Annotated in this window: 41 protein-coding genes and 1 riboswitch; of the genes, 18 read left to right on the top strand and 23 right to left on the bottom strand. The window is 57.1% G+C overall.

Going from position 1 to position 54,530, the window contains the following annotated elements; genetic code table 11:
* Positions 1–345: 345 nt before the first annotated feature.
* On the bottom strand, positions 346–1,698 hold the full coding sequence (locus RSSM_RS18965) for an HD-GYP domain-containing protein (protein ID WP_008682324.1): 1,353 nt from the start codon (positions 1,696–1,698) through the stop codon (positions 346–348).
* A gap of 432 nt (positions 1,699–2,130) precedes the next feature.
* On the bottom strand, positions 2,131–3,396 hold the full coding sequence (locus tag RSSM_RS18960; RefSeq protein ID WP_008682319.1) for a hypothetical protein: 1,266 nt from the start codon (positions 3,394–3,396) through the stop codon (positions 2,131–2,133).
* On the opposite strand from RSSM_RS18960, the gene RSSM_RS34825 reads away from it, so the two are divergent.
* Positions 3,395–3,562 carry a hypothetical protein gene (locus RSSM_RS34825; protein ID WP_008682321.1) on the top strand — a complete coding sequence of 56 codons (168 nt, stop codon included), beginning with the start codon at positions 3,395–3,397 and terminating at the stop codon, positions 3,560–3,562. The two genes, RSSM_RS18960 and RSSM_RS34825, sit on opposite strands and share 2 nt — an antisense overlap.
* Positions 3,563–3,600: 38 nt before the next feature.
* Here RSSM_RS34825 and RSSM_RS18955 read toward each other — a convergent pair whose 3' ends face one another.
* The 5 genes from RSSM_RS18955 to RSSM_RS18935 all read right to left on the bottom strand — a co-directional run bounded on the left by RSSM_RS18955 (position 3,601) and on the right by RSSM_RS18935 (position 9,512).
* Complete coding sequence (locus RSSM_RS18955; protein ID WP_008682318.1) at positions 3,601–4,065, bottom strand: superoxide dismutase [Ni]; 465 nt, start codon at positions 4,063–4,065, stop codon at positions 3,601–3,603.
* Positions 4,066–4,595: 530 nt separating this feature from the next.
* Positions 4,596–5,258 (bottom strand): FKBP-type peptidyl-prolyl cis-trans isomerase, encoded by a 663-nt coding sequence (locus RSSM_RS18950; RefSeq protein ID WP_044303010.1) that lies wholly within the window; start codon positions 5,256–5,258, stop codon positions 4,596–4,598.
* Between the two features lie 265 nt (positions 5,259–5,523).
* Positions 5,524–6,078: a transcription termination/antitermination protein NusG gene (gene nusG / locus RSSM_RS18945; RefSeq protein WP_044303009.1), complete on the bottom strand. Its 555-nt coding sequence runs from the start codon at positions 6,076–6,078 to the stop codon at positions 5,524–5,526.
* 252 nt (positions 6,079–6,330) lie between these two features.
* A complete protein-coding gene (locus RSSM_RS18940) occupies positions 6,331–8,940 on the bottom strand; it encodes a serine/threonine-protein kinase (protein ID WP_008682312.1) in 2,610 nt (869 codons plus the stop codon).
* Between the two features lie 8 nt (positions 8,941–8,948).
* On the bottom strand, positions 8,949–9,512 hold the full coding sequence (locus RSSM_RS18935; RefSeq protein WP_008682310.1) for a sigma-70 family RNA polymerase sigma factor: 564 nt from the start codon (positions 9,510–9,512) through the stop codon (positions 8,949–8,951).
* Positions 9,513–9,693: 181 nt separating this feature from the next.
* On the opposite strand from RSSM_RS18935, the gene RSSM_RS18930 reads away from it, so the two are divergent.
* The gene (locus RSSM_RS18930; RefSeq protein WP_008682308.1) at positions 9,694–10,311 is read left to right on the top strand and encodes a hypothetical protein; all 618 of its coding nucleotides are present in this window, start codon (positions 9,694–9,696) and stop codon (positions 10,309–10,311) included.
* A 149-nt stretch (positions 10,312–10,460) separates the two neighbouring features.
* On the opposite strand, the gene RSSM_RS18925 is transcribed toward RSSM_RS18930, so the two are convergent.
* The 5 genes from RSSM_RS18925 to rny all read right to left on the bottom strand — a co-directional run bounded on the left by RSSM_RS18925 (position 10,461) and on the right by rny (position 16,322).
* Positions 10,461–11,342 (bottom strand): zinc ribbon domain-containing protein, encoded by an 882-nt coding sequence (locus tag RSSM_RS18925; protein WP_044303008.1) that lies wholly within the window; start codon positions 11,340–11,342, stop codon positions 10,461–10,463.
* Between the two features lie 124 nt (positions 11,343–11,466).
* On the bottom strand, positions 11,467–12,447 hold the full coding sequence (locus RSSM_RS18920; protein WP_008682305.1) for an ion transporter: 981 nt from the start codon (positions 12,445–12,447) through the stop codon (positions 11,467–11,469).
* A gap of 187 nt (positions 12,448–12,634) precedes the next feature.
* On the bottom strand, positions 12,635–13,177 hold the full coding sequence (locus tag RSSM_RS18915) for a DinB family protein (RefSeq protein ID WP_008682303.1): 543 nt from the start codon (positions 13,175–13,177) through the stop codon (positions 12,635–12,637).
* 14 nt (positions 13,178–13,191) lie between these two features.
* On the bottom strand, positions 13,192–14,511 hold the full coding sequence (locus RSSM_RS18910) for a leucine-rich repeat domain-containing protein (protein WP_008682301.1): 1,320 nt from the start codon (positions 14,509–14,511) through the stop codon (positions 13,192–13,194).
* Between the two features lie 242 nt (positions 14,512–14,753).
* Complete coding sequence (rny, locus tag RSSM_RS18905; RefSeq protein ID WP_008682299.1) at positions 14,754–16,322, bottom strand: ribonuclease Y; 1,569 nt, start codon at positions 16,320–16,322, stop codon at positions 14,754–14,756.
* A 1,109-nt stretch (positions 16,323–17,431) separates the two neighbouring features.
* On the opposite strand from rny, the gene RSSM_RS18895 reads away from it, so the two are divergent.
* From RSSM_RS18895 to RSSM_RS18875, 5 genes are all read left to right on the top strand, one after another.
* On the top strand, positions 17,432–18,775 hold the full coding sequence (locus RSSM_RS18895) for a DEAD/DEAH box helicase (RefSeq protein ID WP_008682294.1): 1,344 nt from the start codon (positions 17,432–17,434) through the stop codon (positions 18,773–18,775).
* Between the two features lie 251 nt (positions 18,776–19,026).
* On the top strand, positions 19,027–20,241 hold the full coding sequence (locus tag RSSM_RS18890; RefSeq protein WP_008682293.1) for a M20 family metallopeptidase: 1,215 nt from the start codon (positions 19,027–19,029) through the stop codon (positions 20,239–20,241).
* 343 nt (positions 20,242–20,584) lie between these two features.
* Positions 20,585–21,604 carry an ABC transporter ATP-binding protein gene (locus RSSM_RS18885; RefSeq protein ID WP_008682290.1) on the top strand — a complete coding sequence of 340 codons (1,020 nt, stop codon included), beginning with the start codon at positions 20,585–20,587 and terminating at the stop codon, positions 21,602–21,604.
* Positions 21,604–22,587: an ABC transporter permease subunit gene (locus RSSM_RS18880; RefSeq protein WP_085980011.1), complete on the top strand. Its 984-nt coding sequence runs from the start codon at positions 21,604–21,606 to the stop codon at positions 22,585–22,587. The genes RSSM_RS18885 and RSSM_RS18880 overlap by 1 nt, the downstream gene beginning before the upstream one ends.
* A 517-nt stretch (positions 22,588–23,104) precedes the next feature.
* A complete protein-coding gene (locus RSSM_RS18875) occupies positions 23,105–23,602 on the top strand; it encodes a response regulator (protein ID WP_008682286.1) in 498 nt (165 codons plus the stop codon).
* 142 nt (positions 23,603–23,744) lie between these two features.
* Here the strand turns inward: RSSM_RS18875 and RSSM_RS18870 are convergent, their stop codons facing one another.
* The 4 genes from RSSM_RS18870 to RSSM_RS18855 form a co-directional block, all read right to left on the bottom strand.
* Positions 23,745–24,239 (bottom strand): DUF1269 domain-containing protein, encoded by a 495-nt coding sequence (locus tag RSSM_RS18870; RefSeq protein ID WP_008682283.1) that lies wholly within the window; start codon positions 24,237–24,239, stop codon positions 23,745–23,747.
* A gap of 41 nt (positions 24,240–24,280) precedes the next feature.
* Entirely contained in the window at positions 24,281–24,751 is a 471-nt protein-coding gene (locus tag RSSM_RS18865) for a TIGR03067 domain-containing protein (protein WP_144059943.1), read from the bottom strand.
* 210 nt (positions 24,752–24,961) lie between these two features.
* Positions 24,962–26,026 (bottom strand): aldose epimerase family protein, encoded by a 1,065-nt coding sequence (locus RSSM_RS18860; protein WP_008682279.1) that lies wholly within the window; start codon positions 26,024–26,026, stop codon positions 24,962–24,964.
* Positions 26,027–26,247: 221 nt separating this feature from the next.
* Positions 26,248–27,399 (bottom strand): AraC family transcriptional regulator, encoded by a 1,152-nt coding sequence (locus RSSM_RS18855; RefSeq protein ID WP_008682277.1) that lies wholly within the window; start codon positions 27,397–27,399, stop codon positions 26,248–26,250.
* 584 nt (positions 27,400–27,983) lie between these two features.
* Between RSSM_RS18855 and trhA the strand changes: the two genes are divergently transcribed.
* Positions 27,984–28,706, top strand: coding sequence for a PAQR family membrane homeostasis protein TrhA (gene trhA, locus RSSM_RS18850; protein ID WP_008682271.1), 723 nt, complete (start codon positions 27,984–27,986; stop codon positions 28,704–28,706).
* Positions 28,707–28,788: 82 nt separating this feature from the next.
* Here trhA and RSSM_RS18845 read toward each other — a convergent pair whose 3' ends face one another.
* A complete protein-coding gene (locus RSSM_RS18845; protein WP_008682269.1) occupies positions 28,789–29,694 on the bottom strand; it encodes a sigma-70 family RNA polymerase sigma factor in 906 nt (301 codons plus the stop codon).
* Between the two features lie 419 nt (positions 29,695–30,113).
* Between RSSM_RS18845 and RSSM_RS18840 the strand changes: the two genes are divergently transcribed.
* From RSSM_RS18840 to RSSM_RS18820, 5 genes are all read left to right on the top strand, one after another.
* On the top strand, positions 30,114–31,448 hold the full coding sequence (locus tag RSSM_RS18840) for a peptidylprolyl isomerase (RefSeq protein WP_236621235.1): 1,335 nt from the start codon (positions 30,114–30,116) through the stop codon (positions 31,446–31,448).
* Positions 31,445–32,161, top strand: coding sequence for a hypothetical protein (locus tag RSSM_RS18835; RefSeq protein ID WP_008682264.1), 717 nt, complete (start codon positions 31,445–31,447; stop codon positions 32,159–32,161). Before RSSM_RS18840 ends, RSSM_RS18835 begins: the two co-directional genes overlap by 4 nt.
* A gap of 2 nt (positions 32,162–32,163) precedes the next feature.
* Positions 32,164–33,963 carry a membrane protein gene (locus RSSM_RS18830; RefSeq protein WP_008682263.1) on the top strand — a complete coding sequence of 600 codons (1,800 nt, stop codon included), beginning with the start codon at positions 32,164–32,166 and terminating at the stop codon, positions 33,961–33,963.
* A gap of 419 nt (positions 33,964–34,382) precedes the next feature.
* Entirely contained in the window at positions 34,383–35,885 is a 1,503-nt protein-coding gene (locus RSSM_RS18825) for a hypothetical protein (RefSeq protein ID WP_008682261.1), read from the top strand.
* A gap of 315 nt (positions 35,886–36,200) precedes the next feature.
* Positions 36,201–36,782, top strand: a complete 582-nt coding sequence (locus RSSM_RS18820; RefSeq protein WP_008682258.1) for a flagellar protein FliS — start codon at positions 36,201–36,203, stop codon at positions 36,780–36,782.
* Positions 36,783–36,993: 211 nt separating this feature from the next.
* Here RSSM_RS18820 and RSSM_RS18815 read toward each other — a convergent pair whose 3' ends face one another.
* The 3 genes from RSSM_RS18815 to RSSM_RS18805 all read right to left on the bottom strand — a co-directional run bounded on the left by RSSM_RS18815 (position 36,994) and on the right by RSSM_RS18805 (position 40,501).
* A complete protein-coding gene (locus tag RSSM_RS18815) occupies positions 36,994–38,445 on the bottom strand; it encodes a beta-ketoacyl-[acyl-carrier-protein] synthase family protein (RefSeq protein WP_008682256.1) in 1,452 nt (483 codons plus the stop codon).
* 193 nt (positions 38,446–38,638) lie between these two features.
* Positions 38,639–39,067, bottom strand: coding sequence for an OsmC family protein (locus tag RSSM_RS18810; protein ID WP_008682254.1), 429 nt, complete (start codon positions 39,065–39,067; stop codon positions 38,639–38,641).
* 261 nt (positions 39,068–39,328) lie between these two features.
* Complete coding sequence (locus RSSM_RS18805) at positions 39,329–40,501, bottom strand: Gfo/Idh/MocA family protein (protein ID WP_052336074.1); 1,173 nt, start codon at positions 40,499–40,501, stop codon at positions 39,329–39,331.
* 392 nt (positions 40,502–40,893) lie between these two features.
* On the opposite strand from RSSM_RS18805, the gene RSSM_RS18795 reads away from it, so the two are divergent.
* From RSSM_RS18795 to RSSM_RS18775, 5 genes are all read left to right on the top strand, one after another.
* Positions 40,894–43,764, top strand: coding sequence for a COG1361 family protein (locus tag RSSM_RS18795; RefSeq protein WP_008682248.1), 2,871 nt, complete (start codon positions 40,894–40,896; stop codon positions 43,762–43,764).
* A gap of 152 nt (positions 43,765–43,916) precedes the next feature.
* Positions 43,917–44,169, top strand: a riboswitch (cobalamin riboswitch).
* Positions 44,170–44,393: 224 nt separating this feature from the next.
* Entirely contained in the window at positions 44,394–45,272 is an 879-nt protein-coding gene (locus RSSM_RS18790; protein WP_160168150.1) for a PEP-CTERM sorting domain-containing protein, read from the top strand.
* Positions 45,272–46,405, top strand: coding sequence for a DUF1559 family PulG-like putative transporter (locus RSSM_RS18785; RefSeq protein WP_085980010.1), 1,134 nt, complete (start codon positions 45,272–45,274; stop codon positions 46,403–46,405). The genes RSSM_RS18790 and RSSM_RS18785 overlap by 1 nt, the downstream gene beginning before the upstream one ends.
* A 22-nt stretch (positions 46,406–46,427) precedes the next feature.
* Positions 46,428–47,396 carry a DUF4465 domain-containing protein gene (locus RSSM_RS18780; RefSeq protein WP_008682238.1) on the top strand — a complete coding sequence of 323 codons (969 nt, stop codon included), beginning with the start codon at positions 46,428–46,430 and terminating at the stop codon, positions 47,394–47,396.
* On the top strand, positions 47,393–47,674 hold the full coding sequence (locus RSSM_RS18775; RefSeq protein WP_008682236.1) for a hypothetical protein: 282 nt from the start codon (positions 47,393–47,395) through the stop codon (positions 47,672–47,674). Before RSSM_RS18780 ends, RSSM_RS18775 begins: the two co-directional genes overlap by 4 nt.
* 137 nt (positions 47,675–47,811) lie before the next feature.
* On the opposite strand, the gene RSSM_RS18770 is transcribed toward RSSM_RS18775, so the two are convergent.
* The 3 genes from RSSM_RS18770 to RSSM_RS18760 all read right to left on the bottom strand — a co-directional run bounded on the left by RSSM_RS18770 (position 47,812) and on the right by RSSM_RS18760 (position 54,451).
* Positions 47,812–49,074 carry an HD domain-containing phosphohydrolase gene (locus RSSM_RS18770; protein ID WP_008682233.1) on the bottom strand — a complete coding sequence of 421 codons (1,263 nt, stop codon included), beginning with the start codon at positions 49,072–49,074 and terminating at the stop codon, positions 47,812–47,814.
* 178 nt (positions 49,075–49,252) lie between these two features.
* Positions 49,253–52,279 (bottom strand): ATP-binding protein, encoded by a 3,027-nt coding sequence (locus RSSM_RS18765; RefSeq protein ID WP_044303002.1) that lies wholly within the window; start codon positions 52,277–52,279, stop codon positions 49,253–49,255.
* A 51-nt stretch (positions 52,280–52,330) separates the two neighbouring features.
* Positions 52,331–54,451, bottom strand: coding sequence for a cadherin domain-containing protein (locus RSSM_RS18760; RefSeq protein ID WP_236621237.1), 2,121 nt, complete (start codon positions 54,449–54,451; stop codon positions 52,331–52,333).
* Positions 54,452–54,530: the final 79 nt, after the last annotated feature.

The raw sequence follows: 54,530 nt of genomic DNA, 5'->3' as shown, positions 1-54,530 counted from the left end.
TTTCATAGGTGTTTCTGAGGCGATGTTTATCGCACAAGACGCAAGATAGTTTCAAGCGAACACGCGTGATCAAGAAGCCCCTGCGACAAAAGAGCAGTCAGGCAGTATAGACCTTACCGAGCGGTGTTATCAGTCGGACACCACTCGCGAACGTTCCGTCTGAAACTCACCGCGCAGCGGTTGGAAAAGAAGGCCTGCCGAAACGTCGCAATGCGTTTCCCCGGACAAGCAGTGCTAGCGAGAGCAGCCGCCCTGCAGACGCGATCCGGGTGCGACCGGATGTCAGGGAGGCTTGAGTCGCCGAAGACAATCGAGGAGTAGACGCGTTGGACAACGCGAACTGCATTACGACTGAGGTTGCAGGTCAGGACGAGCGAACGGGCGTTGCTCGGCGTATGCCTGCATCAAATCATGGCTTTGCAGCAAAGCGTCGACCACGTCGGCGGCCCACTGTTGGCCGCGTCCCTTTTGGAAAATTTCACGAACCTTTTCCAAAGGCATTCCACGGCGGTAAGGCCGATCGCTGATCATCGCGTCAAAGGCATCTGCTACCGCGAGAATCTGTGCATCGCGTGGGATCTCGTCACCCACGAGCCCGTCGGGATAACCGCGTCCGTCCCAGGATTCGTGATGGTGTCGCACCGCGGGCAGAATGTGCCGGAACGGGCGGATGTCTTTCAGGATTTCATAGCCGAGCACCGGATGCCGTTTGATCTGATCGAATTCTTCGGGAGTCAACGAACCGGGTTTCTTCAACACCGAATCATCAATCCCGATCTTGCCGATGTCGTGAAGGATGCCCGCCAACTGCAAAGCCTCGGCGGAGCGATCTCCTAAACCTAAACGCAGTGCCAACTGCACCGCGAGGTCGGCCACGCGGGAACTGTGACCGTGTGTGTAAGCGTCTTTTGCATCCAATGCGGAGGCGAGTGAACGCACCGTACCTTCGAGCATGGACTGCATTTCATGGAACTGGCGTTTGTTCATCAGGTGCAACGCCAACACCATCAACACCGAACGCATCAAATCAACTTCAATGGTTCCGAACTCGTTTGAATTGCTGTTTCGGATCGCGATCAAACGTCCCAGCCGCACCGAACCTCGGGCGATCGGCATCATCACAATCCGTCGGTTTTCCAGATCGGGATGCGACGAATGATTCACGATGACGGTTTCTTTCCGCCAATCCGGCCGATCACCGGCACGACGCTGCGCGGTCACCTCGGAAGCTGAGGATGTTTCCGGATCGGCGCAAACGCTTTCGTCAATGGACTCGATTCCACTCTCGACAATCGCGGCATGCACGACACGGTCGAGGTCGGTCAACTCGATCGGTCGTCCGATTCCCTGGATGCCACCGCCGAGCACATCGTCTTCATCAGGATCTAACTGAATGATCAACGTCTCGCAGCTAACGCAAACGATCAACTGCTCCAACAACTCCTGACACGTTTCGCTCGGGTCGTCCTGCAGTTCGAGCCGCGCCGTGAGGTCGTGAATCATTCGAATCTCTTCGAACTTCTCACCGAGCGACGCCGACAACGATTCGATATCAGACAACAACGACAGTTCCGTTTCAGCCGACATGACCGCGCTCGTGTCTGCGTCGTCCTGCGATGCCAACGCGCACGATCCGGCAGTCTCACCTTCGTGCAGACGGTCATCAGAAGACGAAATCGAATTGAAACGTGATGGCATAGGTCGAACGTTGAACGAGGAGGGGGCCGCAGCCAGCAGAATTTGAAAAAAGCGAGCATGTCGCTTTTGCTCCGAACAACCATATGCCACGTCAGATCGACTGCGCGACGAGCCTCACGCGAAATCCGACACCCAACAGGGCAATTTCCGCATGAGTCTTCCGGTCATGACGGTTAAAAGGAGTGAACGCAGGTCTAGCCCGACCGCAACATTCGCGTTGCCAAGTCGCCGGTTTCATTCCGGACCGTTCTCCGCGTCAGAACAACGCAGCCACGCACGGGAACGCCCCCACCAGATGGGTTCCAGACGCCTGCGTTTCCACCTGCGATGTGGTTCTCGATGTAGCCGCACAACGCGTCATTGCTCGGCGTCATTGCTCGGCGTCATTGCTCGGCGTCATAGCTCGGCGTCATTGCTCGAACGCGGGATGCTTTACTGGGCATCACGCTCACGTTCACGCCGGATCGCCTCACTGACGCGGCCGAGAATCTGTCGCTCCTCTTCGCTCAAGGAACCAGGGCCGTCGGAGTGCAAACGCTGTAGAATCTCATCCGCTCGGGCCGCATCGGTTGCTTCGGATCGCTCCCGTTGTGCGGTCTCGCGAAGGAGTCGCAGCCGTTCTTTTTCGACGCGGCGTTGTTTTCGTCGAAGGAGGATCGCACCGATTCCGTACCGAGCCCTCATCACTCCCGTTTCACCGTTTTCCGCAATCGTCAACTGCGAGGCAAACAAGTCCTCTCCCCGCGTGGATGCCACCAGCCAAAGGGCGAGCAACGTGATACCGGCGAACGCGGGGAAGGCTCGTCCGCCTGCCTGACTGCTGATGTCACTCGCCCGAATCGCGATAACGCCCCCGACCAACGTCAAGACGGCGAACCCGATGATCCCCCATCGCACCGATCGAACGGCGTGGTTAGCACGCATGATTTCGCTCGCCGCATCATCATCAACGTTAGCAAACAAACCAATCACCGAGGACCATCCGACACGGCCGAGCGATTGAGGAACCGGCAGCAATTGCCAAAATCCCTGCAGGCAGAACATCCATGCCGCGGCAATCCAAGGACGATCAATGGATGCGATCCATGCCCCCGAACCATCGACCGCGGACGTTCCCGAATCGACTGCACCGGAGACGAAAGGGCCCTGCGTCCAACGATCGAGCAACAGACAAGCCAGCGCCGCCAACCCGAGCGCCATCAATTGGGCCGACCACAACGCAAGCACACGACTGACGCCGCTGAATGATTCGAGTATCGAAGACTTCGAATTCTCGTAGTGGCCCGCGAAACCGGTTTCCCCGCGACCGGTGAGCCCCCTACCAGCGACCGCGCGACCAGTGCCCCCGAGGCCAGTGCCCACTAGACCAGTGCCAAGACCATCGTCCTCAACGAATAGGTCGTATGGGTCCACGCTCGGTTGATAGCGCAGCGACTGTTGGATGCTAGGAACCGCTACCCACACCCCGCCAACGGTCAACGTGACGCTGTGTCCGGACGCGTCGTCGGTGCTAGCCACCGGTTCAGGACGACGGCCCAACATCGCGGGCCGGAGGTCACGTCGGGCGAGATCGCGGAGCGGACGCCCGACCGAAAACAGAATCTGAGTCAGCACCGATTGAAGAAGCAGACCGGCACACCAAACAATCGTGAGGCTCAGCGCCCAAACAGCCGTTTCGTTATGGTCTTGACCAAGCATGATGGGAGCCATCGCGATCAAAAAGACCGCGATGCCAGCCATCGGCAAAGAGATTGCGATCGACCATTGCACTCGGCCGATCGAACAAAACCACCACCGCACGCCACGACCGAAACTCGCAGAGCCGCGTGACTTCGACAGCCAATACAAACGCTTTCGTCGCTGATCCGGAGTCGGTGGATTTGAGCTCACGTCACCGCGTCATTAGTGGCTGTGCTCGAACGTGGGCTCTTTGCCTTCATACGCGCGGTAGAAGTCGAAAATCGACTTTTCCAACGCCTTCGCAGTCGCGGGATCCGCGGACTGCTTCGCTTTCATCGCGTTGACCATCACGGCGTGAGCGGCGGCGAGTTTTTTGACGTATGCCGGATCGCTCGTTTTGATCCGCTGCGCCATGAAGTAACTCGCAATCGTTTCTTGGATACGGCTCGCGTGGTCTTCTTTGGTCGTCACCCAACGCGTCAACTGGTTGATCGATTGAGCATCGGTCGGTTTGAGCGTGTTCAATTCCGTTTGGGCTTTCGAGATCGTGTGCTCGTCTTCGAGCATCATCTCAAAACGCAACTGGTCGCCGTAAATTCCACACGGAACTTGGCAGTGGGCATGTGCCGTCGAGGCCAACGCCAACGAACCAAACAGCAACGCAACCAACGTAAAACAACGCAACATCTTGATATCCTCGTGAGTGTAAAGTTCTAAGGGAACGGGTATCTGTCGCAGGGCTTTATCCTACTGCGACCACATTCTATCGCACGACGCGGTGGCAAAGGCAGGTTTCGCGAAACATCAACAGTCTTTTTTGCGACATGCCTTCATTGCGACATGCTTTTTCTGCCAACATGTTAGCAGTGCGTCACGCCCCAGCACGTTTTTCGAGTAGGTGGTAGTGGATCTTATGAAAGATCCTGCTGCATGAGGATCTTTCACAAGATCCGCTACCCGAAAATGGAAGTGATATAAACTACCGGTGCCAATGCGACTATGGGTTCGCCTGCCGGGAACTTTGCCTGCCACGAACTTTGCCTGCCAGGAAGAAAGCACCTTGTGTATCCGCACAACAGCGAAACACGACGACAGGTGAGTGAACAAAAGACTACACGCGAAACCCGCATTCACAGGCTCCGCGTTGTCGGGCACGCGCACCTGATACGTGATCGCGGTACGCGATAATCATCAGTCGTGAACGTCAGTCGTCGAGACTACAGAATCTCGAGCAACTCGACTTCGAAGATCAATACTTCGTTAGGGCCGATCTTCGGCATCGATCCACGTTCACCGTATGCCATGTCCGGTGGGATGTAGAGCATCCATTTCGAACCGACTTTCATTTTTTGCAGAGCGAGTTGCCAACCTTGGATGACGCCGTTGACGGGGAACTCGGCCGGTTCGCCACGAGCGACGCTGCTGTCAAAGACCTCACCGTTGGTCAACTTGCCGGTGTAATGCACTCGAACGGTGTCTTGTGGCGATGGTGAACCACCTTCACCTTCTTTGATGACTTTGTACTGGATGCCTTTGGCGAGATCTTTGACGCCGTCGGCTTTGCCGTTTTGCTCCATCCAGACGTTGCTCTTTTCCAGATTCAACACAGCCTGCTTCCGCATTTCTTCGGCGCGGGCGTTTTGGCGTTTTTGCAGAATGGCCTGGATCTTGCCTTGGACCGTCGCGAGTTGCTCGTCCGTGAGAGCTGGTGCCTCACCCGAAAGGGCGTCGGAAAGCCCTTGCTGCATTCCTTCGATCGTGAAGTCGCTGGATTGGAAACCTTGTTGGGCGAACGATTGTCCGACCGAGAAACCTAGGAAATAGCCGACGGTATCGTCGACCTGAGTATCGGCATCTTGTCCGCTAGTCGACGTTGTCATAGTCAGCAGTGCTAGGAGTGAAAGGGAAAGTAGCGTGAATCGCATGAGTTTGAAGTCGTCCAAAAATGGAGTTAGGTGGGAAATTCGGGAGTCGAATGAGTCCCAGGTGGGAAAGCAATCCGCGAATCACCGACAATCTCGACCGGCTGCTCGCATTGCACCACGACCAGAATAACACGTCAGGCACCCCCTGCACTCCCCTAAACAGGTTGCAGGGCTCCTGTCTCCGCTCCCAAAACGTCCTACCAAACCCACCCTGACACGTTCACCCGATCATTTCGAGCTGACAATCCTCCAGCTTCACGCTGACGCCTTGTTCCATGAAACGGACCGCGACGAGGAGCCGGCGTTCGTTCTCGCGACGAATAACCGTGCCCTCGTACCCGCGAAACGAGCCGTTCTTGACCCGGACCATCGTCCCGGGCTCCAACCGACTCTCGATTGTCATGGGAACGCCCATTTCGACGAGGTTCCGGATTTGTGTTAAATCTTCAACAAGCTGCTCAATTTCCAGAATTTCCACCGCTTTCAAAACGCATCCGGTGCAGATCGCCTCATGCCGCGCCTCGTCGCCTCCACGCAGAAACACGTAGGTCGGAAACAACGGAACGAACGACGTGCGAATACGCCCAGCCGGGGAACGCATCCGGTTGGGAATCATCGGTGCGTAGTGACCAATTTCCGCGTCGCGGAGCTGGCGGACGACTTTCTTTTCCTGACGCGTCCGCGTGTACAAAAGCCACCACTGGGATTCGAGCGATTCGGGTTGGGCGAGCAGATCGTCGGGAAAACAATCGGGTTCAGGAGGCAGAATCGGCATTGCAGGCAAATCAAAGATCGAAACGAAACTGAGAACCGGAGGGATAACATATGTCACCGGTCGGTGACCAGATATCAACCACATGACCGCCCGATTTGTCTGACACGAGGAGTTCTCTGCCCACGAGAGGGATTCCTGAAACCCGAAAACCGATCCTCCGATCGGGCGGCGGTCGCGGCCAGGTTTTCAGTTCGGTTCGTCTTTCTGTCCGGTTCTTCGTTGTGATCTGTCGATGTCGCTGAGAATCTGTCGTTAAGATTCGTTGATCATTTCCTTCGCGTGAGTCGCCCACCATTGCTCGGCATCGCTGCGGGTCCACGGCATGTCACTGGACAATCGCTGCAGTTCGCGGATCAACTCGGGGATGCTCTCTGCTCGCGAGCCTTTGTCCTTCCGCATGCAGTCGCTGACCCAGCGATCCAGCCGCGGATCGATCGGTTCGTCTCGGTGCGTGGAGATGCCGATCGGATGTTCGCTCATGATTAACGCGAACATGGACTCGGGATCACATTCGGCAAACGGCGGATTCCCGGCGAGCAGGTAATACGCAATGCAGCCGATCGAATAAATGTCGCTGCGCGGGTCCATCGAGGAAGGATCGCGAAAACGTTCCGGCGCCATGTACATCGGCGTTCCCGCCCAAATCGTTTCTGCCGTTTGAAAGACGTCCTGATCCGGTTCGATCGGTTTGGCCAAACCGAAATCAAATACCGTCGCCCAATCCCCGACAACGCTGTCGAAACGGAGCATCACGTTTTGCGGTTTCAAATCGCGGTGCATGAGTCCCTTGCCGTGGGCTTCGAGCATCGATTGGCAGATTTGCTGCATGATCCACACGACGCGGCCCGGCGACTGGGCACCGCCCCGCGCGACAATCTCCGCCAACGTCAAACCGTGCAGCAACTCCATCACGCAGAACGCAGCGTCATCCTCCGTGTAACCAAAATCAAACACGGTAACGCTGTGAGGGCAGGACAATGAAGACGCTAAACGCGCCTCTCGATCGAACCGTTGTCGGTCGTCTTCGTCTTGCCGGTCGCCTCGGAGAACTTTCAACGCGATGTCACGTCCGAGTTCCTTGTGACGGGCGCGATAGACCACCCCCATCCCGCCGCTACCGATTTCGCGGTCGATTTCGTAGCGACCGAGTGGTTGCCGAGCGTCTCGAATCGTTGACAAGGTTTCCTGATGCCACCACGTCACACCGGACGCCAATCCGAACACCAGCAAACTCGCCAGCGACGCCCAAAACAACGAAGGCGAAAAAGCGGAGGCGTATTGGTGGACTGGCACCTCCGCAATCACCCCGAGCCCGTAAGAAGGCAACCAACGCCATGCACCGGAGACGTCGCCCCCGTGGTAGCTCGGATACGCCACCGAATGGATCACGTTCCCGCGATTCGTGCTGACCGAAGCAGCGGCGACTGTTAAAGGGGACACGCGGTTGGCCGACTCAAGAGAGGTATCGCCGGCGGTAAACTCGGCCACACGGAACGCCGAACCACTCGCGTTCTCTCCCTGCCGACTCCGCAACGATTCCGCCGTGGGGCTGTTGGTTTGCATGATGCCATGACGATCCACGAGATAGACGTCCGTGCCAGCCTCGCCGGCAATTTGATCGAACGCTTCGTTGACCACCGGCCACAACGACATCTTCGTGATCATCACAGCCCCCAACACCCGAGTCGGATCCGACGGAGCAGTCACGGGGAACATCCATCCGTTGCCGTGGTCTGCGATCATGTCGCGTGAGGTCTCGTCGCCCAGATGTGGACGACTCGAGGGGCCGACAAAAACAGGCCGATGCTCGAGACACCGTGCGACCAATCCTGCATAGCGGGCCGTCATCGCTTCGGGTCGAAGGTCGCGAGCGGACGCCATCGCTACCACGCGGAACTTTTGATCCCAAACGACAAACGTCCATTCATCGCGGGCCGTCGGTGACTGTTTGGCAAGGAACGCGTCCAACGTCGTTTGAGCGTTGGAGGAATCTCCGTACGGGTTCGTTTCATCGACCAGAATCGCCCCATCGCTGGCCTGTCGAGCAATACGTTCGCTGCGATGTTGGTCGTGATCGATGATCGATTCGAATCGAAGTCGCGTCTGCTCGAGCACCGATCCCAACAATCGCTCGTTTGCAACTTGCCGACTCTCGATGTAGTTGTTCCCCATCACCCATGCCGCGATCCAAATGGGGATCAGTCCAGCCAACGTGATCGCGATCCACAACGGCAACCACGTGAACCGTCGTTGAGAAGGACCGACGGAAGTGGGCAGGGACTGTGTGGATCGGCCACCGCTGTCCGGCCCACGACCACGTCTTCGCCGACGTGAAACCGGGTGTCGCGGTGCCGCGTGAGTTCGCTGGGCGCCGCTGACCGTTCGTTGATTTGCGTCTCGCCTCGAACCGCCCTTCTGGCCCTTCTTCGTCGTCGACGCTTTGCCTGACTTCGAAGGCGAATTGGTCTTCGGTGTTTGCCCGCCTCCCCAATTGCGTTTAGGTGTCGACCGTTCCATCGGCACGGTTTTTCGCAAGTCCGGACGATCGCGATCGGCTAGTTCGGCCCCCGTCGCAGACTCTCCGTCGGCATCGTTTGAGCCACCGGGGTAACGATCCGAGTCGTCGTCCGCCATCGACGCGTGCCCGATCTTGGTCGCCCCCGGCAGCCGCACCGGTTTGGCAGAACGGCCTTCGATCTGCGCCGCATTGGGGTCGTGCTCACGCAGCAACGACCGCACTTCGTCGATCAACCCTTGATCATCGCCCGCGTTGCGAGCGAGAAAATCGTCCCGATCCTCGCGCGGCAATTCTTCCGCCGCCCAAAAAAGATCTTGGATCTGTTGATATCGTTTTGCGTCCACGACGCACCTTACTCTTGATCGGGATCGCGGAGTTCCCGTCGCATCCAGGCACGAGCCATGGCCCAATCCTTTTCGACGGTGCGAAGGCCGAGATTGAGCTCGTTGGCGATCTCTTTCATCGCCAAACCTCCGAAGAAACGGTATTCGACGATCCTCGCCTGACGCGGGCTTAATTCGGCGAGTGTATTGAGTAGTTCGTCCAACGCGACCACGTCTTCATCACGGTCGAGAACGAAGGTGACTTCATCATCGAGTTGCCTCCGTAGCCACCCGCCGCCGCGTTTCTGAGCCCGCGTGTGACGCGCGTGATCGACCAAAATGCGACGCATCACCGTCGCCCCGATCGCAAAGAAATGCGTTTTGCCCTGCCAGTCCACCTCGTCTTGATCGACCATTCGCACGTACGCTTGGTGAACAAGTGACGAGCTGCTGAGCTTCTGCCGCTGAGGTTCCGACCGCAAAAACCGACCGGCCATCCTGTGCAGATCGTCGTAGAGCACCGTAAATAGCTGGTCCGTCTTCTTCACATCGCCTTTCTGGCTAGACTGCAAGATTTCGGTAACCGATGCCATAGAATCTACGATGCGATCGCGATAAGAGTTTCGAAAAGCCAAACGATAGGATGCTATCGATTCAGTGCGTCGTATTCTACACAATCTTTCTTTCAGCACACCTGCTCGAAAACAGGTGGATTTGACGCAGTCGGCTCGCAGCGCTAACACATCTGCTAAACACCCCCTCGAATCGTTCGCTATGAAAGTCTTTCCCGCCACCAATTTCGCGATCGCCTTGCTGGCACTTTGGCGCGGCGTCTGGCTGGCGTCCGGCGTCCCCGACACGTGCAGCCAAGCCGACGTTGCCGCGACAGCAGCCAGCCTCGAGGTCCGCGGCAAAAACAATTCTTCCGATGGCTCCTTCTCCGACAGCCCGCTTCACGACGGAAACGTCCCGTGGCGGATATCGTTTGCATCGTCCCAGGAAAAACGAGACACGTCCGAACCGTCGTCTAGCCAGAACACCGACTCCGCGGCCTCTCAGAAAAATGTGACACTGCGAGAAACCGGCATCGAAATTTGGGACGCTTCGTTGCCTGTTTGGATCACGCCGGGCGAGGACGGACAGCCCGGATGGGCATCATGGGACGACAATCGAAACGGCGTCGTGGACGAACCCGGCGAACTCGGCGCTGCCTGGAGCGACGATTTTTGTGTCGTTCAACTCCCCGGCAAACCGGCTCCACCTGGCCGAATTATCGATCGCGGCGGATATCGAAGCCTTCGCCCCAGCGATCGGCAGGATCACGATCGAAAGAATGCCTCCGGCGATTCCCGGTCACTGCGATACTCATTCGATTTCGTCGGCCCACGATAGTATTCCGACGCAGCATGGTTCCCGGGTGGATGGTAGTGGGTCTTGTCAAAGATCCTGCTGCATGAGGATCGTTAACAAGATCCACGCCCCGAAAATCGAGCTGGCATACACGACGAACTCACCGGTAAAACACCCTGAAGCCAGCCCGGCTACATGCTCGACGCACCGGCGAAGAACGCTCCCGCGATCCCGCCGCAAACCAACGCCACCGCGAGGATCTTCCAACTGCCTTTTCCGTATCGAAACGGGAAAACAAACAGATAGATAATCGTCAGCGAAAGCAGCCCTTGTGTGCGATCGGTGCGAAACGCGAGTGCGACCAAACTCAGCAGAGCTCCGATCGACACCAGCAAAAACGCGGCCCCGCCGAGGTTCATGAACATCTGCATTGGATTAAACGCGATCGCTTCCTCGCGCCGCGACGCGTTCACCGCGAGGACCGCGATGCTGACCGCACTGCCCAAAATGAACAACACCAAAGCCAGCATCCACGGAGGCATCCCCGCCTTGCCGATCAGGTCCGCCTGAGCTTTCTTGGCGGCCGCGATGTCACGTTCGGCTTTGTTGAGAGCCATCGTTCCCTTGTCGATGTCGACGCCGACGACCTTGTGTCCGTCGAGCACTTCACCGGTACTGATGTTGAACCCGCAGTTGGTGCAGAGCACCGCGCCCGGCTTCAACTCATTGTTGCACGACGGGCAGTAGGCATGGACCTCACGATCGAGACCTTCTTCGGCGAACAGATCATCCATCGTCGATTGCGACGCAGCAACGCCCATCGGGTTCGCGGCCGGGGCAACTGGACTCGCAGAGGGCCCGGACGAAGCTGGGCGGGACGCGGCAGGTCTGGCCTGGGCTGGTTTTGCGGCAGCAGGTTTGGCTGCGGCGGGCGATTTCGCCGCGGGACGTGCGCCACCGGCGGCACCGACCCGGATGACCTTCCCGCACCCGGGACATTTGATGGCCTTCCCGGCGAGTTCGTCTTTTACGTTGAGCTGCTTACCACAGCCGCATTTCACTGCAATCGGCATAGATCAATGAGCCCGATAAACGAGCCAATAGGGGAAAAGGGTTCAGGCAAACGGATACCGGACCACGTCATTCTATTCGAACCCCGCCCGGGTGCCGAAATCAGCGTTCCGATCAATCTTTCAATTACGCCTCATCGGGCGAATGGTTTTCTAAATGGGCACCACAACGATAACAATAGTCCGCATCCCGGCGATGTCGCGATACCCCGCAATTCGGACAGGGGTGGAGATCGTGCTCGGGGCCCACATTCCGGCTCGACAATTCCGCACTGACGAAACCCGTCGGGACAATGATCAGACTGTACCCCAACAGGATCAAGATCGCCGAAATGATTTTCCCGATCGTCGTGTGAGGCACGATGTCCCCATAACCGACCGTGGTCATCGTCACGATCGCCCAATACATCGCCTGCGGGATGGAGGTGAAATCGCTTTCGATTTCATTCTCGGTTAACACCGTCTCGATGTGGTACATCAACGTGCCACTGATCGTAACGGCGACCAACACGACCGATAGGAATACGACAATTTTGTCTCGACTGTGCCAGACCGCATCGGCGAGCTCATCCGCCTGGCTCATCATCCGCCACAATTTCAGCACCCGGAACACACGCAGCAAACGAATGCTGCGGAGGATTGCGAACGAACGGGCCGACGCGAAGAAGAAAACCAGATAACTCGGCAGGATGCTGAGCAGATCCACCACGCCCCAAAAACTCGTCGCGTATCGCATCGGATGCCGCACGCACGAGAGTCGGGCGACGTATTCGATGGTGAAGAGAATCGTCAGGAACCACTCACCGGCGATCAACCAAAACGGAATGTTCGCGTCATCGGGCATCGCCCGCGCCGCAGCCTCACCTTCGATCACGGTCGCGTCCATGCCACGATACGCCGGGAGCGTTTCGAGCGAGACCAATGTGATGCTGGCGATAATCGCGATCAACAAACCAACATCAAACGCACGCCCCGCCGAACAATCGGCTTCGAAAATGATGTCATACATCCGCTGCCGAAATCCCGCATGCTCGGGACGCTGCACCATCCGGCGACGAAGCACAGCGGCGGATGCTTCGGCGGAGTTGGTGCGTCGGGGAGTATTCATCGCGGTCGCGGCACAGAAGGGACGGCCCTGGAAACGCCGACATCCACGAGCCGACGGGAGACGAGATCAGGCTCACCAGCATAACCTACCGTCCGCGAACCCACATGGGGCCAGCGCCGCTCCGATAGACACCAGCGCCACTGCGATAGCCAGCAGCGCTACTCCGATAGCCTGCACAGACCGCAAACTACGACATCGGCTTTCGCTGCGGCATGATCTCGCAACGACGTTCGATAATCTCGAAATGATGCTGCAGGTGAGCGGCCGCCAACCAAGCGATCCCGCGTGGGGTGACCGGGTGCGAATCGACGGCCCCGACCTGATCCCATGCCGAGGGCACCAATCGCCCCAGCAAAACCAGGTTGGCCTGTCGCAGGTAACCAAATTCGCTGATCAAATGCCCGATGTTCCCCAGCCCGAATCGCGCATCGGCATAGGCATTTTCATCCCACGCCGGCAGGTCGGTCTTGTCGCCGGCAGCAATCCGCAGCATCCGATCGCCAAAGATCCGCTCCGCATCGACGCAGTGTTCGACGACCTGACGAACCGTCCATTGATAGGGTGCGTGAACCCGATCGACCAGTTCGGACGACAAACAACTGCCTAGCTCACAGATCCAGTGCAACTGTTCACTGAGCACGGTGAGCACACACTCACCTTCGACACGGTTGACATAATCCCAGTGGACGTCCAATGAAAGATCCGTCTGGCCAGGACGCCGTGATTTCATAGTTTTGGTTGCGTTCAATTTTCGAAATCCACTACTTCGAGCCCTTCATGGGCTTCCACGAGTTCATCGATCACGTCAAACCCAATGCTGGTGTTGGCAACATTGAGGTACTTCAAATTCGGCAATTGCCCGAGTTGCTCAAAGCCATCGTCAGTGAACTGAGTCCCGGCAACGTTCAAACGTTCGAGCTTTTTCAATTTTAGCAGCGTTGGCAATGAGTCATCTCCCACCGACGCCGATTTCAAGTTCAATTCCTTCAATTCGGTCAGCGAAGAAAACGCCAATACGGTTTCATCGTTCGTTGCCGTCTCCCAAAGCCCGAGGTAAGTCAGCCCGGTCAACTTTCCGACCAACGCGATATCCTCCGGCTTTGCCAAACGACATTCACTCATGTCAAAGAACGTGATCGTTGGCATTTGCGAAAGAATCTCCAGCCCCCTTCGGTCGAGCGACGAATCTCGCAACTCAACCCGAGCGAGTTTGGTGTTCCCACGAATGTGTTCGATCCCGTCACCGGTAACGTCGCACCCACGCAAGCGCAAACGCTTCAGATTGGTCAATGACTTTAACTCTTCCAAACCCGCATCGTTGACTTTGGAGTAATCTCCCTGCAACGATTCCAATGTCGGCATCTGGCCGAGCACCGCCATGGTTTTGTTGCTGACGGTGGTGCAGTAATTAAAATTCAACGACTTGAGTTTCATCGGCGCGAGTTGCACCAATCCCTCGTCAGTGACCTTCGACTTTTCCAACTGCAGGTCAACGAGCGAGTCCAGCTCGGTGATCGGCTGCATGCCCGCATCACTAATGTTGGTGTTCCTAAGATCGATCGCCCGCAGACGGTCCAAATCCGACAACGCTTTCATACCTTCGTCCGTCACTCCGGTACGCCGCAAACCGAGAAACTCGAGCTTGCTCAGTTTGCCGATCGGTTCCAGCGCCGCGTCCGTGATCGCCGAACCGGTGAGGTCGAGACGTTTCAGTTTCGTCAGTTTGGTCAAATTTTCGATCCCCGCGTCACTGACCGCAGGACCGATCAAGGCGAGCAACTGAACATTGGGAACGCCGCCGAGGTGCGAGAGCACGGTTTCGACGTTCTCGTTCCCGCCGCTGATCTCGATCACATAGCCGTCGCTGTCTTTGACGACAGAGAAACCGGCTTCCTCGATCGCGGCAACCGCTTCGGGGGAGTCATCAGGGCGTTTCGCCGGTGCGGTTTCCGCGACGTCAGGACTTTGAGTCGGTGTGTCGTTCTCGGTCGTCGACTCACGGGATCGACACCCGAGATTGAGGCACAGCACGAACAGAACGGTTGTCAGACAACTTCGAAGCATGGAGGAACGCCTTGGTGAAGGAGGGAGGCAGCAGCCAAGCAGGGATGGGAAGGAGGAGCGTTGAGGACGGAGGGTGGAGGTGGGAGAAGCCGGAAAACGAAAGATTCTCCAGCATGACCAACTTAAAGCCTCGCCACGAAAACGCAACTATCCTCACCCACACCGCGTTTCAACACCGCGTTCACAGCCACCTACTGTTCCCCGCTCAACTATTGTGACCTACCGATACGATTCCCAGCCGACTATTTCGCCGTGCTGGTAAAGCGGGATTCGCGAACGACGGTGACTTTGATTTCACCCGGATAGGTCAGTTCCTTTTCGAAGCACTGTGCGATGTCGCGACAAATCGCGGCCGCACGTTCGTCGCTGATCTGCCCGCTGCCGACGATCACACGGAGTTCACGTCCGGCCGAGATCGCGTACGCTTGCTGCACACCGTCAAACCGATGCGCGATCGCCTCGAGTTCTTCCATGCGTTTGACGTAACGTTCGAGCGATTCACGTCGAGCCCCCGGACGACTCGCACTGCAGGCATCCGCGGTCGCCACGAGCATCGTGTAGGGGCGTTCGGTGACGATTTCGTCATGGTGTCCGCGAGCGGCGTGAACGACTTCTTCTCCCTCCTTATGACGCTGCAACAAATCGCCACCAATCTTCGGGTGCCCGCCTTCGAGTTCGTGATCGGCTGCTTTGCCAATGTCGTGCAACAAACCGGCGCGTCGGGCGAGGTCACCGTCCAACCCGATCATCTCCGCCATCATCCCCGACAGGAACGCCACCTCGACGCTGTGCCGCAGCACGTTCTGACTGTAAGACGTTCGAAAGTGCAGTCGCCCGAGCATTTCGATCACGCGATCATGGAGCCCCGAGACATTGACTTCGTTGACCGCTTCGACACCCTTTTTGATGATAAAGTCTTTGATCTCTTGATTGGTCTGTTCGACGATTTCTTCGATCTTCGAAGGATGGATCCGGCCGTCGGCGATCAACTTCTCCAGAGCCATCCGGGCGACTTCGCGTCGAACGGGATCGAACCCACTGACAACCACCACGCCGGGCGTGTCGTCGATGATCAGGTCGACGCCGGTCGCCTTTTCGAACGCGCGGATGTTGCGTCCTTCCCGACCGATGATCCGCCCCTTCATGTCATCGGTCGGAACGCCAACGGTGCTGGTGGTAGTGTCGGCGGTGTGCGCAGACGAGTACCGCTGCATCGCGGTCAACAGCATTTCGCGTGCTTGCTCGTCGACGCGTTTGGTCAACTCGCGACGTTGTTTCAAAACGGCGGTGCCGATCTCGTGTTCCAAATCCGCGTGAACGGAGTCGATCAGTTTGGCAGCAGCGTCTTCGCGGGTCATGCCACTGACCTGTTCGAGCGAACGCTGATTCTCCTGAACCAGACGGTCGAGTTCGCCACGCTGTTCGGTGAGCGTCCGCATCTGCGCGGCGAGTCGATTCTGGCTGCTCTCGAGGCCACGTTGGGCTTTCCGCAACGCCTCTTGGTTTGCGGTTAGCTGGTCTTCCCGGGCATCGAGTTTCCGATCGCGTTGGAGTTCCTGTTCTTTCAGTGCGGCGAGATCGCGTTCTGTTTCCGCTTTGATAGCGAGCGCCTTTTCACGGGCATCGAGAACGATCTGTGCGGACTCGTTCTCGGCCTCACGGCGGGCAACCGAAAGGATCGAGTCGGCCTCCTCCTGCAATCGCGCCGCGCGGCGCGCAGCATGACGCTGCGCAATCCCCAATACGGCGGCAACGCCTAGGAAGAAGAAAAACAGACAATAGAGAATCGTCGTTGCGATTTCTGGATTCATGGTGGCTTTGGATCCGCTTCCATAAGCCCATGGTTTGCGTTAAATCGTCAATTCGGTCATGCGTGGGGTATCGGACGGAACATGTCGAGCCCGTAACAACCGGTCTCGCCAATGGCGGCCGAGCAATTGCCGGTCCCGCGAACGGCGAGCCCGTCAAAGCCTCATGCATGATAAACCGCTGTGCCTGTTCGCGTGTCGCGATCCGAGAGCGTCGCCACACACCAATCATTTGGAACGTGAAGACAGCGGTGCAGAGGAAATGCCACATGGCTGATGAGATCTTCTACAGTCAAACCTGGGCGTTCCATCAAAAACAACGTCTGTTCCGATCTTGGCCGATCGAGCGTCGCTGCGTACAGCAACGCGGGGACAGCGGAGGTCAGACGTGTTCCCGAAAGAAGCGTGGGAGGTTAGGTGGGAAAGTGTTAAAGAAAAAAACGTGCAATGCACACATCTTCTTCGTCTAGCACGCTAGTGTAATGCACCCGCTCCGGTAGGGGAACGAGCGTGCCGCAGGACCGGTCCCCTCGGCACGACGCGCACCGAAACGACGTGAACATCATCGAATCTCAACCTTTGGGCTTGGCTCTGGACACCCTCCGGTGTAGAGTTCGCTGTAGAAGAAACCCGCCAAACGGATTGGCGGGATAATGTTGCTGGTCGATCGGCAACAAGAAACGCGGCAAAGCCAGCCGACGTTTGATCGACCGACGAGACAATGCTGCTGAGCTAGGGTTTCAGCCACTCGTCCCGGGTGCACATCGTTTCACCCACCGCTGCCAACCTGTGCGGTCCCGTTGACCCATCCTGGAAAGCTGCTCCCAAACGCGATCGTATTTACGAAAGCAAACGACCTCGGAACTCTTCTTGTTAGTCCGAAGTCCCTGGAAGATCCACCTCGGATTTTCCAAACCAGCTCACTCCTCATGGCCACCGCGTTTCGCCGAATCGTTGTTGGATTGTTATCCGCGATTCGTTTCGACACGCCCCCTGGAAAAAGGATTGCACCGGAACCGTTCTAAACGGACCTTCGCAAAACGTGCGAAACCGCTCGGCAAATTCTGTGCAACCTACCCAGAGGCCCAAACAATTCAATTCAAAGCAGACTTTTGAAAAAATTCGAATCCATCGACCTGTACGCTCCACTTCAACGCGCCCTCGCCGAACTCGACTACGTCACCCCGACCCCGATTCAAGCCAAAGCGATTCCGCCGGCAATCGCCGGTCAAGACGTCCTCGGATGTGCCCAAACCGGGACCGGTAAAACCGCAGCATTCGCGCTACCCATCCTCGACTACCTCGGCCACGAAAAACCACGTGCCCGTCCCAACCGACCGACCACCCTCGTCCTCGCCCCAACGCGTGAACTCGCCATTCAAATCGGTGACAGCTTCCGCAGTTACGGCAAGCACATGAAATTCCATTCCGCACTCGTTTACGGCGGTGTCGGACAGAACGGTCAAGTCAACTCGCTTCGCCGCGGCGTTGACGTCCTGATCGCAACACCGGGGCGTTTGATCGACCTGATGGACCAAGGCCACATCGATCTGCGTGACGTGGAAATTTTCGTTCTCGACGAAGCCGACCGGATGCTCGACATGGGCTTCCTGCCTGCGTTGAAAAAGATCATCGCGGCCCTTCCGTCGCAACGGCAATCCATGTTCTTCTCGGCAACGCTCGCTCCGAAAATTCGCGAACTCGCCGGATCGCTCCTGTTCAACCCGATCTCGATCAACGTCACGCCGAAGAAGAAGAGCGTGGAACTGATCGAACAACGTTTGCGCATCGTGCGACGTGACAACAAGGTCTCAACGCTGACCAGCCTGCTCACCGGCAAGAACGTTACCCGTTCGATCGTTTTCACACGAACAAAACACGGTGCAAACGCGTTGGTGCGGAAACTCGACAAGAGCGGGATCCAAGCCGTCGCGATTCACGGTAACAAAACGCAAAACGCGCGACAAAAAGCACTGCACGCGTTTCGAAACGACAAAATCAAAGTGCTCGTCGCAACGGATGTCGCCGCCCGCGGAATCGACATCGATGGCGTTTCGCACGTCGTCAATTACGACATGCCTGTCGAACCGGAGAGCTACGTGCACCGGATCGGACGAACCGGACGAGCCGGCCAAGACGGCATTGCGATCTCCTTCTGCACCGGAGACGAACGTGATGAACTTCGCGCGATCGAAAGCCTGATCGGCCAGAAGATCCAAGTCGAAAACCCCGAAGAACAATTCGAAGCCCCCAGCGGTAAACCGAAACAACGTGGTGGCCGAGGTGGATCCGGCGGCGGACGTTCAGGTGGCGGACGCCCCAGCTCCGGACGCTCGCAAAACCAACGCTCCGGCTCCGGTCAGTCCCGTGGTCGCTCGGGCAACAAAAACAAACGTGGATTCACGAGCAACTCCAGGTCCAACGGCCAATCGAGTCGCTCCGCGTCAGCCCGTTAATAATCGCGTCAGCTCGCTGACAAATTTGCTGGCTAACGAACCGATCCGCTTTGCCGCGTAGACACTGCTCGGCTTCTCTACTTCAAACGCCTGAATCTCTCACGGGATTCAGGCGTTTCGTTGCGCCCGCGATCGCGGGATTCAAATGGTGAGCACGCAAGGCTCATCAAAACCGCGTTGACCGAGTTACTGCGGCGGACGCGCCATCGCGGATCTATCCGGCACGGGGGCGAGATGATAAACAAAAGGTTATGTTAAACGCCCTAGACAATCTGACCCGGCTGATCTCGTTCGATTCCGTCAGCAAGAATTCAAACGAACCGATCTCGGATTACGTTTCATCCTTGCTCGAGGAATTGAACTTCGAGGTCGAACGCACAACGTACATGGATGCTCGCGGGGTGCTCAAATGCAATCTGCTCGCGTGTCGCCGTCCACTCTCTTCGCATCCGAAGCTGGACGAGACGCAGTCGTCTTCTGCGAGCGACGAGGAAACATCGCCAAAGAACGCTCCCGGTGGCCTAGCTTACTTTTGCCATACCGACACTGTGACCGCAGACCGCTGGACCGGTCCGGGCGGTGACCCGTTCAGTGCGATCGTTCTCGACGGACGGGTTTATGGCCGCGGTGCCTGCGACATGAAGGGCTCACTCGTTGCGTTCCTCGACGCGGCCAGGAAAACGCCCCATGAAGAGCAAAAACTGCCGCTGTGGATCGCATGCACCGCGGACGAAGAAGTCGGGTTCGAAGGCGCTCGCTTTTTGACCGAGAACTCAAACGCGTACACAGAACTCGTCGCCGCCGATCCGGTGAGCATCATCGGCGAACCGACGATGTTGCACGTGATCCATGCACACAAAGGCATCTGCGGGATGCAAATCCGATCGCAAGGCCACGCCGCACACAGCAGTACGGACATGGGCGTCAACGCAAATGTGGCAATGGTACCGATGCTGCAAACGCTCCTAGAAATTCACAACCGCTGCCTTACGGACGAGGCACTGCGAAACGACGCGTTCGATCCACCGACCTTAACGTGGAACTTTGGCGTCAGCGACGGGATGAAGACGGTTAACATCGTTCCCGATCACAGCAACGCTTGGGCGAGCATGCGAACCATGCCCGGCGTTGACGGGAAAGACATCATCGAACAAGTCAAACGACGCGCCGACGAACTCGGACTGACGTTCACCCTCTACTCCGGCGGCGATCCGATGCACACCGACGCGGAGGCTCCGTTCATCCGAGAATTCTGCGAACTGGCATCCACCTACATCGGCCCCAACTCCCCCGAAGCGGTCTGCTATGCAACCGACGCGTGTGCCTTCGGCCAGCTTCAGCACAGAGTCGTTTGCGGCCCGGGCAGCATCTCACAGGCTCACACGACCGACGAGTTTATCGAAATCGAACAACTCGAAACCGGCATTCGTTTTTACGAAGACACAATACGCCGCTGGTGCTGCTAGAGCATTTGGAAAGTTGACTCGTCCGCTCGCTGTCTCTGCATTCGTCGCGTCTTGATAACCGCTGTCGATCCAGTTCGTTTCCCAAGCGACCGCTGCAAATTGAGCAATCCGTCGTTAGCACAGCCTCCCGTAAACTTCCCCGGTCGAGCGTCTCAATCGTTTCTCGTCTACATTCACTGTTGCCACGCTGCCCACGCGGACGCGGCAAACAGTCGCCGACACGAACAAAGCATTGACAGACTTCAATAAAGACACGGACGATACAACACGTTTGCCCCTTTCAAGAATTCTCGCAAACGATTGTTCACATACCTTCTCGCGCTCTTCACATTAATCACGCCTCGTGGAATCATCCCTCGATCCTTCCGTACCGACGCCCATCGTCACGACGCACCGTTTGACGAAGAGCTACGGCGATTTCACAGCGTTGCGAGATTGCAGCCTTGAGGTCCACAAAGGCGAAATTTTTGGATTGCTCGGTCCCAACGGAGCCGGCAAAACGACGTTGATCCGTTTGCTGCTGGGTTACCTGCACGTCACGTCTGGCTCGTGCGAAGTCGTGGGTTTCGATCCCGAACAAGACTCCGTCGCGGTGCGATCACGTGTCGCCTATTTGCCTGGCGATGCGAGGCTACCGCGTCACATGCGAGGCAGCGGGGTGCTGCGTTTTTTCTCGCAAATGCACCCACAGGGAAATTTGGAACGCAGCCTCGACGTTGCCGAGCGGTTGGAACTCGATCTCTCTCGTCGCGTCGCGTTCATGTCGACCGGCATGCGGCAGAAACTCGCGTTGGCTGTCGTGTTTGGACCACGGACGCCGTTGCTGATTCTCGACGAGCCCACCGCAAACCTCGACCCGACCGTTCGCGGCGAAGTCCTGCAACTCGTGCTGGCGGAACGAGATGCCGGTCGAACGGTGATGTTCTCATCTCACGTTCTGTCAGAGATCGAGCAAACCTGCGACCGTGTCGCGTTCCTCCGAAAGGGTGAACTCGCGAAAAAACTGGTCATGGAAGATCTATTCCAACGTCATCGGCTAACGGCGTGGCTACCTGAAGAAGGCTCGCCGACCACTGAAACAGAAGACCGACTCAGCCAAGTGCCCGACGACCTGCGGAACCGGATCGAGCAATTTCGCATCGGGCCGTCCGGACCTCACGGCCGCAACGTTTGCATCGATACCGCAGGCGATTTAGCACCTACGCTGAACTGGATCGCATCACTTAACCTCGAACACATGCGCATCGAACCACTCGGTCTTCATTCCGTGTACCACTCGGTGCACCTGGGCAAAGACAGCAACGATCCGAAGTGGTCTCGCACCACGGAAGTCTCGCGTCAAGCCAGCGGAGCCGCATCATGATCCGACTAAGAGACATCGGTGTCGACCGAATGATGATTCGCAAAAACATCGGCCAAGCATCGTTACTGTTCGCCTTCCTCGCCGTCGCGTTGTTCGCGTTCGGATGGGTAAGGGTTTGGGTCGTCAAACTGCTCGACATGGGAAAGTTCCAAACAATCATCGAACAGTTCCGCGACTACGAGAAGTTCGCGCCGGTTTCTTTCGACGCGCTGTTTACGTATACCGGACGGGTCGGAATGACCTTCGACGAACCGATCGTGATCCTTTGCACCGTGATCTGGTGCGTTGCCCGCGGCAGCGATGTCGTCAGTGGTGAACTCGGACGCGGCACGCTGGAAATGCTCTTAAGCCAACCGATCAGCCGCACACGATTCATCCTATCGCACGCCACCGTCAGCATCGCTGGACTGATCACGCTGTGCGTTTTGCTATGGGCAGGAATGACGGTTGGAATCGAGACGACCACGCTGACCGAAACCATTCCCCCACCGTCGATGCGAGTCCCCTTTCTCGGATTCGAATTGCCGCTGACCAACGACGCTCCCACCGAGATCTCTTTTGGAATGAGCGAACGGGTGAATCCGCTGACCTACACCGCCGCGGTGTTCCATCTCTTCGCGTTCGGATTCTTCCTGCTCGGGATGAGTTCTTGCTTTAGCAGCTTCGATCGTTATCGCTGGCGCACGATCGGCGGCGTGATGACCGTGTACGTGATCCAACTGGTGATGTTCGGCCTTGGCAAAGCCGCCGAGTCGCTCTCTTGGTTGCAGTCGATGTCGTTCTTCAACTGCTATCGACCTCAGAAGATGACGGGGCTCGTTCGCGACGGAGACTTGTGGTCGCCGTGGAACTTGACGACGCCAATGGGCGACGGGACATACCCACCTCTTTCCTACCCTGGGCTTCTTCTGATCATGGGGGCGATCCTCTACCTGGTCGCAATTGTCCGGTTCGAAAAACGCGATTTACCGGCCCCTCTTTGAGAACGCGTAGCTAGGTTCTCACGCCAAAGCGAACGAATTCCGGCCAACTGGTTATCGCCTTTTCGGACGGTTCGAAACATCGGATTGGCGACGGTTAACAGATGTCAACTTGCTCGACGGACGTGCCCAGCATTAATGGCACGACGAAGCAAGGAGCCTAAGGAATCACCGCTCACAATCAATTAATTCTCGGTAGGCCCGGTCGACCTCAATCGGTGTACAGCCCGGGGAATTTGATTACTTCTGTTCGCGGATAAACCACGCCTGCCCGACTTTGGTCGATCACCGATCAGTCGAGAGGCGGTCAAGGTCGTCGAGAAAATACTTGTAGAAAAACTATCCACTCGCACATGTAAATTTAACCAGAACGCCGAACAAGACTCCCTACCCAAACCCTCTAAGGCGGGTAAAATCCCGAGCTCTATTGGGTACGCGGTGTGCGTTCCCATGGCAAACGCACCTCGCCACCAAAACTCGGTGGCCGAACCGTCCAGTTTTCGCAACGTTAGAACTTTGTATGCAACCAGTTTTTGAAGGCCGTCGATGCGTGATCGCTGACGATGTCCGTAGCTCTCGAGAAGTCCTCAATCGATGGCTGCAAGAGTTTGGGCTGGTGACTTCCTGTGAGTCGGATGGCCTAGCCGCTTGGGAGAGTATCCAGGAAGACGACTGCGACCTACTGATCACCGACATTGAGATGCCGGGCATGAGCGGTCTGGAACTCCTGAACAACATGCGTTCAGGCGAGAATCCCCGATATCAAAACATGCCTGCGATCGTAGTCACAAGCTTGCTCGATGAGCAAGTCGCGGATGTTGTGCAAGACTTCGGCGGAACGACCTTGGTTCTCAAACCTCTCAACAAAACCGTGCTACATGAGGTCGTCGGATGCGTGCTGTCGCAACGTCCCGTCGAACCGGTTTACATGAGTCTACAATCCGACATCCAAGAGGCCAGCGGCATTTCTCCGTCGCTGCGTTACCTCGTCGAGCGAGCCCGCGCAAACGACTGCTAAACGCAGCCCGGAAATCACGACTGCCGTCATCAACGCCAGAACGTTTTTACACGGCGAAAAAGCCGATGTCGCCAGACTTCGGTGGTTTGAATACTGACGAATCCAGCGACGGGATTGCTCACCGAAGCTTTCGGACTAGCTCTCAATCTCGCTTCACGTCGTAACGTTCGAGGCTCACCGGGTCGCATGTTTTCAGCCCACGTTCAGCGTCGTTCAGCTTGATCGAGTCATCTATCACGACGATGAGCGACGCACCGGTGGCGACGTTTCGTTCATACCGCGACGCGGCGTCTTTGCTGATGCTGAGCGAGCCCACTGCGGACAACAGCCCACCACCGGCCGCGCCAACCGCCATCCCAACGATCGGTCCGGCCACTAGCAGCGGACCGATCATGGTTCCCGCCCCAAGGATAGCGCCAATCGCACCGCCTGCGAGCGTCGACGCCCCGGTCGTCTTTTCGGCCGGCGGTGCATCGGCATTGCTGCCACCATCGTGCGGTACGTAGCGTTCCACTTGATCAGGCGTCGAAACAATCGACACCTGATCACGACCGTATCCGGCTTTCTCCAACACCTCGAGCGCGAGGCCCAAAGACTCCGCGTTTGAAAATTCAGCAACTAAGCATTCGTTCGACATCAATCTATCTCCCAAGAGCGTGCACGGTTAATGACCATCAATCATTTCGATTTCGTTGCCGACTCTTTCTTGGCCATGAACAACATGGTCATCTCGCCTTCCTTCGATTGAAACTTGGCAGGACGATCGACTCCCGGAAGGGCGTAACAAAGTTTCAGTCCGTTGCCTTCGCTCAGCTTCACGATCCCTAGCGATTTCATCGGTGGCATCCCCTTCGTTTTCGTTTCCATGTCGATCGCGATCGGCTGAACGCTGGAATTAATCGAGAAACTCGCACGGTACTTCTCGTTCTCGTCTGCGTCGTAGGTCACGATGACATTGTCCTCGATTTTCATCTTCGTTCCCTTGAGATCCTTCTTCGGGATATCCTCGCCTTGGCTAACACCACGCGTGACGTTCCACACGCCCTGCAGTTTTTCCATGACCGAGTCGGTACCTTCCTCGGCGCGAGCGGCCGGACAGACGGTCATGGCAACGGCCATGGTGACAAGAGTGAGAACAGAACGGTACATATCGAATTCCTAATTGGTTGGCGATGGCTTCACGCGTCACGACCGACGCGGCATAACCCACAACGGGCATTAGCAGTGCATCGCAAACACCATGCCGATTCGATCGCCTACACAATCGGTCACCATCACCGTCGTCGGCGCATAAAAAACTCCCCACCGGATCACCGGCGGAGAGAGTCGTACGAAGGCAAGCAGCCGATCCGACCTCGGCTACCTCGCCGAAAACGCGAACACGGTTTGCGATTGGTAGGTGTCACCCGGCTTCAAAACTGTCGAAGGAAAGCTGGGTTGGTTGGGGCTGTCGGGAAAATGCTGAGTCTCCAAACAGAATCCGCCACGATGGGCATAGGCCTTGCCCGTTTTTCCAATCAGTTTTCCGGAGAGGAAATTGCCCGTGTAAAACTGAACTCCGGGCTCGGTTGTGCTGACCGTGAGCAAACGACCGGTGGTTGGTTCATAGACAACGGCCGCGAGAGTCAACTCGGTCGCATCGACACCTTTGTTCAGAACCCAGTTGTGGTCAAACCCGTTGGCGCGTTTGAGCTGTTCATCGTCTGCGTTGATGTCGCGTCCGATCGTTTTGGGTGAAGTGAAATCGAAAGGTGAGTCGGCGACCGCACGCAATTCACCGGTGGGGATCAGCCGTTCATCAATCGGGGTGAAGCGATCAGCGTTGAGCATCACCTCATGATCGAGAACGTTGCCGGTGCCCTCGCCCGCAAGGTTGAAATACGTATGCTGAGTCAGGTTGACCGGCGTCGCCTGATCAGTGGTCGCAACATAATCGACGATGAGTGAGTTTTCGTCGGTAAGAGTGTAGGTGACCGTGACGTTCAGGTTTCCAGGATAGCCCTCTTCGAGGTGCTTGGACAGATACGACATCCGAATGGACTGGGTATCTGCGGATTCTACTTTCCAAAGAACCTTGTCAAAGCCGACCTCTCCGCCATGCAAATGATTCTCGCCGTTGTTGATAGCGAGTGAGTACTCCTTCCCGCCGAGCGAAAAGACACCTTTGGCGATGCGATTTCCGACCCGACCGACGAGAGCACCGAGATAGGGCTTTTCCTCCGCCTCGATGTACTCCACCGCATTCCGATGTCCGAGTGCGACGTCACCGATCTTGCCGTCACGGTCGGGCGTCAAAATCGACGTGATGATCGCGCCATAATTGGTGACGACAACCTCCATCGCGTTCTTGTTGGTGAGTTTGTAGAGGCGAGCCGATTGAGAGGCTTCTTCCGCGGAAACGGCAACAGATTCAGGAGCAGTCATCAGAAGTATTGCGAGGGTGAAATAAAGCGAAGGGAAAGACGGAAGTTTCATCACGTTGTTGAATCCTAACGCGGACCTGCTCAACGACGGACCGCCACGAATCGAGGGTGACCAGCACTGCGATCGGCGTGACAAATCATACCACAATCACGTCTCTGATATCGCGGTACGCGGCACCGCGGCGTTGCGTCACAGTGCAGCAGATGCGACCGGCGACCACACTATAGTTCAGCCCGCCGCCGGAACTCACCGGGCGTGACCCCCATCACCCGTTTGAACACCACATGCATGTATTCCGGATGCGCGAACCCGCAGAGGGCGGCAATCCGATCGGCGGGTAGATCGGTGGTCTGCAACAACTCGCGAACACGTTTGATTTGGACGTGGCGAATCTCCTCCTGTGGCGTTCGTCCGAGATACTTGCGAACTTGACGCTCGAGCGTGCTTCGCGAAATCGCCGTGTTATCAATCACTTCATCGACGGTCACTCCACGGCATGCGTTCTCCCGCATGTAGCGCAACGCCGCGGCGATGTTGCTGTCATCAATTGCGACCACATCAGTGGACTGACGAGCGGCGATTCCCAGCGGCGGAATTGGTTCGAGCGGAGCGTCGAGCGTTTCGCCTTTCATCAACCGAGCCAACAACTCGGCGGCACGAAAACCGACCAACTCCGCGTTCGGAATCACACTCGACAATGTCGGCGAGCAGACCCGGCAAAGCATCTCGTCGTTATCAACACCGATCACCGCGGCCTCTTCGGGCACCGCCAGGTCCACTCGGGAACACGCATCGATCAGGTGCATGCCGCGCAGGTCGTTGCACGCCATGATGGCGACCGGCGGAGTAATCTCTTTGAGCCAGTCGACAAGATGTTGTTGCTCCTCTTCCCAAGTCCGCGCCGCCGGCCCGGTCCAGGGCGAATGATAAATCGCACAATCGTTGGACGAATGCTCGCGGGTTGCTTCGACGAAAGCGTCCTGTCGCCGCTGCGACCACGCCTCGCCGGAAAAACCGCAGAAAGCGAAGTTACGAAAACCTCGTTCGATCATGTGCTTCGCCGCCGTCCGTCCGATCTCGGCATCGTCCGATCGAACGCCAGGAAACTGCGACGCGCCGAAGCGATCGGTAAGTTCGACCAGCGGAACCCCCGTCTGCTTGATTGCCTCAATGAACGTCGGAGTCGTCACACGGCTGATGATCCCGTCGCCCCGCCAACTGCCGAGCCACTGCGGCGGTTCCAACTGCAGGTCGCGCTGCTCTAGAAAAACCGACCACTGATCGTGCATGCGCATGTAACGCACAATCCCTGACAGGAGATCCCTGCCATAGACACTCGACGTTTCGACGATCAACGCAACTTTCGGTTTCATACCTTCAACAATCGAGAACGCGATTCACGACACGATGACGCAGCCACTTGGCACACAAACTTCAGCGATCCGGTTAGCTGCGATCCGGACAACATCGATCCGAACCAACTTGCCTCTGCGCAAAAACGGTTCACCCATGTGACAAATGGAAGCAGGAATTGAGTTCGTAAGATAGCGGATCGCCCCTATCTGAACATCTAGTCGTTTTCAACATCAACGAACACCATGGCAGAGGGAACACCCCAAACGCGCAATCAAAGACCGCCATCCCCGCCCGTGCCGTAGTTGAACGGCGATCAAAACCGCGACACCGCTGAACAAACAGACGTGCCGGATCACGACAGCAAAGCCAGATCCGCCGGGCCAAAACCAACGGCACTCGCGGGAAAGTGATCCTCATGCTACTTTTGCACCGTGTTTTGCATTGGAGCGTGCTTTTTAGGTACTTCCACGCCCCACTCCCATACCGTTGCGTCTCCCAACCGCTGCGCTCCCAAACCGCAGCGATACCCGTCCGCAGCGTTCCCAACCCCGCCGCGGCGTTTCGCCAAGTACCGTGATGTTTCGCCTAGCAAGGAAAAGCGATGAGTAACGAGACGGTCGACGATCCCAGTTTGGCGATCGGGCCATCGAAAGTATCTGACTCATTCGAAAAACTGCTCCCCAACGAGGACATCCCCCCGATTCAACCGGACCAGGAATGGGCCAACGCGCTGACACACGGGCTCGCCGCCGCGACCTGGGTCGTGCTGTCGTTTTGGTTGGTAGGGCAGGCCGCCGAGGTAACGACTGCGATCATGATTGCCTGCGCGGCCTACGGCGCGAGCGTCGTGGGGACGTTTGCCTGCTCCACGTTATCGCACACGTTTTTGCAACGCCCCCTGCTCGACCGTTTCCGGGCCTGGGACCAAGCGATGATCTATTTGATGATCGCCGGGACCTACACACCCATCATGTGCCGCTACGCCAATCCCGCACATCGCGACTGGTTGCTAGCGTTGATGTGGAGTTATGCGTTTTGGGGTTTTACGAAGAAAGCGATTTTCAGTCACCGCATCCACTCGATCAGCACCGTCTCGTACCTGTTACTCGGTTGGCTGCCCGCAATACCGCTCTACGGGCGCGTTCCGTTTAATCTTTTCCTGTACGTTCTTGCCGGTGGTGTTGCCTACAGCGTTGGTGTGCTGTTCCTGATCAATGATCGTCGCGTTCGATACTTCCACGCCGTTTGGCATTTGGTGGTCATTTCGGCGTCGATCATCCATTTCGTTGGAATCATGCGATACGTCGTTAACGTCCCTTTGTAGCGGCCCGCAACTCGCCCAGATTCCTTCGGATCCGGGTCGTGTGGTGCACAGCAATGGTCGCGTCGTGCGTGACAACCGGCGACTACAATCCCAACTCACGAGGGTCTGTCAAACCGTCGGCCAACCGGCGAAGAGCTTCCGTCTCGATTTGACGAACGCGTTCACGGGTCAGGCCGAGTTCAGCACCGATTTCTTTGAGCGTCATCGGTTCGCTGCCGCCGAGACCGAAACGCAATTTCAACACCATCGAGTCCCGCTCGTCGAGATCATCGAGAAGTCCCATCGCGTGTTTGAGGATGTCATGGTCGAGCATCGCCTCATCGGGCGACTTCAAACGCTCGTCCATCACCATGTCGCCCAAAGACCAACCTGACTCGGTTTGATCGCTTTGCGGGGTCGAGTTGTTGATCTTGATCGCTTTGCGAATGATCGGCAGTTTCTTTTTGGGCAGCCCGAGCACACGAGCGACTTCTTCGTTGGTCGGGGTGCGTCCGAGTTCTTCGCTCAAACGTGCCGTCGCTCGACGCCATTTGCTCAACAGTTCGACCATGTAGGCGGGAATACGAATTGTCTTGGCACTGTTGATAAGGGCTCGTTTAATCGACTGTTTGATCCAGTAACTCGCGTAGGTGCTGAAACGAGTTCCGTGAACCGGATCGAAACCTTCGACCGCACGCAGCAAGCCGAGGTTGCCTTCTTCGATCAAATCTTGCAAGCCGAGACCTTTGCCGGTGTAGCCACGCGAGATGTTCACAACCAAACGGAGGTTCGCACGCACCATTTGGTCGCGGGCCATCACGTCACCTTCGGCGATGCGGGCGGCCAGATCCATTTCTTCTTCGGCTGACAACAGGGGAGTTTCGTTGATCTCGCGAAGATACGTTTCCAACGGCGACTGTGCCGCTTCGCTGCGTTTGGGTGTTTTCCGGCGACTTCGCGATTTTAGCAATGCGACTTCGTCTTGCTCCAGTTGTTCTGAATAGGTCATGTCATGCGGTCCGATCGTTATGTGCTTGCCCAGCAGACGTGGGAGGGTGTCGTCTGAGCGGGAGGGAGGTCACCCTTAGATTTCGGCGTTTTCGCAGCGGGCAATCGACATTTGAGAATATGTTTCGTTTGTACCGTTTGCTCCGCATGTACGGCGTTGTTAATACGCGTAATTTCTGCGGCCCGGCAATCTCAATCCCTGGCTCAATCCCTGGCTCAATCCCTGGCTCAATCCCTGGCTCAATCCCTGGCTCAATCCCTGGCTCAATCCCTGGCTCAATCCCTGGCTCAATCCCTGGCTCACGAGAGAGGCGAATTGCCCGCCGAATCTCTGTTGCAGACAACGTGCGAAATCACCTAAAAGCGAAGGCAACCATCACTTCTGACTGATCTACCGAACTACCTTCCACCGGGCCCGCCATGCCCCCGCTGCCCATTTCCTGCCATCGAAGCTCGCAAACGGCCGCCGTGGGCCCGCACGAACTCGAAGCCAGCCGACTGTGCATTCGCAGTCGTTGCCGCAATGAATCCGACACCAACGGGTTCAATTCCGAGAATTCTCGTCGGCGTGCCGGCACGATTCCCTCGCATTCCCGAACGCTATCCGCCCTCGGCCGCGACGGCAAAAGCGTGCTAGCGGTCTTTGCGTTGACGCTCGCTTTCGCATCCAACGCGATCGCGCAGATGCCGACTCAGGCGCAGATGGACGAGGCGTTGCAAATCGAGCTACCTACCGATCCGGCGACACTGATCGCGATGGTTGGCCAGAGCCCGATCTTGCTGGGTGAACTGAACCCCAAAATCGACGCTCGCATCAAAGACGTCCTGGAGAAAGCAGGGCAGGAGGTCCCCGAAGACCAAATCAAATTCGCTCGCGTCCGGATGTTGCGTGGGCTGCTCGCGCAAACGATCCAAAATCGGATGATGCGGGAATCGTTTTTACTCGATCAAGTCGCAACGCAAACGGCTGAGAAACGACGCGAAGCCGACGCGGAAATGCAAGCGAAAGCGCGGCAGATGTTTTTCGAATCCGAAGTCCCCGAACTGAGAAAACAGTACGAAGCGACAACGGTCTCCGAACTCGACGAAAAGCTCCGCAACAAAGGAACGTCGCTCGCCGCTCGCGAACGAGAATTCATCGACGCAATGCTCGGACACCTTTACATCCGTGGCAAAGTCAACCGCGACCCCTCGGTTTCTCTCGCCGAGATTCACGAGTACTACACGACGCACCATGACGAGTTCTACCGAAAGTCGCGTGCACGTTGGGAACAGATCACCGTCAAATTTGCAAACCACCCGAGCAAAAAAGCCGCCTACGATGCAATCTGGGCGATGGGGCGGGAAGCATTCTTTGGTGGAAACATGCAAGCGATCGCTCGCGCGAAAAGCGAAGAACCTTTCGCCAGCGATGGAGGAGTGCATGATTGGACCAACCAAGGCGCCCTCGCCTCGACCATTCTCGACAAACAGGTCTTCTCGATCCCGATCATGGCCATGAGCCAAATCATCGAGGACGTTGATGCCTACCACATCATCCGAGTGACCGAACGTGAACCAGAAGGCCTCGTGCCGTTGGCTGACGTGCAGGACGACATTCGCACGATTTTGCGTGACCAAAAAATCGAGGTCGCCCAAAAAGAAGCGCTGGAAGCGGTTCAAAAACGCGTCCCGGTTTGGTCGATCTTCCCCGAAGACGTTCCGGGTGCGAAACCTCTGCCGCAAGTCGCCGCTCGATTCCCGAATCGCCAATGAGTTTGAGCGTGCAAGATCAACACGCCGGATCGTGCTCGGGTGAAAGTCAGTCGGAACGCACGGTCCGCGACATCGAAACGTTTCCAACGCTTCGACGATCGATCGCTGCGTTGATCTTGCTCGTCGTCATCGGCGGAACCCTTGCCCTCGGTGGCTGCGGTCAACTCGCCTATCGTTTAACCAGTGACGTTCCCCAGCAGTACGTACCGAACCCGCTAGAACTGCCGCAGGTTCCGGACGATTTCCTTTGGCTGCAGGTGGTCGATACGCTCGACGACTACTTCCGCATCGCTAGACAACAACCAGTGGTGAATCGACGCGGCCTCGTGCTCGAAGGCAAAATCGAAACCAGCTACAAAGTCGCCGGTTCGATCTTTCAACCATGGCGGAAAGACAGCACGACCGGGTTTGAACGTTTGCAAAGCACGCTGCAATCGATCCGTCGACGAGCGATTGTCACCGTTCGCCCCAACATGACCGGGTACTCCGTCGAGGTGATCGTGCAGAAAGACCTCGAGGACACCGACCGCACTCAGTACGCCACCGAATCGACCGCAGGCGTTCGTCATGACGGCTCGCGAGTCAGCCGGGACGACGGTTTCGACGACAGTCCTCAAACTCTCGGCTGGATACCGCTCGGCCGTGACACCGTTTTGGAACAAGCGATCTTGAAAGATCTTTTCGGACGTGTCACCAAACCCGACGGACGCTGAACATGCTGCAATCTCGTCGAATTGACGACCGCCGCCGCCGCGTGATGTTAACGTCCGCGTCGGTTTCCGCCTCAGCCCCTTCGGCGGCGTCGCGCACCCGCATGGAACAACTCCGCGAGGCACGCCGGCCCGCGCTCGCATACGGTTCCCGCGTGCGAAAGTGTTTGCGAGGTCGATGGTTCTCGCTTGTGCCGGTTCAACGCACCACGGTGGCGAAGCTATTTTCGGTCCTGTCGATCATCGCACTCGCCCTGATTCTGCTCAACGACGCCACGGCAAGGTTTGCGACCTTGGCTGATCGCCCTTCGTTCGTACGCGTCTTCCGTATCACCGAGTACGGCAGCCTGGGGCGGTACTTCACCGGGGTGATGTATCTCGCGTTGGCCGGATCCGGATGGATGATCTATCAACTCCGACGCTTTCGCAACGATGACTTCGGCGGACACTACCGCGTTTGGCAATGGATCGTCAGCCTCGCGTTGATCTCCAGTATCGGACATGTCGTCCCGATCCTCGCGATGCTCGGCGAAGCCATCGAATGGGTGATGGGAAAACGGATCGCTTTGTCAGGTCGGGATTGGATCGGACTATTTTTGATCATCGGCGGGGCCATCTTGGCGATGCGTTCGATCGCCGAAATGCGTCGCTACCGGGTGAGCGTTTCGCTGCTGGTCGTCGGTTGGCTTTGGTCAACACTCCCGATCTCGGTCGATTGGAACATCCTGACCACGAACACCAATCTGCGTTGGACGCTGGTGACGTCGTCCAATTTGCTCGCGGTCACGTTCTGGTTCGCTGCATCGGTGACCTACCTCCGTTCGCTGTACTTCGAAGTCCGTGGTATCGAACCTTCCGCAGGAATCATTCAGCGACTCAACGACTCGTTCGCGCGAAGAGCCCAAGAGCGTAGCGAAGCCAAAGAAGAAGCCGCAGGCAAATCGCCTCAGAAGCCGACCGCCAAATCCACCGCACGCAAGCCAGCCGCACCGAAAGCGAAGACTAACGTCGCCAAAGCGTCAACGCCTCAAACTCATGACGCTGACACCGACGACGACAACGAAGCAAACCAATCCGACGCGTCCGACACCAACGCGGCACCGAAAGAGAAACGCCGTTGGTTCGGACTCTTAGGACCCGCCAAACCCAAACCTCCTAAAGCCAAGAAGCAATCATCGAACGACTCCGATGCAGCCTCATCGGCCGAAGACGACGCAGCCGAACCGATCGCACGGACGCCCGCAAAAGCGTCGAGCGTTACCAAAGAGACCGCCACCGCCGGATCGATCGATGAAGACTCCGATGAAGGGGACACCAATACCAAGTCACCGAAGAAGAAACGCAGTTGGCTGCCGAGTCTGCGCAGAAAAGCCAAGCCCGCCCAAACAGATGCGAGCGATGAAAGCGACGATCAAGATTCCAACGCCATCGACGATGCTCGCGTAGCAACGAACAAGTCGGCCAGACCATCGCCACCGAGCGAAACGGACTCGGACGAGGAGTCCACCGATGCGCCGAAGAAGAAAAGCTTTGGACTCGGGTCGTTATTGCGGCGCAAAAAGAAGGCACCGGCGGACGAAGGTGCTGAGACTAACGACGACGCCTCATCGGCAACCCCGAGCGGGCAATCCTCTCGGCCGCAAAATGCCGCCTCCGTGAAGTCGCAACCAACGGCCAATCAAGACGCGGATGACTCCGACGATTCCGAACCGATGTCAGAAGACGACATCGATTGGTCGAGCATGAACAAAGCCGAACGGCGACGCATGCGAAAACAACTCAAACGCAGCGGCCGTGCGGCGTAGGCTGCCTCAGCTTCATTTCCGGGTAGTGATCTTGGGAAAGATCCTGCTGCATGAGGATCTTTCACAAGATCCACTACCACCTACCGCAATACCATGCTGCGTCGGAATACGAGAGCGTTCTAGAAAATGCCGTAGCCGAGGTTGCCCTAATTCGCTGACCTGATCTCTGACGAGTCCAGCCACAGAGATCCCGCTCGTTAAATTACAAAACACTCGAACACCGATCGGGTAATTGGCGATTGGTTGAGTCCTGTCCTCGTAAATCGGAAACAAGGACCGTGCCGGTTGTGAGGGTTGGCGATAGAGTTTTCTCGCCGATCCCTGACAATTCTCCCCACCCCATTCCGGGGCGCGACCCATACCTGTGCGTTGGGTAGTTATTTTGCGGCGATTTCGCCGATACACACGGGGAAAGAAAAATGCCATTGGAACGTCCGACCACTGAACGAAAAGCTCTCGCAGTCAACCTCGACTCTCGTCGATACGGATCCTTCGCCGAGATCGGTGCCGGCCAAGAGGTCGTACGATGGTTCTTCCGTGTCGGCGGCGCTGCGGGAACGATCGCAAAGAGCATGTCCGCTTACGACATGTCTGTCAGCGACGCGATTTACGGACAATGCGAACGTTATGTTTGCCGCCAACGCCTGCAAGACATGCTCGATCGCGAACACGCCCTGAACCTCGAGCGGCTCAAAGAGAGTCGCGGCGACACCACGGCGTTTTTCGCATTTGCCGACACCGTCTCGGCACGAAACTTCCACGGCACCAACGAATGCCATGGTTGGATGGGGATCCGGTTCCAAGCTCACCCGCGTGATCAGGACAGTCAAATCATCTTGCACGTCCGGATGCTCGACACCGAAAACGCACTTCAACAGGAAGCCCTCGGCATCGTCGGCGTGAACCTGCTCTATGGTGCGTTCTTTTTAAATCACGAACCCGACCAATTGATCGAATCGCTGCTCGACAACCTCAGCACACGCCGCATCGAGATCGACATGATCGAATTCTCGGGCATCGCGTTTCGCCATGTCGACAACCGCGTGATGAGCCTTCGCCTCGTGCAACTCGGACTCAGCAAGGCGGCCATGTTCTCGGCCGACGGCGAAGTCCTGCAACCGTCCGAAGTACTTTACAAGAAGCCAATTCTCGTCGAACGAGGCAGCTTCCGACCGCTGACGAACGTCAACATCGACATGCTCGAAGCGGCGAAGGCGAAGTTCAAAGGCGAAGACGATGTCGAATCGAACGACGTCGTCACGCTGGCTGAAATAACGATGCGGAACCTGAAAGCCAACGGGGATATCGATCTCCGTGACTTCCTCGAACGAGTCGATGTGCTCGCCGCTGCAGGCATGACGGTGTTGATCTCGGATTACTTCGAGTACTATCGATTGGCGGCATATCTCGCCCGTCATAGCAAAAAGAAGATCGGCATCACGATGGGTGCAGCTAGCTTGATCGAATTGTTCGACGACAAGTACTACACAACACTCGATGGCGGGATTTTGGAATCCTTCGGGCGACTGTTCAAGAATGACCTGAAACTCTACATCTACCCGCTGCTCAACCGCGAAACCGGCGAACTGACCAAAGTCGACAACCTAGAGATTGCGAGCGAACTACGCACGCTCTATCGATATCTCGTCGACAAGGGATGCATCGAGCAACTCGAAGCCTACGATCCCGAACACCTTTCGACGTTCTCACGGGAAGTGCTCCGACAGATCGAGCAAGGCGACCCGGCGTGGAGAGAACACGTTCCGGTCGTTGTAGCCGATTTGATTCAACAACGCGGCTACTTCGGCTGCCGGCGTGCGAACCAAACAACCAAGACCGCTCCGGCACAACCGCTCACGCCCGTCGCTGCACCGCTCGCGCCGCTCATTCCGGCCGCGGGAATGATGACGTCGGTGGTTTGAGCCTCACCCGTGATGCGGTTCGCGGAACAACCTTTCGCGAATCTTTTAAAACAACACGATTCTTCAGAAACTGTGAAGAGGTAACGGTTGCGCGGTCTTTTCAGGCCGCAAGGAGCGTGAAGTGAATATTTGTGCGGGCTGATGAAACTTTGCCGCCCTCGGCTTTCATCAAGGTGCATAGTTTCAACGTCAAACTTTCATCGGGTTTAACGACGAGCCAACGTGGTTCAAAGATAGTGCCGCGTCCTGGACGATACTTTCAATACGGAGTATCCGAAGCATTGTCTTAATCCTCAAAAACGATGTCCCGCACGAATGTATCCATCGGCCAATCCGCTCATGAACAGTTTCCAAGGCAACGAACGACGTATTGCACCGCCAACGCCGATCGACTCGCTCAGCGGTCCCTCGCCTGCCGGTTTTGGTCGTCGCAGCAGCGACACGTATCTGGAATCGATGATCGCAACGGCTTCCCCGGCCAAATTGCGTTTGATGCTGATTGAACGCAGCGTCGAGGTGGCCCGACATCTCGCGGGCCTATGGCGGGAATCACCAGGCAAACGTGGCACGAACGAGCATTCGTTGAAACTGTTCGAACTGTTGAGCGAACTACTCTCGGGTGTCACCGATGACAAAGTCGAAGTGTGCCGCACGGTTGCTGACATGTATGTGTTCCTCTGCCAACACCTGATCGCGGCGGAAGAAAACGGCGATGCGACCATGATCGATGAGATTCGATTGGTCCTCGAAACCGAAGCCGAAACATGGCGAATGGTCTGCATGCAAGAAAACGGTGCAACCGCGTCTCAAACTCGTGCCGCCGATGTTCTCGCACGAACCTCGCCAGGATCCGCACCCGCCCCGCCCGTTTCCGGCGGATTGAACCTGCAAGGCTAGAAGTGCGTCCAAGCCACGTTTTAGGGTAGCGAAACTCGCCAAGAGTTTCGGGAGAGATCGTGAATCACCGAATGTTTTAGCGACTCTCGCTACGCGTCGGCCCCCTCATTCTTGATCGTGCCGCACCACGTGAGCGTTTCCAAAAGGACCTCGCCGACATCGCCAGACCTAGCGTAGTGGATCTACTCGAGAACGAACCTATGTCAAAAGACTAGTCTTCGATCACGACAGCGGTTGCGTTGCCCGGTGATGTGTGGGCGATCGCCAACACCACTCGTTTTTCGAGAGGTCGAACCGAACTGCTGACGTTCAACGGTTGCACCTTGCCGCTCGCATCGACACAGCCGTCAGCATGAGGCACCGGAGAGATTTTTCCTGATTGCAAAGTAACGCAAGCCGCAAGCAATCCCATCATTCCGCTCGCCGCACCGGTATGGCCCAGCAACGATGACGGCAAAATTACCGGAGCCTCGGGAGCGACCTCGTTGATCGCCTGACGTTCACACGCATCGAGCACGGGATCACCGCAGGCGTGTCCTACGATTGCCCCAACCTGGTCGGCGGTAACACCGGCCTCCTCCATCGCCCCACGCATCGCGGAAACGATCGCCGCCGGGTTGCCTCGTCCGGCGTCAGGACGCAGGTCTGCGTTTTGTTGGTTGTTGGCGAACGCGTGGGAAGGAAGGAACCGTGACGCGTAACCGGTCACTTTGCCGATCGGTTTGACACCGCGAGCCTCCGCCATCTCCGCTCGTTCGATGATGACACCGCCGGCACCTTCTCCTCGAACCAAACCGTCCGCGTCCATCGCGTGCGGTCGGCTGCTGAGCGATACCGGTTCGACAACTTTGGCGAGCGGTTGATCTTCGGTGAACAGAGCCCGCGTCGCGTTGAGCCGCGAACCACTTGCGCTGACCACCATGAAATCAGCGATCCCGCGTTTGAGATATCCGCAGGCTTCGATCAACGCCGCTTGGCCGGATGTGTCCCCGACCGTGATCGAATTATTCGGCCCATGGGCATTGAGCACGATGCTGAAATGACATGCGGGCATGTTCGGTAGGTACTTCAACAACCACAACGGCGTGATCCGTTTCATCGCCGCATTGCCGAACTGGCTCGGGTAGAACTTTTCGTCTTCGCCTAAGCAATCATGAAACGCGTCCGACAATTCTTCGGGCGTTCCGTACAACATCTCACTACCAAAGACCGTCCCGATTCGGTCGCTCTGAATTCGTCCACCATCGGTGTAACAAGGCCGGACAGCTTTTCCGCCTACCCGCGGCGTTTGTCCCTGCGACTCGTCTGCCGGGATTGCCGGAAGGTATGGCTGCAACCCTGCGTCCTGGACCGCCAACTGCGAGGCCGCGTATGCCGTTTGAATTTCGCGGCACATGACCTTCAAGGCCTTGCGAGGTTTCACGAAGTCCTTCCCATCGAAATCAACCAGACTAGCGACGACGGCGGTTTCCTCGTCCAAGATGGCTTCACCGTCGACGGTGAGGTACCGCCGCGTGACGTGCTCATTTTCCTCAGACGTCTCGCCATCGAGCCGCTTCACACCACTGACGCCGCCGAGCAATGACTCGGTAAACGATTGACGTCCTACTCCGATCGACGAAACCATTCCAACGCCGGTGATCACGAGGTCGGATGATTTCATGGGGCAAGCGTGGGCAGTTGGGCCATTTCGATCGAAAAGTGAACGAAGGTGCTCGGGAGCACAATCAGTTCAAAAACAATAGGACGAGTCCGGAGGTCGGATGGCAAAGTATGATCGGCAAAACCTAGACTAGCCAGCCTACGAGAGGGGCTTTCGGTCAGATTCCCGCGATCAACTCCCTATTTTCGTTACTTTAGGCGGTCTGATCCGCGTTCCGGAACTCGATCGGGGCATCGATATCGGGATGCAGGCTCTGATGAACCGGGCAATGGCGGGCCGCCGACTCGAGGCGTGATCGCATTTCATCGTCCAATTCCACCGACGCAGGGTAAGTGACGACTGTGGTCAGACGCCCAATCCGACGCACCGGAGATTGGATCATTTCCTTGGTGACGTGGACCGTTGTGCCTTTCAAATCGAGGTCGTGACGCGCCGATACCAATCCGAGGATCGTCAGCACACAGGTCCCCAGAGCGGTCGCGACCAAGTCCGTGGGCGAAAACGCTTCTCCGCGCCCGCCGTTATCGGTCGGAGCATCCGTTGATAGAGTTTGTCCACTCGGGCCGTGCGTGGCGTCGCAGTGAAGCTCGCCTTGGTACACCGCATTGATTTCGACTGCCATCAGTTTCTCATTCGTTTTACGCGTCAATACGAAACGATGGAGAATACCCCACAGAGATAACCATCAACAACTCCCCGACCGCCCGTCCGCGTCACAACCACCCGCTGCCGGACAATTTAATTGCGGCTGGTCCCGTTCTCTGACGCACCTGTCGTTTATGTCAGCTCAATCTCCCAGTAGTGAATCTTGTTAAAAATCCTGCAGCATAAAGATTTGCTGCATGAGGATCTTTGACAAGATTCACTACCATCTGCCCGGGAATCAAACTTCCGGGGAGTTCAGCCGAACCGGTTCGCCTCGATCGATCGACGCTTGCAACGCATCGAGCATGATTTGCGTGTCGAGAGCCTGACGATAAAACGACTCCCACGGTTTCTCTTCTCCGCATTCGCTACCTTGCCGAATCCAATCGACGAGCGTACCGATCATGACGCGTTCCTGTTGGCACCGGCCGCTGTTTGGCTCGTTTGCAGAAGCGTCAGCTGTCGCTTCGTCCACGCCCACTTCACTCGGCGGCACAAACGAATGCACCTTGCCCGACGCCTCGTGAACCCAACTTCGCGCCGGTTTGTCAGCCCACGGTCGCGTGAAGTCATCGCAAACGATCGACGCGTCTTGGCCCGCGATCTCGAACCACTTCCGCGTTGAGGTATCAAAACCACAGGAGACCGTGGCGGTCAATTGATCCGCATAAATCATCGTCGCCGAAACGCGGGCAATGATTTCGCCTCGCATCACCGCGTGGGCATAAACCTCGTCAGGCAACCGGCCGCTGGCAAAGCGAACCAAGCCGACTGAATACCACCCCAGATCCAACAAAGCACCGCCGCCGAGATCGGCGTGCAGTCGATGATCGCCGTCGAGAAACGGATTGGGAAACGACACTGACGCGCTAAGGTGCCGTAGCGGCCCGAGCCGAAACGGGATTGCCGCTACGTCGTCTTCTTCATCGCTGAACAAGTCATCCTTTTTCGCAGCCGCTTTGACAGAATCCTCAGCCGGGCCCACCGTGGTTAGCCATTGCCGGAATTGGTCGGTTCGCTCGTGATGCAACCACGCCGTTGCGTCGAGGAAACGCACATCGACCCGATTCACCGCGTCGATCATTTCTCGCACCTGATCGGCCGACAACGCGACAGGCTTTTCACATAAAACATGTTTCCCTGCCTCACACGCCGCCAACGTCCATTCGTGATGCATCGACGGCGGCAGGGCGATGTAGACAGCGTCAACGTCATCGCGAGACAACAATTCTTGATAGCCCTCGACGCCGACCGGAATCCCGTGACTGTCGGCGTGCCACCGAGCCCGCTCTTCACTACGCGATGCGATCGCGGACACCGTCGCACCAGGAGTCGATTGCAGATCGGCGATGATCCGTCGTGTAATTCTTCCCGTCCCAAGAACGCCAAATCGGACTGGTGAATGCGTCATGTCGTCGGCCAACGATTAAGTAAATGGAATGCACGAAACCCTACGGAAGGATTGCATGCGTTTGCGCAACATCGCCTGCAAACGACAAGCTTCCGATCAGGGTTGTCGGCCACCTATTCGACCCGTTCGCTTGTTCGTTCACAACCGGTCAGCAATCCCGTTCGATCGCCTCAACACTGCATGTTGGCTCTCGGTCTCTCCATCAAAACTCGGCACCGCACCGCTAAAGATCACCCGGGATCGTTGCAACCAGGACACGCGTCAGAATCCGAACGCAGTTGTCTGCCATTGCGAAAGAATTTTGTTTTCCCACTTGCATCCACCGCCTCTTCGGGGATTGCGTGCTAGCTTTCCTACGGACGAATTCTTTTCCCCGCTCGACCGATGGACCGATGAGTTTGACAGTGATCAACGACGATCGACAGAACCGACGATGTGATTCATCACGTCGTGCCGGTGTCGCTGCGTTGTCGCCGCTGGTCGCTCGATCGCTGCATGGCGTACTCGCCATTATGATTTTGGCTTCGGTTTCCCTGACGAGCGGATGCAGCCAATTGCGACTCCCCGCGATTGACCCGACCGGCAGTTGCCTGTTCTCACCTTTGCCGACGACCACCCGGCTCGCGTTGCCGTGCACGAACGGTGAATGTGCCCTCAACGGCCCGTGCCGCTGCCTCGGTTGTCTTGGCGGATTGGGTTCGTGCCTGCGTTGTCCCGGATTTTCCTTTCCTGATCCCGCGTTCCAAGATCCTGCCGATCCCCCGGCATGCGTGAACCCCAACGCGGTGACAGGCAGCGGTGTCGCGAACAACGAACCCTGCGTTCCCGGCCCAGGCTGCGGTGGCGATTGCCTCGTGGGTCCTCCCGCGGTCCTTTATGGAACTGAGATCAACGCGACGAAAGCGTGCAAGCTCCCTCCGCGCGGAAAACGCGGCTGTATCTTGCTGACTCCCCAAAAAATCGTCGCCCCGGTCGGCGGTGAGGTCATGTTGCTTTCCGGAATTTGTGGCACCGACGGATACCTGCAAGTCGGCGAACCGCTCGAGTGGATGCTCAGCAACGACAGCGTCGGGAACATCATTGCCGTCGGTGACGACGCACCGGGTGTTCTGCATCGGCTCGCCAAGGTGCCTGCGGCAAAGAAGCAAGACGGCGCGTACGCGTTGGGCGTTACCAGCACCAAAGCGGCGCTCATCACTCGCGGAAACACCAATCCGAACGACGACGTCAAACTCGAAAAGGGTCAAACATGGTTAACGCTGAGCAGCCCGAGCGAGGGAACCAGCCACGTGACCGTGTTGGCTCCCGAGAGTGAGTGCTGGGATCAACGCAAAGCCAACGCGACGATCTACTGGGTCGACGCCCGTTGGCAATTCCCGGGACCTCAACGGTTGAACGCCGGCGTCGCAGCCGAACTCGTCACCCGAGTCACTCGTGCCGAAGGCAGTTTGCCCGCACGCGGATGGAAGGTGCGATATGAATTGATGAATCCGGAACTGGCAACGTTCGCTGGAACAGACGGCTCGTCGATTGTCGAAGTCAACGTGGACGATTCCGGCAACGCGCCGGCGACCTTGGTTCCGATCCCAGGAACCGCAGGAAACGCAGTGATCGACATCCGAGTCATCCGTCCGGGAGGCCTGAGCGACAACATGCCCGATCTCACCCTCGGTCGTGGACAATCCTATGTCACATGGTCGGCGCCGCAGTTGACACTCCGGGCAGGTGGTCCCGAGGTCGCGTCGTACGACGTCCCGTTTGATGTCTTCGCAAACATCGCAAACCCCGGCGACCAAGACGCAACCGGTGTGGAAGTCCGCGCGGCGATTCCTGAAGGCGTCCGAGTGATCTCGTCGGACGCCTTTGCGAAGGTGTTCCCGAACAGCGTCGTTTGGGAAATCGGCACCATTCCGCCGCAACAACAACTCGACATTGGTCTCAAACTCAGTGCCACCTCGCCGATCTCGATCGCGTTTGAAGCTCGCGGCGACGGCGGTTTGGCAGTCGATGACGACGTTCGCGTGGACATCTATCGCCCATCGCTCGTGTTGCGGGTTAGCCCGGAGAAACAACGCTACGAAGCAGGCGACAACGTGGTCTACACCATCGAAGTCGAAAACACCGGAGATCGTCCGTTGCGTGACGTCGGGTTGATCGCGCGGGGAGACGAATACATGACCCACACGGAAAAGAACAGCCGTGAGGTCGCAAACGACAAAACCGATGGTCCACTGCAACCAGGGGAAGTTTGGCGAAGTACGGTTTCGTTCACGTCACTCGATTCCGGCCTACGCTGCGTCAACTTCACCGCATCGGCGACCGGCGGACAGCAACAGTCGCAGTCGTCCTGCGTAACGGTCATCAACCGCGCACCGCCAACACCTGCCATGGCGGTGACGGTTTCCGCCGCTCGTGATCGCATCGTCGTGGGCGACCGCGTCTTCATCCGCGGCAGAGTCGAGAACACCGGCAGCATTCCACTCAAAAGTGTGCGTGTCACCATGTCGTACGATCCTCAGGTCGTCCCTGAACAGGCGACCGTGGACTTCCCTCGCAGTCTCGACACGGCTTACCTGATCGCGTGGACGATTGAAGAGTTGCCCGCCGGCGAAACCGCTGTGCTCGAAGGAGAATTCTCCGCACAACAAACCAGTCCCGGCAGCCAATTCATCTTCACCGCTGAATCCTCCGAAGGAGCCCGTGGCAGTGCTTCCACTCGCGTGCAAATCCTTCCCAACAACACGCCGGATCGTCCGCTCACCGCCCCACCGGTTCTTCCACCGGCCCTCACGCCGCCGGCGATCCCAGGCGGACCGGGGACTCCTCCACCATCGAACACCCCGCCTCCAACGACGCCGTCGAGCCCATCGGACCGCAACGCCGCCAACACCGGGTCGCTCCGACTCGACGTGCTACAACGGGACATTTCACCACGGGTCGGTGACGCGATCGGCTACAGCCTTCGATTGACCAACGACACGAACCTGATCGACAACGGGGTGCAGATCGCGTTTGACCTGCCACCGGGTGTTTCCATCGAAAGACTTTCGCAGACGCAAAGCCCCGAGCTGAGTCGATTCAATCGCAGCGGCAACACGATCTACTTCGAAGAGATTCGGTCGATCAAACCAGGTGAATCGATCGACTACGAACTCGTCCTCCGCAGCAACCAACCGCAAACGTTCAATCTGTTGATCGAAGCGGTCAGTCGAAACTTCCCCGCGGGAATCGCCGCACGACAGCCCACCGAAGTGACGCCTTAGTCGTTGACGTCGACTCAACTTTCGCGTTGTTAATCCTGTGAAAGATCCTGTGACATGAGGATCTTTCCTAAGATCCACGACCGCCGACCCAAACGAAGATGCGTCGGTCATGTAAACTTTTTTACATCATTGACAGTTCCATCGTCCCTTGTAACATCTCGTGCGTTCATGGTGACGAACGTGGTTTCAGCCTCGTTCGTGAACAGGGAACTTCGGTGCGACGTCGTTTTTGTCGATGTCAATTCCGAGACGGTCCGGCCGCTGTGTGCCACTTGCGTTCTTAACAGTTCGCATCCGTCGCTCCTTTCTTTGAAAGTGCCATTGTTCGTGAATCACGAATGAGAAGGCAGCGAGCGAGACGGAAGAGTGGTGAGTCAGAAGACCTACCTTGAACGAGACGGCTCAGTGCCCTCCTGGATTGGGGCGGTCGTTGCAAAAGCCACACATTGCTGTGTTCAAACGCGGAACGTTTGGCTTTTGGATTCTTCATTGAACTGACTCAGCGACCACTCTAGCGTTCCCATTCGCGCGTTTGTTCTGCAGTGAATTGACTGCGGTATCTGCGATGAAGGTGCGTCTCGAGCGAACCGCCGAGTTCCAACGAATAACGCAACACGATGTTTTGCCGCATGTTCTCGGCAGCAGTGATCACTGCATGCCTCACCTCCGCTGTATCGGGCGGAATCTACTCAGGCCCGTCCGGTACGACGAACGGAGCCCCCGACAATCCGATCGCACGCAGCGCCGTCTCGACGTTCGAAACGAGCGTGGTCGAATACTTTCCCGCCGCGGGAGTGAGCCCGAGCTTTACCAATCCCGAAACAGGGTTGAGTTCGCTCGGCGAGGTCAACGGTTCGGGCACGCCAGGTTACATCACCCTTGGGTTCGACGCGCCGATCACCAACGGACTCGGAGCCGACTTTGCCGTCTTTGAAAACGGATTCAACTTTGGTACGAATTCGGACGGTGTGCCCGGACTCTTTGCCGAATTCGCGTATGTCGACGTCAGCACGAACGGCAGCGATTTCCTTCGCTTCCCCAGCATCAACTTAAACTCCGGACCATTGCCCGGCGGATTCGGCGGTGCTTTCTCAGGCTTTGACGTCACCAACGTCAACAACCTCGCCGGGAAGCACGCGGCCAACTGGGGAACGCCGTTTGACCTGGACGCACTCAGCACGGATACGCTCGTCCTCAACGGCATCGTCAACCTCGACCAGATCAACTACATCCGCCTGACAGACATCCCTGGCGACGGATCGTATACCGACAGCCTTGGCAATCCGATCTATGACAACTTCCCGACATCCGGTTCGGGCGGTTTCGACTACGTCGGCCTGCCAACCGGTGCGATTGGAGTCCTCAACAGCGTCACGGCCGTTCCCGAACCATCGAGTTTGGCGATCATGGGGATGCTCACCGCGGGATTCGTCGCTCGTCATCGACGTCGGCGGCGACATCCGCGTGAGACATCGAAAGCAGCGACATCCAACGATGATGCGGCCTGATGAGCGAGGCCATGAAAACGACGCCGAGCCAAGACAACGGCGGACCTGACGTTGCCTCTCCCTGCACCGGAGTTTGCCGACTCGACCTAAGTCGAATCTGCATCGGTTGCGGACGCACCGCCGATGAAATCGGACGCTGGACGACGCTCGACTCGGTTGCGAAAGCAAACGTGGTCGCCAAGTCACGGCAACGTCTCGACTCAACGCGTCATGCCTTCACGCTGGTCGAGTTGTTGGTCGTCATTGGAATCATCGCGTTACTGATGGGGTTGTTGTTGCCGGCGGTTCAATCGGCTCGTGAGGCCATGAGACGAATCCAATGCGCCAACAACCTCAAACAGGTCGGCCTGGGCTTTCACAACTACCACAGCGTCTATCGGAAATTTCCTACCGGAGGTGCTGGTGTGGTGTCCGCAACCAATCCTGCGATTCGGGAAATGTGGCGTCCGAGTTGGGGTTCGGTTCTGCTGCCGTTCCTCGAACAACAGGCACTCTACGAGGAACTGAACCTGGACACTCCCTATGTGGACGCGGTCAACCATGCCGGCGGAGCCAAGCTCGTTCCGACTTATTTGTGCCCGTCCGCACCGCAATTGGAATCGACGCGTCCTAACGGCGACACTCCTTGGTCGGACGTTCAATTTGGACGAACAGACTACGGCGGAAACTATGGCGAACGCGGGCTGCGGTGTGCTCCTCACGGAAGTTGCCGAAACGACTACTCGGACATCGGCATAACCGACGGTGTCGGCCGAGGCGTTCTGCTCTTTGGCAAAGATCCACAGATCGGATTGCGAGACATCTTCGACGGAGCCTCGCAAACGATTGTTGTAGGCGAAGCCCCCGAAGGCCTGCATTCGATTTGGATCGGCCACAAAAACCTATTCGACCAAAGCGCACCGATAAACGCCCGTGTGAAAAGCGGCACGACCTGGAGTTCCTGTGCCCCCTCTCTCAAAAGCAGGCACGGTGACTATTGCGACTTCGGTCAAGAGTTCCACAGCTACCACCCCGGCGGATCCAACTTCTTGATGGTGGACGGTTCGGTGAGGTTCGTGACCGAACAACTCGACCTGAAAACCTTTGCCGCTTTGCTGTCGCGTCGTGGCGGCGAACTGATCTCCGATTTCTAGACGACCAACACCGAGAACTCACATGACCCAGCAATTTCGTTTCCGATGCGTCGCGGCTCTTGCGATGTTCATCATTCTTTCACCGTCACTGCACGCGGACGTTGTCGTCGATTTCGAGAGCTTTGATCTCTTTGGCGAAGCCGACGGATACCTCAGCGGACCGGCTCCCAACGCTGTCACGGATCCGAACGGTGCCTACGGCGGTCCTGACCAAGTCGGCAGCTATGAGAGCGACGGAGTCAGGTTTCAAAACGTGGTGAACGCGTTTGGAAGTGAATCCGGATTTTCCATATCCAACACAACCGACACGACATCAGGGAGCTATCTCAACGAGTCCAGTGCGATCGCCGGCGGCGGAGCGGAGGGATCGTCCCAGTACGCCGTCGCGTTCGGGTACCACGAACCGGGAGGCTCCTTCTATCACCCGTACTTCGCAGGGGTCCCCTTCGACGCCACCAACATCGATCACCTGATGAACCTGCCGACAATTTTCCTTCCCGAAGGAGCAACCGCGGTGTCGGCATTGATCACCAACACGACATACGCTGCACTCTCGATGCAAACGGGCGACGACTTCTCAAAGCAGTTCGGCGGAACAACCGGAGACGATCCGGACTACCTCAAACTGTCCGTCTATGGCGTCGACGCGGCTGGACAAACGCTCGATTCCGAAGTCGAGTTCTACCTCGCCGATTACCGCTTTGACGACAATTCACAAGACTACATCGTCGACACATGGGAGTTTCTCGACCTATCACCTCTTGATGAAGCGATCAGTCTGCACTTTAACTTGGAGTCGTCCGACACCAACGCAAACGGGATGAACACACCAGGCTATTTCGCGCTCGACAATTTCACCTATTCAACAACCGCTGTCCCTGAACCAGGCAGTTTCGCCGTGTTGACCGTCGCCGCAGTCCTGTCGGTGGCGCTGCGAAAACGTGGACGGTCGCAAACCGTCGTCGACACCGAAGGGAGGTCTCGCGCGTGACTCTCTACGACCAATGGATTGAACACGGGTTTGAGGTTGAACACACACCGGGCGTTTCTCGATCTTTAATCCGCGTCGAAACGAACGGAGATCATTTCCTGCTGACCGATTCGGGCGGCTACGACATCCCCAACGACGACGGCCCGTTTCGAATCATGCAATTATCCCGCACCGGCATGCTGATCGACGGCCCTACGAACTTCCACAATCGGCTCGCATTGGCGGCGTGGCTACGTCGTCGGTCGAGCATCGCGATCCCGACCGATCCGCGGATGTGACAGATATCGCAGGTTTCATCCCAACATGCTCTAGAATTCCGACGCGGGTTAGCCTTCGGGGCGTCCGAAATGGATCTTTTGAAAGATCCTCATGCAGCAGGATCTTTCACAAGATCCACGACGTGAAAACGCGTCGTCTATTCCGTTGGTGGTGTCGGTGAATCGACGTGATCCATGAAGTCGAGTTGCACGCGGACGATCTCTTTGGTCGACGCAAAGAACGCGTCGAGAACATCAGGGTCAAAGTGAGAGCCACGACCCTCTTCGAGAATCGAGAAGCACTTCTCGCGTGGCATTGCTTTTTTATAAGGACGCTCGGCTGAAAGGGCGTCGAAAACATCGGCCACGGCCGTGATCCGTCCTTCGAGCGGAATGTCATCCGCCGCGAGACCGAGCGGGTATCCGGTGCCGTCAAATCGCTCGTGGTGAGTTTGTGCAATACTCGCGGCGAGTCGCATCAAGGCACTCCCGTTGCGGAGCATGTCGCTGCCATACTCAACATGGCGTCTCATCAGACGGGCGTCTTGTCCGGCATGCGGCTGGATGATTTGGTGACCGAACTTGACGTGATCCTGAATGATCTCAAACTCTTCCGGTTCGAGCTTGCCCGGTTTGAGCAGGATCGCATCGGGAATCGCGATCTTACCCACATCGTGGAGTTGAGCCGCCATTTCGATATCGCGGACAAACCAATCCGGCAATCCCATCGCCTTGGCAATGATCCCAGCAAAACGTCCCACGCGAATGACGTGGTTACCCGTGTCATTGTCACGAAGTTCAGCCGCGCGAGCCAAACAGTAAACAACTTCTCGACGCGACGCCTCGAGTTCTCGCGTACGCTGTTCGACTTTCAGTTCGAGTTCCGTTGCGTGATGTTGCAACCGGTCTTGGAACGATTTGGCTTGCAATGAGTTGCGAACCCGAGGAGTCAAATCCATCGGGTCGACGGGTTTGAGCAAAAAGTCAGTCGCGCCTAGTTCGAGACAGGTCAGTTTAATCTGTTCGTCGGTATTTGCGGTAAGGATCAGAACAGGCAAATGTCGGAACTGCGGTTCTTCGCGAACTTTCCGGAGGATCTCGATCCCATCAACGCTCGGCATGTTGACGTCCAACAACAAGACGTCTGGACGTGTCGCCGCGAGGATTCGCATCGCGGCGGTCGAATCGGTGGTTGTCTCAAAATCTCGATAGCCCGCTCGCTCTAAGTATTTTTTGACGATCAGGACGTTGGCGATTTCATCGTCGACAATCATGATCTTGCCCGGCAGCGCACGGGTCGTCGACGCAGCGTTGTTTGCCGAGGCTGGCTTGGCCCCTCCGGGCGCGACGACCGGAAACCCTGTATGGGCTCCTGCCGCTGGCACGGATGCGGTATCGGTAGCGGAAAGCATGTCGCTCATGTTGCTGTCGAGTGAAAGCGGAATTTTGTTTTCTCAGTTGAATCGTACGTCAAGCCAGGGGGCGCGAACGCAATAGTGCGATTTGACGCGACAAACGAGCACAAGAAAGGTGCGATTATGCGGAATATCAGGCAAGCCTGTCGGTGACTGGCGTCTGCCTGCGAACCAACCGTCGTTCTCATGACTCGGCTACCTGCGGAACAACCATCCGTCCGCGAATCGATTCGATTTTTGCGATCCAACGATCACACTCATCGAGGTTCCCCGCCCCGGCCGCCGCGAGCAGATTTCGCGACGGTTGGGTGAGATCCGAGTACCCCACCGTTCCCCCAGCACCTTTGAGCCAGTGAGCGCTTTGAGCGAGTTCATAGAGCCGACCTTCGGCGAGCTCGTCACGCATCTGCGGCAGGCGAGCGTCCATTCGTTCGATGAAACCTCGCACGATCTCAAAGAAATCCGGGTCATCGAGTGGTAAACTGCATTGAATCGGATCGGCGACCGCGACATCCGACAGTCCGAACGTCGATTCGGAGTTCGCCATGGTCGTCGTGGAAGGTATCAAACCGCGCGAGCCCTGCGACTCGGTCGTTTCAGCCGGACCGGTTGTCGCGGACTCTTCGGTCACTGACGAGGCGGGCTCCGATGTCTCGTTGGTCGGTATCACCACACGTGCATTGAGTTCACGTATCTGTGCGAGGGCTTGCAGCGCGATGTCGACCTCTTCACCTTTGGCTGCCACTTCGAGTTGCTTGGCCGGTGCCGTGAACACGCCGAGCCCGACAGTTCCGCCGGCCCCTTTGAGCCAGTGCGCATCGCCGTGAACCGATTCGAAATTGGCTTCATTCAACGCCGCTTCGATCGCATCGAGTCTCGCAGGCAATCGATTGAGGAAGTCACTCGTGATCGCTCGGAAGTCCTCATCATCCATCGGCAGTGTCGGGATGATCGCATCCTCCGGCGTGCCGTCCGTTCGACCGTGTCCGCCGGCTTCATCATGCGGCAGCAAAATGCACGGCAGGTCGGTCGGTGTCTCCACCGGTTCACCGGCCGGACCGAGATAGCCTGACACCAATGCCAACAATTGGTCGATATTGATCGGTTTGGTCATGAAGTCATCACAACCGGCGTCGACACATTTCTCGCGGTCTCCTCGCATCGCGTTACCGGTCAACGCCACAATCGGTTCGGCAAACCCAGCGTCGCGCAAACGTCGCGTCGCGGTGTATCCGTCGAGAACCGGCATTTGCATGTCCATCAGGATCAACGCAGGTGTTTGTTCGGCGACACGTTCAATCGCCTCGAGACCATTGTTCGCGGAAATCACAGTCGCTCCCGCACGCGTCAGCACGAGGTCGATCAGTCGTCGGTTCGCCTCACCGTCGTCAACAACCAAAACCAACTTCGGCGGCAACGAAGCAAGGTCCGAATTGGCGGCGTCGGAATTGCGATTCTCGGAAGACTTCTTCAACTCCGCGGGCGATACCAAGTCCGTCAGATCCGCACTGCTCAACGGCAGTTCCAACCGGAACGTGCTTCCCATCCCGGGTTTGCTCAGCACGTTAAGCGTGCCTCCCATCGCTTCGGCCAAACGACGGCTGATCGACAGTCCGAGTCCGGTACCACCGAACTTTCGGGTCGTCGTTGCGTCCGCCTGGACGAACGACTGGAAAATCTTTGCTTGCTGCTCCGGCGTCATCCCGATCCCGGTATCAACCACGTCAATACGTAGCACCTGGTCGCTGGTGGAATCGACGAGAGACGGGTTTTCATGCTCGACAAAAAGGTTTTCAGGATCGGCGTCTCGCATCGCCGCGATGATCGAGACACTTCCCTGTTCGGTGAATTTGATTGCGTTGCCGACGAGGTTCGTGATCACCTGTCGCAATCGAGTCGGGTCACACTGTATCGTTCGCGGGATCGCCGATTGGAATCGAACGTTCAGATCGAGCGAGTTCTCATCCGCCCGAACCTGCAACGTATTGGCAACGTCGACCAACACTCGATCCACATGCGTTTCGATCGACTCGACCTGCATTTGCCCCGCTTCGATCTTCGACAAATCGAGGATATCATTAATCAGTTCGAGCAAGTGCGCGCCGCTGCGGTGGATCATGTTGAGATGCCCGACGGCTTCGTCAGAGTTGGTAACCAACCCTCGGCGTAAGACATCGGTGAACCCCAATACCGCGTTGAGCGGCGTACGAATTTCGTGGCTCATGTTGGCCAGGAACTCGCTTTTCGCCTCGTTGGCGTTCTGAGCCGCGTCGCGTGCTTGAGCCAACGCGACCTTGTTCTCTTCAATCAAGGTGATATCGTCAAACGTCACCAAGAACCCTTGCCCGGTGATCGGCGTGCAGTTCACCGAGAAAGTCAGCGTGCGGCCGTCAACTTCGAGTTGCAGGATGCGATCGTGAACGGAGTCTTCGGTTCGTTTGGAAACCGCCCATGGCATTTCTTCGATCGTGCCATCGTCTGATTCATTTCCATCCTCGCGTTTGCCGGAATCGGGATCAATCCACGGCAATGTGCCGACGGGTTTGCCAACGAGTTCACTCGATTCTCTCGAGATCAGATGCGTCAAACGTTTGTTCGCGAACAGAACTCGTTGATCGGCGTTGAGAAGAACGAGTCCGACCGTGAACGTATCGAGCGCCTTCTCAACATGCGTCGGCACCGCACCGGACGGATCGAGGCTCTGCAGCGTCTTCTTCAAAAAGAACGAAAACTGCACGAAACAAGCCGGCACCAACACGATCAACAACCATGCCGGGGCCCAGTAATTCAGCCCAAACAGCCCACCGGTGGATTCAAACGAAATCTGCATTTCGCCCCATTGCTTCCCGTAGCGAAATACGGGGACACGCATTTGTGTCATGGGATCATCGAGCGTATCGTCCCAAATCTCTTCGTGTGGACCGGACGAAACAATCAATCCACCTTCGATGCTGATCAGACCAATGCTGCGGATCGCCTCGTCCCGGTGAACGACCGATTCCAGCGTGATTTGAAGGCTTTCGATCTGACCGCTCGACGCCATCGCGGTCCCGCCGATCGCGAGCGTTTCACATAGTTTTGCCCGTCCGCGCAGAATCTCTTCTTGCTCGTTTGGAAAAAAACCACCCGCGCTGGCTACCAGCAGCGTACCGGTCATCAGACCGACCAATCCAAAGGAAAGCCGGAGTCGAATGGGGATAAAAGAGAGCATGAGTTCGAAGTAGTTTCAAATACAGATACGTCGTGAATTAAAAATAGATGGCTATGCGTTGTCCGGCACATCGGATGAATCCGCGTCGGGTGATTGGGTAACCTCGCGGTTTTGTCGGTCCATCAATTGTTCGAGCGTTTCACTCCCGGCCGCACCGGCGCCCGCCGAACCGGTTAACCCGTTCATAATCAACAACGGGTCAACACCACTCCATGCTGGCATGTGTGCAATCAAACCGGACACAAGGAATCCGCTGCGAAGTGCCCAGGCGACCACACCGACCGTGAAACTCGAAGCCGCCGCACCGGCCGAACCGACCATGATCAGGTCACCATGGATGCGAGAGTCGACGTCTTTCTGATAATTGTCGAGTTGATCCCACATCGCTCCCGGGCGAGTCATCAACGCGAAATCCGCCATCACGAGGCTGCGTGTTTGGTAATCGCTCAACGGAGTCGATGAATCACTCGCTTGCATAGCGGCTTCGCGAGACGACCCCGTGATATGTTCCGAAAACGATTCTGACAACTGCTTGATCAATGCATCGCTGGTGGTCGCTTGTTTGGATTGCCCGTCCGCTTGCCCCTCGATCGCAACCTCGACCGCATTGACGGCTTGCGTACTTTCGCTCGATCGTGACTCGGACTGTGACTCCCCACGCATACCGGATTGCACCGGGTCGACGGAATCTCCTTCACTCGACTCGCTTGACTTCTCTTCCTCAGAACTGTTTTCCGATTCACTGCTATCCGACTCGGACTCGGATTCCGTCTCGGCGGGTTCCTCGTTGCTATTGTTGTTGTCCCCATTATCGGTGCCGCTGTCGGTTTGCGTCGTCGTGACCGCGGTGGCACTCGGCGGAGGCAACACGGGTGCGAACTCGATCGTCACCGTTGCGACATTGCTATCGCTCGCACCATCATTCGCTTTCCACTCGAAGGTCACTTCGCCAATGAATCCTGCTTCCGGAGTGAACGTGAACTCACCCGAAGGCAACAGAACCAAGTTTCCTGACGCGGGTGGTGTCACGAGCATCGCCGTCAATGCATCGCCGTCGGCATCGCCCGAGAGTGACTCGAACACACTCGCCGGAACGACCTTCGCGACGTTGGATGTTCCGGTGGTTTCGTAGTTAGTTAACGTCGGAGCGATGTTTGCAGCCACAACCACACCGGTCGGACTGCTAAGAATCGACTCTGCATTCCCGCCACCGTCGGTATACGTCACCGCGACCCGAATTGCCGAACCAATGTCATCTGTCGTCAACACGTAGGTCGTCGCGTTGGCTCCTGCGATATTGACGCCGTCGCGGGTCCATTGATAGGCAAACGGGTTCAGCCCGTCTTCGTCGGAGATGCTGCTCGCATCAACACTGAGCGTCTCTCCGTCGATGAGGCTTCCGCTGATCACAGCATTCCCCGTTGCCGGATCATTCACATCGGCGACCGTCAAAGTGAACGCCGCTGAGTCATCGGGAGTTCCGCCTAAAGTGGCGTCGTCGACAGTGACGGTGACATCGAACGATGATTTCGTTTCAAAGTCCAAATCGGTCCCGGCTCTTAACCGCAGGTCATTGCCAACGATCTCGAACGCTCCCGCGTCAGCACCATCCAACGTCACCGACTCACTGCCGAGATCGTCGTCGTCGATCGTGATGGTAGCCACCACGATGGGCGCCGAGGTGTCGGTGTTCTCGTCAATCGTTGTGACGACTGGAGTTAATGAGACACTGGGCGCTTCGTTAATATCGCCGACCGAAACCGAAATCGTTTGCGTTGCGGACGTGTTCGTGCCGTCTTCGACCGTAATCCCGAGCGTATAGGTCGATGCAGATTCAAAGTTCAAGTTGCTGTTGTCCGCGACGGTCAGCTCGCCGGTGGTCGCGTTAATGGCAAAAACACCGTCTCCGTTTCCTGAAACGATGCTCCAATTCGTAATCGCACCGACCGAGTCGTCGTCCGTTGCCGAAACCGATCCCAACGAGAAGCTGTTCGCCGCATCTTCGCTGACGTTAAACGTCTGGGAAGCCTCCACCACAGGAGCGTTGTCGTTGACGTCGTTGATGGTGATTTCAATCGTCTCGGTCGACGATGTATTGGTTCCGTCTTCCACCTGAACCGTCAACGTGTAGCTCGCGGTGGTCTCACGATCGAGGTTCGCGTTATTGAGAATCGTCAGCTCACCGGTCGACGAATCGATCGCAAAATCCCATCACCGTTGCCATTCGTGATCGCCCAGTTTTCCAGCCCAC

The sequence above is a fragment of the Aporhodopirellula sallentina SM41 genome (assembly GCF_000346505.1).
In the GTDB taxonomy this organism is placed as follows: Bacteria; Planctomycetota; Planctomycetia; order Pirellulales; family Pirellulaceae; genus Rhodopirellula; species Rhodopirellula sallentina.
This window is presented reverse-complemented; position numbering and strand designations above follow the sequence as displayed.

Coding starts and splice junctions, on each gene's coding strand:
- RSSM_RS18965 (WP_008682324.1), bottom strand. CDS start 1,698: ATGCCATCACGTTTCAATTCGATTTCGTCTTCTGATGACCGTCTGCAC.
- RSSM_RS34825 (WP_008682321.1), top strand. CDS start 3,395: ATGATGGGAGCCATCGCGATCAAAAAGACCGCGATGCCAGCCATCGGC.
- RSSM_RS18960 (WP_008682319.1), bottom strand. CDS start 3,396: ATGCTTGGTCAAGACCATAACGAAACGGCTGTTTGGGCGCTGAGCCTC.
- RSSM_RS18955 (WP_008682318.1), bottom strand. CDS start 4,065: ATGTTGCGTTGTTTTACGTTGGTTGCGTTGCTGTTTGGTTCGTTGGCG.
- RSSM_RS18950 (WP_044303010.1), bottom strand. CDS start 5,258: ATGACAACGTCGACTAGCGGACAAGATGCCGATACTCAGGTCGACGAT.
- nusG (WP_044303009.1), bottom strand. CDS start 6,078: ATGCCGATTCTGCCTCCTGAACCCGATTGTTTTCCCGACGATCTGCTC.
- RSSM_RS18935 (WP_008682310.1), bottom strand. CDS start 9,512: ATGGCATCGGTTACCGAAATCTTGCAGTCTAGCCAGAAAGGCGATGTG.
- RSSM_RS18930 (WP_008682308.1), top strand. CDS start 9,694: ATGAAAGTCTTTCCCGCCACCAATTTCGCGATCGCCTTGCTGGCACTT.
- RSSM_RS18925 (WP_044303008.1), bottom strand. CDS start 11,342: ATGCCGATTGCAGTGAAATGCGGCTGTGGTAAGCAGCTCAACGTAAAA.
- RSSM_RS18920 (WP_008682305.1), bottom strand. CDS start 12,447: ATGAATACTCCCCGACGCACCAACTCCGCCGAAGCATCCGCCGCTGTG.
- RSSM_RS18915 (WP_008682303.1), bottom strand. CDS start 13,177: ATGAAATCACGGCGTCCTGGCCAGACGGATCTTTCATTGGACGTCCAC.
- RSSM_RS18910 (WP_008682301.1), bottom strand. CDS start 14,511: ATGCTTCGAAGTTGTCTGACAACCGTTCTGTTCGTGCTGTGCCTCAAT.
- rny (WP_008682299.1), bottom strand. CDS start 16,322: ATGAATCCAGAAATCGCAACGACGATTCTCTATTGTCTGTTTTTCTTC.
- RSSM_RS18890 (WP_008682293.1), top strand. CDS start 19,027: ATGTTAAACGCCCTAGACAATCTGACCCGGCTGATCTCGTTCGATTCC.
- RSSM_RS18875 (WP_008682286.1), top strand. CDS start 23,105: ATGCAACCAGTTTTTGAAGGCCGTCGATGCGTGATCGCTGACGATGTC.
- RSSM_RS18870 (WP_008682283.1), bottom strand. CDS start 24,239: ATGTCGAACGAATGCTTAGTTGCTGAATTTTCAAACGCGGAGTCTTTG.
- RSSM_RS18865 (WP_144059943.1), bottom strand. CDS start 24,751: ATGTACCGTTCTGTTCTCACTCTTGTCACCATGGCCGTTGCCATGACC.
- RSSM_RS18860 (WP_008682279.1), bottom strand. CDS start 26,026: ATGACTGCTCCTGAATCTGTTGCCGTTTCCGCGGAAGAAGCCTCTCAA.
- RSSM_RS18855 (WP_008682277.1), bottom strand. CDS start 27,399: ATGAAACCGAAAGTTGCGTTGATCGTCGAAACGTCGAGTGTCTATGGC.
- trhA (WP_008682271.1), top strand. CDS start 27,984: ATGAGTAACGAGACGGTCGACGATCCCAGTTTGGCGATCGGGCCATCG.
- RSSM_RS18845 (WP_008682269.1), bottom strand. CDS start 29,694: ATGACCTATTCAGAACAACTGGAGCAAGACGAAGTCGCATTGCTAAAA.
- RSSM_RS18840 (WP_236621235.1), top strand. CDS start 30,114: ATGCCCCCGCTGCCCATTTCCTGCCATCGAAGCTCGCAAACGGCCGCC.
- RSSM_RS18835 (WP_008682264.1), top strand. CDS start 31,445: ATGAGTTTGAGCGTGCAAGATCAACACGCCGGATCGTGCTCGGGTGAA.
- RSSM_RS18830 (WP_008682263.1), top strand. CDS start 32,164: ATGCTGCAATCTCGTCGAATTGACGACCGCCGCCGCCGCGTGATGTTA.
- RSSM_RS18825 (WP_008682261.1), top strand. CDS start 34,383: ATGCCATTGGAACGTCCGACCACTGAACGAAAAGCTCTCGCAGTCAAC.
- RSSM_RS18820 (WP_008682258.1), top strand. CDS start 36,201: ATGTATCCATCGGCCAATCCGCTCATGAACAGTTTCCAAGGCAACGAA.
- RSSM_RS18815 (WP_008682256.1), bottom strand. CDS start 38,445: ATGAAATCATCCGACCTCGTGATCACCGGCGTTGGAATGGTTTCGTCG.
- RSSM_RS18810 (WP_008682254.1), bottom strand. CDS start 39,067: ATGGCAGTCGAAATCAATGCGGTGTACCAAGGCGAGCTTCACTGCGAC.
- RSSM_RS18805 (WP_052336074.1), bottom strand. CDS start 40,501: ATGACGCATTCACCAGTCCGATTTGGCGTTCTTGGGACGGGAAGAATT.
- RSSM_RS18795 (WP_008682248.1), top strand. CDS start 40,894: ATGAGTTTGACAGTGATCAACGACGATCGACAGAACCGACGATGTGAT.
- RSSM_RS18790 (WP_160168150.1), top strand. CDS start 44,394: ATGTTCTCGGCAGCAGTGATCACTGCATGCCTCACCTCCGCTGTATCG.
- RSSM_RS18785 (WP_085980010.1), top strand. CDS start 45,272: ATGAGCGAGGCCATGAAAACGACGCCGAGCCAAGACAACGGCGGACCT.
- RSSM_RS18780 (WP_008682238.1), top strand. CDS start 46,428: ATGACCCAGCAATTTCGTTTCCGATGCGTCGCGGCTCTTGCGATGTTC.
- RSSM_RS18770 (WP_008682233.1), bottom strand. CDS start 49,074: ATGAGCGACATGCTTTCCGCTACCGATACCGCATCCGTGCCAGCGGCA.
- RSSM_RS18765 (WP_044303002.1), bottom strand. CDS start 52,279: ATGCTCTCTTTTATCCCCATTCGACTCCGGCTTTCCTTTGGATTGGTC.